52 protein-coding genes (1 of these 52 only partly in view) are annotated in these 55,093 nt (G+C 64.4%); 26 read left to right on the top strand and 26 right to left on the bottom strand.

The annotated features are described in order from the left end of the window. Positions 1 to 332, bottom strand: partial view of a class I SAM-dependent methyltransferase gene (locus tag XcyCFBP4188_RS07945; protein WP_043908307.1) — the beginning only. 523 nt of this gene lie to the left of the window's left edge; 332 of the gene's 855 nt are visible here — the first part of the coding sequence; it begins with the start codon at positions 330 to 332; the stop codon falls past the left edge of the window. A gap of 222 nt (positions 333 to 554) precedes the next feature. Between XcyCFBP4188_RS07945 and XcyCFBP4188_RS07940 the strand changes: the two genes are divergently transcribed. From XcyCFBP4188_RS07940 to XcyCFBP4188_RS07925, 4 genes are all read left to right on the top strand, one after another. Further along, on the top strand, positions 555 to 1,526 hold the full coding sequence (locus XcyCFBP4188_RS07940; RefSeq protein WP_043908311.1) for an aldo/keto reductase: 972 nt from the start codon (positions 555 to 557) through the stop codon (positions 1,524 to 1,526). Positions 1,527 to 1,638: 112 nt separating this feature from the next. After that, on the top strand, positions 1,639 to 2,667 hold the full coding sequence (locus XcyCFBP4188_RS07935) for an NADP-dependent oxidoreductase (protein ID WP_006450065.1): 1,029 nt from the start codon (positions 1,639 to 1,641) through the stop codon (positions 2,665 to 2,667). An 81-nt stretch (positions 2,668 to 2,748) separates the two neighbouring features. Further along, positions 2,749 to 3,552, top strand: coding sequence for a 2,5-didehydrogluconate reductase DkgB (gene dkgB, locus XcyCFBP4188_RS07930; protein WP_104591892.1), 804 nt, complete (start codon positions 2,749 to 2,751; stop codon positions 3,550 to 3,552). Between the two features lie 147 nt (positions 3,553 to 3,699). Further along, positions 3,700 to 4,002 carry a hypothetical protein gene (locus tag XcyCFBP4188_RS07925; RefSeq protein WP_006450067.1) on the top strand — a complete coding sequence of 101 codons (303 nt, stop codon included), beginning with the start codon at positions 3,700 to 3,702 and terminating at the stop codon, positions 4,000 to 4,002. Between the two features lie 56 nt (positions 4,003 to 4,058). Here the strand turns inward: XcyCFBP4188_RS07925 and XcyCFBP4188_RS07920 are convergent, their stop codons facing one another. After that, positions 4,059 to 4,475: a hypothetical protein gene (locus tag XcyCFBP4188_RS07920; protein WP_167393513.1), complete on the bottom strand. Its 417-nt coding sequence runs from the start codon at positions 4,473 to 4,475 to the stop codon at positions 4,059 to 4,061. Between the two features lie 223 nt (positions 4,476 to 4,698). Here XcyCFBP4188_RS07920 and XcyCFBP4188_RS07915 point away from each other — a divergent pair, with 223 nt between their 5' ends. Further along, complete coding sequence (locus XcyCFBP4188_RS07915) at positions 4,699 to 5,508, top strand: DUF2884 family protein (protein ID WP_043908313.1); 810 nt, start codon at positions 4,699 to 4,701, stop codon at positions 5,506 to 5,508. A gap of 9 nt (positions 5,509 to 5,517) precedes the next feature. Here the strand turns inward: XcyCFBP4188_RS07915 and XcyCFBP4188_RS07910 are convergent, their stop codons facing one another. The 3 genes from XcyCFBP4188_RS07910 to XcyCFBP4188_RS07900 form a co-directional block, all read right to left on the bottom strand. Then, a complete protein-coding gene (locus XcyCFBP4188_RS07910) occupies positions 5,518 to 6,219 on the bottom strand; it encodes an alpha/beta fold hydrolase (protein ID WP_006450070.1) in 702 nt (233 codons plus the stop codon). Between the two features lie 164 nt (positions 6,220 to 6,383). Next, positions 6,384 to 6,812, bottom strand: a complete 429-nt coding sequence (locus tag XcyCFBP4188_RS07905) for an organic hydroperoxide resistance protein (RefSeq protein WP_006450071.1) — start codon at positions 6,810 to 6,812, stop codon at positions 6,384 to 6,386. A gap of 106 nt (positions 6,813 to 6,918) precedes the next feature. After that, positions 6,919 to 7,380, bottom strand: a complete 462-nt coding sequence (locus XcyCFBP4188_RS07900) for a MarR family winged helix-turn-helix transcriptional regulator (protein WP_006450072.1) — start codon at positions 7,378 to 7,380, stop codon at positions 6,919 to 6,921. Positions 7,381 to 7,523: 143 nt separating this feature from the next. Between XcyCFBP4188_RS07900 and XcyCFBP4188_RS07895 the strand changes: the two genes are divergently transcribed. Both XcyCFBP4188_RS07895 and XcyCFBP4188_RS07890 read left to right on the top strand, forming a co-directional pair. Further along, a complete protein-coding gene (locus XcyCFBP4188_RS07895) occupies positions 7,524 to 8,060 on the top strand; it encodes a hypothetical protein (protein WP_146094033.1) in 537 nt (178 codons plus the stop codon). Further along, complete coding sequence (locus XcyCFBP4188_RS07890) at positions 8,057 to 8,341, top strand: hypothetical protein (RefSeq protein WP_006450074.1); 285 nt, start codon at positions 8,057 to 8,059, stop codon at positions 8,339 to 8,341. The genes XcyCFBP4188_RS07895 and XcyCFBP4188_RS07890 overlap by 4 nt, the downstream gene beginning before the upstream one ends. Positions 8,342 to 8,445: 104 nt before the next feature. On the opposite strand, the gene zapE is transcribed toward XcyCFBP4188_RS07890, so the two are convergent. Together zapE and XcyCFBP4188_RS07880 are read right to left on the bottom strand one after the other, a co-directional pair. Then, positions 8,446 to 9,540 (bottom strand): cell division protein ZapE, encoded by a 1,095-nt coding sequence (zapE, locus tag XcyCFBP4188_RS07885; protein ID WP_006450075.1) that lies wholly within the window; start codon positions 9,538 to 9,540, stop codon positions 8,446 to 8,448. A gap of 85 nt (positions 9,541 to 9,625) precedes the next feature. After that, the gene (locus XcyCFBP4188_RS07880) at positions 9,626 to 10,288 is read right to left on the bottom strand and encodes an alpha/beta hydrolase (RefSeq protein ID WP_043908318.1); all 663 of its coding nucleotides are present in this window, start codon (positions 10,286 to 10,288) and stop codon (positions 9,626 to 9,628) included. Between the two features lie 66 nt (positions 10,289 to 10,354). Here XcyCFBP4188_RS07880 and XcyCFBP4188_RS07875 point away from each other — a divergent pair, with 66 nt between their 5' ends. The 3 genes from XcyCFBP4188_RS07875 (at position 10,355) to XcyCFBP4188_RS07865 (ending at position 13,521) form a co-directional block, all read left to right on the top strand. After that, positions 10,355 to 11,227, top strand: coding sequence for a hypothetical protein (locus XcyCFBP4188_RS07875; protein ID WP_074058606.1), 873 nt, complete (start codon positions 10,355 to 10,357; stop codon positions 11,225 to 11,227). A gap of 432 nt (positions 11,228 to 11,659) precedes the next feature. Then, on the top strand, positions 11,660 to 12,142 hold the full coding sequence (locus XcyCFBP4188_RS07870; RefSeq protein ID WP_043908340.1) for a hypothetical protein: 483 nt from the start codon (positions 11,660 to 11,662) through the stop codon (positions 12,140 to 12,142). A gap of 797 nt (positions 12,143 to 12,939) precedes the next feature. Next, positions 12,940 to 13,521, top strand: a complete 582-nt coding sequence (locus tag XcyCFBP4188_RS07865; protein WP_043908330.1) for a hypothetical protein — start codon at positions 12,940 to 12,942, stop codon at positions 13,519 to 13,521. Between the two features lie 195 nt (positions 13,522 to 13,716). Here XcyCFBP4188_RS07865 and XcyCFBP4188_RS07860 read toward each other — a convergent pair whose 3' ends face one another. Next, entirely contained in the window at positions 13,717 to 15,042 is a 1,326-nt protein-coding gene (locus XcyCFBP4188_RS07860) for a GTP-binding protein (protein WP_043908331.1), read from the bottom strand. Positions 15,043 to 15,103: 61 nt separating this feature from the next. On the opposite strand from XcyCFBP4188_RS07860, the gene XcyCFBP4188_RS07855 reads away from it, so the two are divergent. Next, positions 15,104 to 15,490 (top strand): MerC domain-containing protein, encoded by a 387-nt coding sequence (locus XcyCFBP4188_RS07855; RefSeq protein WP_006450081.1) that lies wholly within the window; start codon positions 15,104 to 15,106, stop codon positions 15,488 to 15,490. 123 nt (positions 15,491 to 15,613) lie between these two features. Here XcyCFBP4188_RS07855 and XcyCFBP4188_RS07850 read toward each other — a convergent pair whose 3' ends face one another. Next, a complete protein-coding gene (locus tag XcyCFBP4188_RS07850; protein WP_006450082.1) occupies positions 15,614 to 17,332 on the bottom strand; it encodes an ExeM/NucH family extracellular endonuclease in 1,719 nt (572 codons plus the stop codon). A gap of 139 nt (positions 17,333 to 17,471) precedes the next feature. Next, positions 17,472 to 17,990, bottom strand: a complete 519-nt coding sequence (locus tag XcyCFBP4188_RS07845) for a c-type cytochrome (RefSeq protein WP_074058609.1) — start codon at positions 17,988 to 17,990, stop codon at positions 17,472 to 17,474. Between the two features lie 371 nt (positions 17,991 to 18,361). On the opposite strand from XcyCFBP4188_RS07845, the gene XcyCFBP4188_RS07840 reads away from it, so the two are divergent. The 4 genes from XcyCFBP4188_RS07840 to XcyCFBP4188_RS07825 are packed head-to-tail and all read left to right on the top strand — an operon-like array spanning position 18,362 to position 21,282. Further along, the gene (locus tag XcyCFBP4188_RS07840) at positions 18,362 to 19,006 is read left to right on the top strand and encodes a DUF4198 domain-containing protein (RefSeq protein WP_074058610.1); all 645 of its coding nucleotides are present in this window, start codon (positions 18,362 to 18,364) and stop codon (positions 19,004 to 19,006) included. A gap of 25 nt (positions 19,007 to 19,031) precedes the next feature. Further along, positions 19,032 to 19,343, top strand: coding sequence for a DUF3649 domain-containing protein (locus tag XcyCFBP4188_RS07835; RefSeq protein ID WP_006450085.1), 312 nt, complete (start codon positions 19,032 to 19,034; stop codon positions 19,341 to 19,343). Then, entirely contained in the window at positions 19,340 to 20,950 is a 1,611-nt protein-coding gene (locus XcyCFBP4188_RS07830) for a PepSY-associated TM helix domain-containing protein (protein ID WP_006450086.1), read from the top strand. Before XcyCFBP4188_RS07835 ends, XcyCFBP4188_RS07830 begins: the two co-directional genes overlap by 4 nt. Continuing rightward, positions 20,947 to 21,282 (top strand): DUF3325 domain-containing protein, encoded by a 336-nt coding sequence (locus tag XcyCFBP4188_RS07825; RefSeq protein ID WP_104591889.1) that lies wholly within the window; start codon positions 20,947 to 20,949, stop codon positions 21,280 to 21,282. The genes XcyCFBP4188_RS07830 and XcyCFBP4188_RS07825 overlap by 4 nt, the downstream gene beginning before the upstream one ends. A 39-nt stretch (positions 21,283 to 21,321) precedes the next feature. Here the strand turns inward: XcyCFBP4188_RS07825 and XcyCFBP4188_RS07820 are convergent, their stop codons facing one another. The 3 genes from XcyCFBP4188_RS07820 to XcyCFBP4188_RS07810 form a co-directional block, all read right to left on the bottom strand. Beyond that, positions 21,322 to 21,849: an RES family NAD+ phosphorylase gene (locus tag XcyCFBP4188_RS07820; RefSeq protein ID WP_006450088.1), complete on the bottom strand. Its 528-nt coding sequence runs from the start codon at positions 21,847 to 21,849 to the stop codon at positions 21,322 to 21,324. Then, a complete protein-coding gene (locus XcyCFBP4188_RS07815) occupies positions 21,846 to 22,220 on the bottom strand; it encodes a DNA-binding protein (protein ID WP_104591888.1) in 375 nt (124 codons plus the stop codon). The genes XcyCFBP4188_RS07820 and XcyCFBP4188_RS07815 overlap by 4 nt, the downstream gene beginning before the upstream one ends. 85 nt (positions 22,221 to 22,305) lie before the next feature. After that, entirely contained in the window at positions 22,306 to 22,926 is a 621-nt protein-coding gene (locus XcyCFBP4188_RS07810; RefSeq protein WP_074058614.1) for a TetR/AcrR family transcriptional regulator, read from the bottom strand. 128 nt (positions 22,927 to 23,054) lie between these two features. Here XcyCFBP4188_RS07810 and XcyCFBP4188_RS07805 point away from each other — a divergent pair, with 128 nt between their 5' ends. The 4 genes from XcyCFBP4188_RS07805 to XcyCFBP4188_RS07790 all read left to right on the top strand — a co-directional run bounded on the left by XcyCFBP4188_RS07805 (position 23,055) and on the right by XcyCFBP4188_RS07790 (position 30,127). Then, positions 23,055 to 24,218 carry an isovaleryl-CoA dehydrogenase gene (locus tag XcyCFBP4188_RS07805; RefSeq protein ID WP_006450091.1) on the top strand — a complete coding sequence of 388 codons (1,164 nt, stop codon included), beginning with the start codon at positions 23,055 to 23,057 and terminating at the stop codon, positions 24,216 to 24,218. A 10-nt stretch (positions 24,219 to 24,228) separates the two neighbouring features. After that, positions 24,229 to 25,839, top strand: coding sequence for a carboxyl transferase domain-containing protein (locus tag XcyCFBP4188_RS07800; protein WP_006450092.1), 1,611 nt, complete (start codon positions 24,229 to 24,231; stop codon positions 25,837 to 25,839). Positions 25,840 to 25,905: 66 nt separating this feature from the next. Further along, positions 25,906 to 27,939 carry an acetyl/propionyl/methylcrotonyl-CoA carboxylase subunit alpha gene (locus XcyCFBP4188_RS07795; protein WP_104591887.1) on the top strand — a complete coding sequence of 678 codons (2,034 nt, stop codon included), beginning with the start codon at positions 25,906 to 25,908 and terminating at the stop codon, positions 27,937 to 27,939. Between the two features lie 103 nt (positions 27,940 to 28,042). After that, positions 28,043 to 30,127: a S9 family peptidase gene (locus XcyCFBP4188_RS07790; protein WP_006450094.1), complete on the top strand. Its 2,085-nt coding sequence runs from the start codon at positions 28,043 to 28,045 to the stop codon at positions 30,125 to 30,127. A gap of 173 nt (positions 30,128 to 30,300) precedes the next feature. Here the strand turns inward: XcyCFBP4188_RS07790 and XcyCFBP4188_RS07785 are convergent, their stop codons facing one another. Next, positions 30,301 to 31,509: a putative peptide maturation dehydrogenase gene (locus XcyCFBP4188_RS07785; protein WP_006450095.1), complete on the bottom strand. Its 1,209-nt coding sequence runs from the start codon at positions 31,507 to 31,509 to the stop codon at positions 30,301 to 30,303. Between the two features lie 93 nt (positions 31,510 to 31,602). Here XcyCFBP4188_RS07785 and XcyCFBP4188_RS07780 point away from each other — a divergent pair, with 93 nt between their 5' ends. Further along, the gene (locus XcyCFBP4188_RS07780; protein ID WP_043908337.1) at positions 31,603 to 31,941 is read left to right on the top strand and encodes an NHLP-related RiPP peptide; all 339 of its coding nucleotides are present in this window, start codon (positions 31,603 to 31,605) and stop codon (positions 31,939 to 31,941) included. Here XcyCFBP4188_RS07780 and XcyCFBP4188_RS07775 read toward each other — a convergent pair. From XcyCFBP4188_RS07775 to aceB, 4 genes are all read right to left on the bottom strand, one after another. Beyond that, positions 31,881 to 34,532 carry a putative peptide modification system cyclase gene (locus XcyCFBP4188_RS07775; RefSeq protein ID WP_006450097.1) on the bottom strand — a complete coding sequence of 884 codons (2,652 nt, stop codon included), beginning with the start codon at positions 34,530 to 34,532 and terminating at the stop codon, positions 31,881 to 31,883. The two genes, XcyCFBP4188_RS07780 and XcyCFBP4188_RS07775, sit on opposite strands and share 61 nt — an antisense overlap. A 3-nt stretch (positions 34,533 to 34,535) precedes the next feature. Next, positions 34,536 to 35,612: a GGDEF domain-containing protein gene (locus XcyCFBP4188_RS07770; protein WP_006450098.1), complete on the bottom strand. Its 1,077-nt coding sequence runs from the start codon at positions 35,610 to 35,612 to the stop codon at positions 34,536 to 34,538. Positions 35,613 to 35,867: 255 nt separating this feature from the next. Beyond that, positions 35,868 to 37,163 carry an isocitrate lyase gene (gene aceA / locus XcyCFBP4188_RS07765; RefSeq protein WP_104591886.1) on the bottom strand — a complete coding sequence of 432 codons (1,296 nt, stop codon included), beginning with the start codon at positions 37,161 to 37,163 and terminating at the stop codon, positions 35,868 to 35,870. Positions 37,164 to 37,355: 192 nt separating this feature from the next. Next, a complete protein-coding gene (gene aceB / locus XcyCFBP4188_RS07760) occupies positions 37,356 to 38,972 on the bottom strand; it encodes a malate synthase A (protein WP_043907219.1) in 1,617 nt (538 codons plus the stop codon). A gap of 117 nt (positions 38,973 to 39,089) precedes the next feature. Between aceB and XcyCFBP4188_RS07755 the strand changes: the two genes are divergently transcribed. Next, the gene (locus tag XcyCFBP4188_RS07755; protein WP_006448681.1) at positions 39,090 to 40,046 is read left to right on the top strand and encodes a LysR family transcriptional regulator; all 957 of its coding nucleotides are present in this window, start codon (positions 39,090 to 39,092) and stop codon (positions 40,044 to 40,046) included. A gap of 255 nt (positions 40,047 to 40,301) precedes the next feature. Here the strand turns inward: XcyCFBP4188_RS07755 and XcyCFBP4188_RS07750 are convergent, their stop codons facing one another. Next, positions 40,302 to 40,934, bottom strand: a complete 633-nt coding sequence (locus XcyCFBP4188_RS07750) for a TetR/AcrR family transcriptional regulator (protein WP_006448682.1) — start codon at positions 40,932 to 40,934, stop codon at positions 40,302 to 40,304. Between the two features lie 244 nt (positions 40,935 to 41,178). Between XcyCFBP4188_RS07750 and XcyCFBP4188_RS07745 the strand changes: the two genes are divergently transcribed. Further along, on the top strand, positions 41,179 to 42,234 hold the full coding sequence (locus XcyCFBP4188_RS07745) for an MBL fold metallo-hydrolase (protein WP_104591885.1): 1,056 nt from the start codon (positions 41,179 to 41,181) through the stop codon (positions 42,232 to 42,234). Positions 42,235 to 42,644: 410 nt separating this feature from the next. Further along, a complete protein-coding gene (xopN, locus tag XcyCFBP4188_RS07740; protein WP_046932460.1) occupies positions 42,645 to 44,804 on the top strand; it encodes a type III secretion system effector XopN in 2,160 nt (719 codons plus the stop codon). A 114-nt stretch (positions 44,805 to 44,918) separates the two neighbouring features. Here xopN and dcp read toward each other — a convergent pair whose 3' ends face one another. From dcp to arfB, 4 genes are all read right to left on the bottom strand, one after another. Further along, positions 44,919 to 47,087, bottom strand: coding sequence for a peptidyl-dipeptidase Dcp (gene dcp, locus XcyCFBP4188_RS07735; RefSeq protein ID WP_046932456.1), 2,169 nt, complete (start codon positions 47,085 to 47,087; stop codon positions 44,919 to 44,921). A 106-nt stretch (positions 47,088 to 47,193) separates the two neighbouring features. Continuing rightward, positions 47,194 to 48,210: an isoaspartyl peptidase/L-asparaginase family protein gene (locus tag XcyCFBP4188_RS07730; protein WP_006449815.1), complete on the bottom strand. Its 1,017-nt coding sequence runs from the start codon at positions 48,208 to 48,210 to the stop codon at positions 47,194 to 47,196. A gap of 98 nt (positions 48,211 to 48,308) precedes the next feature. Continuing rightward, positions 48,309 to 48,938, bottom strand: coding sequence for a lysophosphatidylcholine acyltransferase (locus tag XcyCFBP4188_RS07725; RefSeq protein ID WP_043908054.1), 630 nt, complete (start codon positions 48,936 to 48,938; stop codon positions 48,309 to 48,311). A gap of 2 nt (positions 48,939 to 48,940) precedes the next feature. Next, positions 48,941 to 49,372 (bottom strand): alternative ribosome rescue aminoacyl-tRNA hydrolase ArfB, encoded by a 432-nt coding sequence (gene arfB / locus XcyCFBP4188_RS07720; RefSeq protein WP_006449817.1) that lies wholly within the window; start codon positions 49,370 to 49,372, stop codon positions 48,941 to 48,943. Between the two features lie 55 nt (positions 49,373 to 49,427). Between arfB and XcyCFBP4188_RS07715 the strand changes: the two genes are divergently transcribed. Further along, complete coding sequence (locus XcyCFBP4188_RS07715) at positions 49,428 to 50,006, top strand: DUF2059 domain-containing protein (RefSeq protein WP_080949657.1); 579 nt, start codon at positions 49,428 to 49,430, stop codon at positions 50,004 to 50,006. 398 nt (positions 50,007 to 50,404) lie between these two features. On the opposite strand, the gene XcyCFBP4188_RS07710 is transcribed toward XcyCFBP4188_RS07715, so the two are convergent. The 3 genes from XcyCFBP4188_RS07710 to XcyCFBP4188_RS07700 form a co-directional block, all read right to left on the bottom strand. Next, positions 50,405 to 51,178 carry a pseudouridine synthase gene (locus XcyCFBP4188_RS07710; protein WP_043908056.1) on the bottom strand — a complete coding sequence of 258 codons (774 nt, stop codon included), beginning with the start codon at positions 51,176 to 51,178 and terminating at the stop codon, positions 50,405 to 50,407. Between the two features lie 96 nt (positions 51,179 to 51,274). Then, the gene (gene ubiB, locus XcyCFBP4188_RS07705; protein WP_006449820.1) at positions 51,275 to 52,948 is read right to left on the bottom strand and encodes a ubiquinone biosynthesis regulatory protein kinase UbiB; all 1,674 of its coding nucleotides are present in this window, start codon (positions 52,946 to 52,948) and stop codon (positions 51,275 to 51,277) included. Beyond that, the gene (locus XcyCFBP4188_RS07700; RefSeq protein WP_006449821.1) at positions 52,945 to 53,589 is read right to left on the bottom strand and encodes a ubiquinone biosynthesis accessory factor UbiJ; all 645 of its coding nucleotides are present in this window, start codon (positions 53,587 to 53,589) and stop codon (positions 52,945 to 52,947) included. The genes ubiB and XcyCFBP4188_RS07700 overlap by 4 nt, the downstream gene beginning before the upstream one ends. Positions 53,590 to 53,783: 194 nt before the next feature. Between XcyCFBP4188_RS07700 and ddlA the strand changes: the two genes are divergently transcribed. Further along, positions 53,784 to 54,887 carry a D-alanine--D-alanine ligase gene (gene ddlA / locus XcyCFBP4188_RS07695; protein ID WP_043908064.1) on the top strand — a complete coding sequence of 368 codons (1,104 nt, stop codon included), beginning with the start codon at positions 53,784 to 53,786 and terminating at the stop codon, positions 54,885 to 54,887. Next, entirely contained in the window at positions 54,887 to 55,012 is a 126-nt protein-coding gene (locus XcyCFBP4188_RS23550) for a hypothetical protein (protein WP_006449823.1), read from the top strand. The genes ddlA and XcyCFBP4188_RS23550 overlap by 1 nt, the downstream gene beginning before the upstream one ends. Positions 55,013 to 55,093: the final 81 nt, after the last annotated feature.

The following is a 55,093-nucleotide window of genomic DNA, read 5'->3' as shown; positions in this document are numbered from 1 at the left end:
GCCGCCGGGTCGACCACTGCTGCCACGTACTTGCCCTTCTCGCGCAGATACGGCGCCAGAATTTCCGAATACCATCCGCCGCCCGGTGTGATCTCGATAACGGTCTGGGTCGGCTTGATGCCGAAGAACGCCAGCGTCTGACCCGGATGGCGATACACGTCGCGCTGCACATACACACGGTCGCGCCAGTTGCCGTCGATGGCCGCCTGCAGCGCCGCATCGGGCGCCGGCAGGGTTGCGCTATCGGCCGGTTTGATTGCCATTGCCAGCGGCGCGCTCATCGCCACTGCCATCCCCACCACACATGCACACACCAGCTTGTTGCGGATCATCACAGCGCCCTTTACGGGAAAAAGTAGCGCGAGCCTAGCATGCGATTTGGAGCCTGCCATGTGCAGGACTTCGCATGCTGCACTGCGCGCGACGCACGACATGTTCAAATTCTGTGAGGCATTGCGGCAGCTGGGCGGAACGCTGAATCCACGTTGGTGTCACACGCAACGCCGGCGTGCATGACTATCCTGTTCGGCAGTTTCGAATCAGGAGCTTTCACCATGACTCACTCCCGCGCGCTGGGCCGCTCCGGCCTGCAGATTCAACCGATTGTCTTCGGTGGCAATGTATTCGGCTGGAGCGCCGATGAAGCAACCTCGTTCGCGCTGCTCGATGCCTTCGTCGACGCCGGTTTCAATCTGATCGATACCGCCGATGCCTACTCCGGCTGGGTGCCTGGCAACCACGGCGGCGAATCGGAAACCATCATCGGGCGCTGGCTCGCGCGCAGTGGCAAGCGCCACAAAGTGTTGATCGCCACCAAGGTAGGCAAGTGGAGCGAACATCCGGGCTTGTCGCCGGAAAACATCGTCGCAGCTGTAGAGGATTCGCTGACGCGTCTGCAGACCGATGTGATCGATCTATATCAGGCGCATGCAGACGACGAATCGGTTCCGCTGGAAGCCACGCTGGCTGCATTTGGCCGCTTGATCGAACAAGGCAAGGTACGCGCGATTGGCGCCTCCAACTACAGCGCCGCACGCCTGCGCGATGCACTGGATATTTCCGAGCAGTACAAGTTACCGCGCTACGAAAGCCTGCAGCCGGAATACAACCTCTACGACCGCGTCGGCTACGAGGCCGAGCTGGAACCGCTGGTGCGCGAGCGCGAGGTCGGTGTGATCAGTTATTACTCGCTGGCCAGCGGCTTTCTCACCGGCAAGTACCGCAGTGCAGACGACGCCAGCAAGAGCAGCGCGCGCGGTGCGTCGGTGGTCAAGCAGTACGTCAATCCGCGTGGCTTGCGCATCCTGCAGGCGCTGGACGATCTGGCCGCCACCCACACCGCCACGCCCGCGCAGATCGCCTTGGCCTGGTTGATCGCGCGGCCGGGCCTGAGCGCACCGATCGTCAGTGCCACCAGCGTGACCCAGCTACACGACGTACTGGCGGCAGCGCGCGTGTCGCTGAGCGCCGATCAGATTGCGCAGCTGGATAGCGCAAGCGCGCCGGATCCTTCCGAAGCCGCTTGACGCCTCGCCTCTGCAGCGCATGTAACCCATCGCACGCACTCCCTCGCGCAGCCGCTATGCGGCTGTGCTCCCTCGACCGCGCACGCGTGGTCCTTTCCGCGAGGAATTTCGCATGACATCGATCACCAACCGCCGCATCGTGCTGGCCTCACGCCCGCACGGCGAGCCGAGCGCCGACAACTTCCGCCTGGAAGAGGTCGCCTTGCCGCCCACCGGGCACGAACAGATTCTGGTGCGCAATCGCTTTCTCTCGCTCGACCCGTACATGCGTGGACGCATGGACGAAGGCCCGTCCTACGCCGCACCGGTGGAGATCGACGCGGTGATGGAAGGCGGCACCGTGAGCGAAGTGCTCGAATCGCATCACCCCGACTATCAACCCGGCGACCTGCTGGTGCTGCCGGGCGGCTGGCAGACCCATAGCCTGTTCACCCCTGACGCGCCATTGCGCAAGCTGCCCAAGGATGATGCCTTGCCGCTGAGCACCGCGCTCGGCGTGTACGGCATGCCCGGCTTCACCGCCTATGCCGGTCTGCATGAAATCGGCAAGCCGCAGGCGGGCGAGACCCTGGTGGTTGCGGCCGCCAGCGGCCCGGTCGGCGCCACCGTGGCGCAGCTGGCACGCCTGCAAGGGTTGCGCGTGGTGGCCATTGCCGGCGGCGAAGAAAAGGTGCGTTACCTGCGCGAGACGTTGCGCGTGGATGTGGCACTGGACCACCGCGCCGACGACTTTGCCGAGCAGCTGCGCGCCGCCACGCCGGACGGTATCGACATCTATTTCGAAAACGTCGGCGGCAAGGTGTTCGATGCGGTATTGCCGCAGTTGAATGCGTTTGCGCGCATCCCGGTCTGCGGCGTGGTCGCCACCTACAACAGCCGTGGCCACGCCTTGCCGGGGCCGGATCGCCTGCCGGATTTCATCGGCCAGGTGCTGCGCAAACGACTGACCGTACGCGGCTTCATCCAGCACGATTTCATTCGCCTGATGCCCGCCTTCCTGCGCGAAATGGGCCAGTGGCTGCGCGAGGACCAGATCCACTATCGCGAACACGTCCTGCACGGCCTGGACAGCGCACCGCAAGGCCTGATCAGCCTGCTGCGCGGCGAAAACTTCGGTAAAGCCGTCGTCGCACTCGACTAAATAACTCACAGCGCCTCGCATACCCCCGCTTTTACGATTCCCCATTCCCGATTCACTATTCCCGATTAACAAAGGAACACAATGACAGTCCCCGCATTCGGCCTCGGCACCTTTCGTCTCAAGGACCAGATCGTCATCGACTCGGTGCGCAATGCACTGGAGTTGGGCTACCGTGCCGTCGATACCGCACAGATCTACGACAACGAAGAACAGGTCGGTCAGGCCATTGCCGCCTCCAACGTGCCGCGCGATCAGCTGTATCTGACCACCAAGATCTGGGTCGACAAGTTCGGCCGCGGTGCCTTGCTGCCGAGCCTGCAGGACAGCCTGCGCAAGCTCGGCACCGAGCATGTCGATCTCACCCTGATTCACTGGCCCTCGCCGCAAGATCAGGTGCCGATGCGCGAGTATCTGGAAGCACTTGCCCAGGCCAGGCAGCAGGGTCTGACCCGCGCAATCGGTGTATCCAACTTCACCATCGCACTGATCAAACAGGCCATCGAGATCCTGGGCGCCGATGCCATCGCCACCAACCAGATCGAAGTGCATCCCTACCTGCAAAACCGCACGCTGATCGCGTTCCTGCGCGAGCAGGGCATCCATGTCACCTCGTACATGACGCTGGCGGTCGGCGAGGTGTTGAAGGATCCGGTGATCCAGGCGATTGCCGCGCGCCACGACGCCACTGCGGCACAGGTGACCTTGGCCTGGGCGTTGCAGCAGGGGTATTCGGTGATTCCGTCCTCGACCAAGCGCGAAAATCTTCAAAGCAATCTCAAGGCGCAGACGCTGCAGTTGAGCGAGCAGGACATGCGCGAGATCGCCGCACTCGACCGCGGTCAGCGCCTGGCCAACCCGAAGGCGATTGCACCCGACTGGGATTGAGTTCTCGGTTTTTGCCCCGTCCCGGCATCGCCCGGTACGGGGCACAGCAGCCGCGACGACCGCTCGTCGTCGCGCGCTGGTTGCACGCGGCAGCCGCTGCTACGGTGCCAGCACAGGGGGGTAAGTCTCGACAACGGAGTCCTACCCATGCACACCGCATCCGTCTTGACCCGCCGCGTCGTCAATCTCGACGCAGAGATCGCCTATTGGCGCGATGTCCACGCCGAAGGCCATCTGGGCGGCTACGATTTTGCCGACTATGCCCGGCTGCTTAAGCTCGGCTACGACATTTATCTGGCTTACCCGCGCGCTACCGAGGCGCAGCTCTACCGCGTGTTGCAGGAAGGCTTTTACCACTATCAACCGATGCTGTCGGTGCCCTGGGATGAGGCGCGCTGGATCGTGCGGCATGCCTGGCGGCATATGGAAGAGGCGGCCGTTCGGCACTGAAGCGGCGGCTCGAACGCCTGCGCAGCCGCTCGGCCACACAGTGCCGCAATAAACGCTTAGCTCAACTGCCCTATCGCCATTGCCTGACGGTCGATGCGGTGTTTTTCGGCCAATGCCTGCATGCCTTGCAGGGTGGCAGCGATCAGGCTGGCATACCGCAGCCGCCACAGATTGGCGCGGTCGTTGTCGTCGTGGGTGCTGCCCAGGCCGTCCCGCACCTGCGGCAGACGCCGATCGGCCAACGCCGAGGCAGCCAGATAGGGCTTTGCCGGAGCGATCACATCCACCGGTTCGCGCCAGTCGTTGGCCACCTGCCGGGCGATGCCGGCCAGATGCGAGAGCTGGTGCATGCCGATCAGCGTCTCGTGCAACATCTCGCGGCAAGCCCATTGCCACAGCGCCACCTTTTCCGATGGATTCTGGGCGATTTCGGTCAGCGCCAGATCAACCTTTTCGATGCGTGAGTCGAGCATTGCGGAGCTCCGATGCTGCTGTGCAACATAATTCACACCATCCGCCGTGAGAGTCAAGTGAGCCAGCCGCTAAAAAGATGTCGGCGTGCAGGTGCTCGACCCGTTTCACGCTTTTGCAGTTGCCGTTGTTCGGATAAAGGGGTGCGGCACCCTGACTTCCTGCCCATGGCGGTGCGCATCGCCACGCGTAGTGCTGGGGTCCTCCGATTCCCAGGCCGCCGCCATGCGCCCCACTGCCTTTCTCGCGCCGCTGTTATTGCTGGCGGCCTGTAGCGCGCAGGCCGAAACCGCCAAACCGCAGGTGTCTTCGCAGCAGTGCCAGGTCAGCACGTCTTACGACGTGCTGGCCGACAGCGGCGGCATCTGGCTACGCCGCAAACAGGGCGTGCCGCGCGAGATCTTTTTCCACGGTGGCGAGCTCAACGTGGACCGCCAACCGCAACCGGTCAGCGCTGCCGATGCGCAACGTCTGCGCGACATCGAGTACGGCGCCCGCACGCTGATGCCGGCAGTGACCGACATTGCCCGGTCGGTGGTCGACATCACCTTCGATGCGCTGGCCGGCGTGGTGCAGATGCTCACCGGCAGCATGCGCCAGGAGCGCAAGGTGGAGCGGCTGCGCGTCACCGCACTTGCGCAGGTCGATACCACCCTGGGGCGCGGGCGCTGGGAGCAGGAGCTGTTCGACGAACACTTCGAAGCCAATGTCGAACAGGCCGCAGAAGAGTTGGCCGGCGGCCTGACCCGCAGCGTGATGTGGACGGTGATGACCGGACGCACCGCGCAGCTGGAGCGCCGCGGGGAGCAATTGGACGCGCGGATGGAACAGCAAATGCAGGCACGCAGCGAAGCGCTGGAGGCGCAAGCGCACACCTTATGCACACAGGTAGAAGCGTTGTACGCGGTACAACAGGCGCTGGACTATCGCTTTCATGGCGAGCGCTTGCAGATGCTGGAGCTAAAGACGCATCGGCAAGAGGAGCAAGACGATGCGCCGGCTTCCAACAGCGTGGTGGTGACGGCTGCGCACTGAGAGCGCGTATCAGGCCAGCAGCCATTCCCGCAGCGCATCCGATACCGCCTGTGGCTGCTCCAATGGCGACAGATGGCCACACGCAGGCACTTGCACCAACTGTGCCTGCACGGCGAGCGCAGCCATTTCCTCGTGCAACGTAGGCGGGGTGATCGTATCGTCCTGGCCGCACAGCACCAGCAGCGGGCCGGTGTAGGCGCGTAGCAACGCGCGACCATCTTCCCGCTCCAGCCGGTTCTGGCGCACGAAGACCTCCACGCCCAGGCGCTGGGTCATGCCGCGCACGCGTTCCAGCAAGGCCGCGTCCTGCCACCGCGATGGATGCACGTAGTGCCGCATCAGCCGTTCGCCGAATCCAAGAAACGTCTTTCCGCCACGCACGCTCGCTTCCTGCGCGCGCCGTTGCGCGACACGCTCGGGCGAATCGGCACGTGCGGAGGTATCCAGCAAGGCCAGGCGCTCCACACGCTCGGGCGCGATGCGCAGGATGTCCTGCGCCACATAGCCGCCCAACGAGAAACCGGCCAATGCGAAACGCGGCGGCATCTGCGCCAGCACCTGCGTCGCCAGCGCGCGCATGCTCTCGCCCTGGGTGATGTCGCCGACCTCGCACTCGGCAACGTTGGCCAATGCCACGCGCTGCGCCTGCCACAGCTGCGCATCGTTGAGCAGGCCCGGCAGCAGCAACAAGGTGGGACGCGGCGCGCTCATGCGCAGAAGAGTCCGGTCGGCGCCGGCGAAACAAGCACTGTCATCGCCGTAGTGTGCCGCGCGGCTGCGGGCATCGCCAGCACGTGTAAACGAACGCGGCCCGACGCATGCGCCGGGCCGCTTCTGACACTGCTACGCGATATGCGCGGCAGCACTGGCGTGGATCAGGCCAGGGTCAGGGTGACGTCGATGTTGCCGCGCGTGGCGTTGGAGTACGGGCAGACCTGGTGGGCCTTGTCGACCAGCGCCTGCAGTTCGGCCTTGTCCATGCCCGGCACCGCGATGCGCAACTCCACCGCAATGCCGAAGCCACCCGGAATCTGGCCGATGCCGACGCTGCTGTCGATGCTCACTTCGCCCGGCAGCTTGAGCTTGTCCTGACCTGCAACGGCCTTCATCGCGCCGATGAAGCAGGCCGCATAACCGGCAGCGAACAGCTGCTCCGGGTTGGTGCCATCGCCGCCAGCGCCGCCCAGCTCGCGCGGGGTGGACAGCTTGGCGTCCAGCGCCTTGTCCGAGGACAAGGCGCGGCCTTCGCGGCCGCCGGTTGCGGTGGCGTGGGCGGTGTAGAGGATCTTTTCAGGTGAGGCCATGGTGGTTCTCCAAGGTGAGCGCTCTCGGCGCAGGATGGGGTTGAATCGTTGACGATTGAATCGTGTGCGACATGTAAATTAAGAACGTAGCCACGGGTGGATCGACTCACGCCGTGCCGAGGCTGGAGCGTAGCTTTTCCAGTTCCTGCTTGAGTTGACGCAGTTCGTCCAACGAACACGCCGACGCGCAGAACACCTGCTCCGGCACCGCGCCCGCCTTACCGCGCAAGGCGCGACCGGCGTCGGTCAGCCCGATGATCACCTGACGCTCGTCGCTGACGGCGCGCGTGCGGGTGACCAACCCGGCGGCCTGCAAGCGCTTGAGCAGCGGCGTCAGCGTCGCCGAGTCCAGGTACAGGCGCTCGCCGATCTCCGACACGCTGCGGCCGTCGGTCTCCCACAGCACCAGCATCACCAGGTACTGCGGATAGGTCAGGTCCAGCGCCTTCAGCAGCCCGCGGTAGAGCTTGTGCATCGCCAGGTTGGCCGAATACAGCGCAAAGCACAGCTGGTTGTCGAGCTGCAGCAGCGCATTGGTCCGGGCGGTGGTGGCTGTGGCGGTGTCCATGGCTGCACTTTAAATAGCACGCTATTTAATAGCAAGCGATTTTATTCGCTCTTGAGAAAAATCCGCAATGTGCTGCAGCCGTGCAGCTGCCGGCCACCTGAGTTATAAGTAATCGGGAACCCTGCTCGTATCGCCAGAATCGTATGTCCGACCTCACATCTGTCCTCCGATCACTTCACCTGAAGGGCAAAACATCACCTCTGGTGAAAGACATGCCGGCCGTAAAGCTGGCGGCTGCCAAAGAGCTGGTAGCAGCCGGCGTCATGTCAGACGCGATCGTGCTCGGGGCCGACGATGGCTATGCGGTGCAACTGCTTGCGCGCGACCATAGCCGGCGCCTGCTCATCTCCAAATTGGGAGAGCCGCGCACCTTTGCCGGGATCGAGGCTGCAGCCAAAGCGTTGCACCAGATCGGCATCCACAGCTACCGCGTCGACAACACCCGGAAAGCGGATCCGGCAAACAATGTGCGCATCAGACTGCGCAAACGCGCAGATCAGCAGAGCCGCATCGCAGGCGTGCACAAGGACGCTGCGTATCTGCGGTTTTTGACCGACCGCACGCGCTCTGCCGTGGAGGCCGCCGATGCCAATCCGGCTGACTCGCTGACAGGCCAACACGCACGTGATCGCTTGCAGGCATTGAAACAGCAGGCCAGGAAACACATCGCCAAGCCATGACCGTGTACTGGACGCTACGCGCGGACGAAGCCAGGGTCGAGTACTGGGTCGGTTGCGTGGAGGCGACCAACGAAGACACTGCAGATGCACAAGATCAGCGAATATACGACAAGGGTCAGACCCTTGATGGCGTCATGACCCATCGCAAAGGCGTGCAGCCAGGAACCTATCTGGCGCCCGCCTGCAGCGGAAAATTTACTCTGATCTATCGCCGATTTCCGAACGGCGATGCCGAAATCCTCGACGTTGTCCCGAGCCGCAGTAACTGGGAAAGTCCCTGACGGCTACGGTGCACGCGCGATGACGTTGCTGCCCCAGCAAGATCGCAGGCCAGCAAAGCAATCCGTGCAGTGCGCCTTTGGCCTACGCATGTCACGCAATCAACTCACGCCCGATGCGCAGTGGCCAGATATTCGGCGCTCTGCATCTCGATCAAACGCGAGGCGGTGCGCTCGAAGGCGCCGGCCAGGCGCTGGCCGCTGTACAACGCCGGCGGCGCATCCTGCGCGGTGCAGACCAGATTGACGTGGCGGTCGTACAGCTCGTCGATCAGATTAACGAAACGGCGCGCTGCGTCCTCGTTCATGCGGTCGAAGTGCGGAATGCCACCCAGCAGCACCGTGGTGAATTCGCGCGCGATCTCGATGTAGTCGCCCGGGCCGCGCGGGCCTTCGCACAGCGCAGCGAAGTCGAACCAGGCGATGCTCTTGCCGCGTGCGCGCACCGCGATCTTGCGCGCTTCGATTTCGATATTGCCGCCACGTGCCTCGGCATTTCCGCTCAATTCGCTCCAGCGCTGGCTGAGCCACTCATCGGCCTGCGCATCCAGCGGCGCGCGGTACACCGGCGAACGCGTCAATGCGCGCATGCGGTAATCCTCGGTGCCTTCGGCATACAGCTCGACGCAGAACTTCTGCAGCAAGCCGATCGCCGGCATGAAGCTGTCGCGCTGCAAGCCATTGGCGTAGAGGTTTTCCGGCGCGGTGTTGGAGGTGGTCACCAGGGTCACACCTTCGGCGAACAAACGTTCCAGCAGGCGCGCCAGCAACATCGCATCGCCGATATCAGTGACGAAGAATTCGTCCAGCACCAGCACGCGCAGATTCTCGCGCCACTGCTGGGCGATCTTGGCCAACGGGTCGCTTTGCCCGGCGTGCTCGCGCAATTGCTCGTGCACGCCGCGCATGAACCTATGGAAATGCGTGCGGTATTTCTGCTTGATCGGCAGCCCGTCGTAGAACAGGTCGACCAGGAAGGTCTTGCCGCGCCCCACGCCACCCCAGAAGTACAGGCCGCGCACCGGCTCGGGCTTTTTCCAGAAGGCCGACAGCCGGTCCAGCCAGCCATCCTGCGCGCTGTCCACCAAGGCCTCGTGGATACGGTCCAGCTCCGCCAACGCCGCCTGCTGCGCAGGATCGGCGCGCCAGTCGCCGCGTTGTACGCCGGCGGCGTAGCGCTGCGACGGGGTCATCTCAGTCATCGTGTTCTCCGCGGGCCGGCTGCTGCCAAGCCCGCTTAACGGCGCATCGCAGAGCGATACGCCTATGCGTGGGGCCATGCCGCGGTCAGACTGCGGCCGGCAACCAGCGCCGGACACCATGCTGGATCGCACCGCGCAGGTCGATCAATTTGCGGTGGAAGAAGTGGCTGGTGTCGGGCATGCGCACCAGCTCGGGTTGCTGCTCCAACGTGTCCAGCCAGTCGTAGACCGCCTGCGGGTCGACGATTTCATCGGCATCGCCCTGAATCACCAACCAGTGCGCAGGCGGCTGCATGTCGCTGAAATCCCAGCGCCCGGCCGGCGGCGCGATCGAGATCAACACCTGCGGTTCGAGCGAGCCGGCAGCGCGCAACGACACGTAGGCGCCGAAGCTGAAACCGGCCAGCCACAGCGTGTCGCCCGGGCGTTGGCTGCGCACCCACGCGGCAACCGCACGCAGATCGTCCTGCTCGCCGTTGCCATGATCGAAGCTGCCGGCCGAGCTGCCGACACTGCGGAAATTGAAGCGCACCACGGTGATGCCCAGCTCGCGCAACGCGCGCGCGGCCATGGTGACGACCTTGTTGTGCATGCTGCCGCCCTCGGTGGAGAGCGGATGACAGACGATGGCGGTGACCGGTTGCACAGCGACGTCCGGCTCGGGCAGATCGACCGCGATATCGAGCGGGCCGACCGGCCCCTCCAACGTCAACGCAGCCGATTCGGTGGGGAATGGGAGATTGGACATGCCCTCATAATAGCCGCCCCGCCGGCCGCGTTCATCGCCCTGCCTGCACACTTCGTTGCGTTGCCTATGTATTTCCTGCTGTTTGCCGTTGTTTGCAGTGTCCTGGTGTCGGTGCTTCTCAAGCTGCTGCCGCGCTACCGACTGGACGCTGCGCAGGCGATCACCTGGAACTACGCCACCGCTGCCGTCCTGGCTTGGCTGTTGCTGGATCCTGCGTTGGACACGTTGCATGCGCCGTCCACACCGTGGGCAGCATTGCTGGCGCTTTCGGTTGCGCTGCCGTCGATCTTCATGGTGCTGGCGCGCGCCGTGACCACCGCCGGCATCGTGCGTACCGAGATGGCGCAACGTTTGTCGTTGCTGCTGTCGTTGGCGGCGGCTTTCACCCTGTTCGGCGAGCCGTTCAACGCATGGAAGCTGACTGGACTGGGCATGGGCCTGCTGGCCATCGTATGCATCGTGCAACGCGCAGATCCGCGCAACCGCGCTGCGCCGGCTCCCTCGGCTGCGTGGCTGTGGCTGCTGGGCGTGTGGATGGGCTTTGCACTGATCGATCTGTTGCTCAAGACCATCGCGCAGGCCGGTACGTCGTCGCTGACCTCGCTCACACTGTGCTTCGCAATCGCCTTCGTCCTGATGTCGCTGCTGCAGGGGCTGCGCTGGACACGCGGCGTGCGGATGGACGGCCGCAACGTCGTGGCCGGCGTGCTGCTGGGCATGCTCAATTTCGGCAACATCTTTTGCTATGTGCGCGCCCATCAAGCATTGCCGCACAGCCCCGCTACGGTCTTTGCGAGCATGAACATCGGCGTGGTCGTCCTTGGCGTGCTGGTGGGCGCGCTCGGGTTCAAGGAGCGTCTCGGCACACGCGTACGCGTGGGTCTGCTGCTGGCGGTCCCGGCGATCGCCGCCATTGCATGGGGCATGTACACCGCTTGAAAACATCAGCCGTTCGGTTAGTGGGCCGTTTGTTCGCAGCGTACCGGGTTCGGTAAAACAAGCTCGATACCTTAGCGACCACACACAGGGCTCGTCGTCCGGTTGGAGTGGGTCATGCGGCTGAATCCCTGGTTGAAAGAACGGCAGGCAACGAGCGCTGCCGCAGATGCAACCGGTGCCTCCGGCTCAGGCACGTCGCGGCTGTTTGCCCAACCGCGCAGGCTGCCTGCGGCGGCTGGCGGCGTAAATTTGCGGCATGCGGCTGCCGCACGACAGGAGCGAGCACCTGCCTGCGCGCTTCAACGGACGCAGCAACAGGCAGCGCAGGCCTGGTTTCCATCATCGCCGCGCTTGGCTGGTGTTGCGTCCCACGCATCACCGCCAGGCGCTGCACGATTGCCGCGCGCTGGAATGCAGTCGCTGTTGCAAGGCATGAACCGCCGTCTGATCCAACTCAACACGCAATACCATGCCATCACTACGCGCTTGTTTCTTGAGGAGCGCCAGGCGATGCCGCAGGAACAACGCGTGCTCGATCAACGCAATCGTCTATTGGCGCGGCGCAATCAGGTACGCGACAGTCAATTGGAGTTTCTGCTGCAGGCACTTGCACCGTTGGAGCAAGTGCCTGCCCCGACCACGACAGCCGACCAGCTGACGAATACGCACAACGATGCGATGCAGCGCGCTCACGTGCGATCGCTGGCATTGAACGCGATGGCTCGCTCGACCTGCCTGGCCGAGGTCTTCAGGCATGCCGAAGTGCAGCTGGATGGCTTGCAGGAAAGCGCTGCGCCGTGCGAGCGGATCCTGAAACTGCAACGGCTCATGCAACGCTACCGCACCCTGGCGGCTACGATAAATGACCTGAATGAAGTCTGCCAACAGCGGAAGCAAGGCGACGGACATGCATGACAGTGTTGTTGGATACCTTGATGCCGAGCGGAGGGGGCGGTGGCTGCAATCGCGGCGTTCGCATGCGGCGTGCGCATCGATTGAGATTGTCATTTCGGCTTGCGCGACGCCGGTTCGCAGCCTGCATCACGCCATCGGAGGCGGTCGCTACTGTGGGCGCATACGACCGACAGGAGTTCGTTATGCGCCGTCTGAATCCGTTTTCGAGTAGCCGCGATCGGGTCGCCCAGGAACCGCCCAGCCCCGCGTCGACCAATGGCAAGACGACCGCTGAGACAGCCAGGCCGCAACCTGAGACGGCCACGCCGCAACCGCTGTCTCAGGCGCCCAAGCGCGCTGCAACGCACGGCGCAGCGAAATCGAATCAATCCATCCTTGCGTCTGCGCGGAAAACGTTCGCGTCCTTGCAAAAAAAGCTACCATCGATGCACCTGCGCTCCTCACCGCTACGGCCAGGGGGCGCCTCACCAATGCCCACGTCCTGTACAACGCCTGTGGCCGAACGTAATCGCCCGCAGCAAGCGCATGCGCCGCAGCTCCGCCACGATGCGCAGCGACAGCCCCATGCTCCACTAGCAGCCAATCCAACTCGCGCACAGTGGCCGCAACCACAGCGGAACGCGTCGCCGCGCCCAGCGCCGATGACGCCTGTGGCCACGCCTGATCGCCGGCCGCAGACGCAGACGCAGACGCATGCATCGCAGCGAACTGCCTCCACGCCGCGTCCGGCACCGATCAAGCCTGGGCCTATCCCGGCGGCGTCTCCGCCACAGTTAACGCGGCCCTCATTGCGCAGCTTGAATCGGGAGATTGCGCAGCTCAGCAAACAGTGTCATGCAACCAGAATGCGTTTGTTCGAGGAAGATTCCGAACCAACGACGCAGGAGCAGCGGCTGTTCGATACGCGTGCTGCGCTGATCGCGCAGCGCAATCAGGTACGCGACAGTCAGCTCAATACCCTGCTGCACACGCTTGCGCCGCTGGAACAGGTGCCCGCACCGAGAACCACGACCAGCTTGCTGGCCAACGTCCAGAGCGACGTCATTCAATCCAATCGCCGCGCTTTACTGAAGGCGCGGCAGCAGCTTGGCGACACGCCCGATATTGCCAAACACTATGCTCGCGCCAGGCGCCGTTTGGCTTCCTTGCAGGAAAGTGGCGCAGACCCCGGCCAGGTCAAACGGCTTGAGCGCATGATGAAGGGCTACGAAAACCTGCTGGAACTTGAAGACATCGTCAAACGTACCGACGACCAATTGGAAAGGATGGGCGGTCCACGCTTGATGGACAGCATTCCCACCACGCCACAGGAGCGCCGACAACGCCATCGAGACGAAGTGGATGCCCATCAGGAAGCGATCGACAACGGTTACTTCTGACGGTCTTCCATGTCGGCACAGCACGCAGTGCACGTCTCAGCCTGCAGCTGCGACGTATTCGGCGTGAGTGCGTAGCGCGCGCAGCTCTTTGCCGTCTCCAGCGTCTTTCCCGCATGCATCAATGCACGGTGCCACCCCGGGTCGGGTGCAGATCACGCACAGGCTGATGCAAGCCGGTCGCGCGCTTGCGCGAACTCAACGCTCCCAATGCGGAAACGGATCGTCCAGCAGCTGCCATTGCGCCGGGCCCTGGCGCAGTTCGTGATCGCTGAGCAGGCACGCGTCCAGCGCAGCGCGCGTGCCCGGCGCATCCATGTCCACGCCGATTACCGCCAGCTCCTGGCGGCGGTCGCCCCATAGCGGATGCCATAGCCGCTGCATCGCGGCGTACTCGCTGGCATCGCCCACTTCGTGCAATTGCGGCAGCGGCGCGGTCCAGCACTGGGTCTGCTGACGCTGCCAGCCAATGTCGGTGTACGGCAGCGGGGTGATACTGGTCTGCAGCGGCTCGCCGATCGCGTGTGCATCCACACGATGCCGCGCGGCAAACCAGAAGCCGGCGGCGTTGGTCTGGGTCGCCCCACCCACGCTGGACAACTCGCCCACCCAATCCATGCGGCTGGCCAGCCAGAAAAAACCCTTGCTACGTATCACCTGCGGCAGACCGCTGTGCACCATCCGCGCGAAGCGCTGCGGGTGAAACGGCCGGCGTGCGCGATACACGAAACTGCTGATGCCGTACTCCTCGGTCTCCGGCGTGTGCTGGCCGCGCAGTTCCTGCATCCAGCCCGGCGCCAGCTGCGCATGGGTGAAATCGAAGCGCCCGGTATCGAGCAAGGTACGCAGCGGTACCTCGCCATGCGTGGCGTCCACAATCGCCGCCTCGCGATTGAGCGCACGCAGTACCGCGCGCAGCCGCATCAGTTGCTGCGCATCGATCCGGTCGCATTTGCTGATCACCAGCACGTCGGCGAACTCCACCTGTTCGCCCAGCAACTGCACCAGCCCGCGGGTGTCGTCCGGGCCGGCTTGCTGGCCAAGTTCGGCCAGCGTGGCGGCCGAGCCGAAATCCTGCAGAAAGCGGCTGCCGTCCACCACCGTCACCATGGTGTCGAGCCGCGCGATATCCGACAGGCTGAAGCCATCGGCATCGCGCACCGCGAAGGTGGCCGCGACCGGCATCGGCTCGGCGATGCCGGTCGATTCGATCAACAGATAGTCGTAGCGCTTCTGCTCGGCCAGCCGCCGCACTTCCTGCAACAGGTCGTCGCGCAGCGTGCAGCAGATGCAGCCATTGCTGAATTCCACCAACGTCTCTTCGGTGCGTCGCAAGGCCGCGCCGCCGTCGCGTACCAGCTGCGCGTCGATGTTGACCTCGCTCATGTCGTTGACGATCACCGCCACGCGCAGGCCGTCGCGGTTATGCAGGATGCGGTTGAGCAAGGTGGTCTTGCCGGCACCAAGGAAGCCGGACAGCACGGTGACGGGAAGACGTGAATCGCGCTTGGGGGACAGGGACATCCTGAGAGCCTGGCTGGAGTGAAGTGTTACTATATAACACTTCCTCGACAGGACATGCTCCATGCGCGTTACCGCTTCTGTGCTGGATCGTTCGGCCATCGCGCTGTCCAGCCTGTGTCTGCTGCACTGTCTGGCCCTGCCGCTGCTGGCCGCCGTACTCCCGCTGCTAGGCGCCTGGAGCCGGGCCGAATGGGTGCATGTGGTGTTCGCCACCGCCGCCGTGCCGCTCAGCGGCTACGCGCTGTGGAGCAGCCATCGCCGACACGCACTGCCCGCGCCGGTGTGGGCATTGGCGGCATTCGGACTGACCGGCCTGGTGCTCGGCGCAAGCGGGGTGGCCGGCGGCACGCTGGAAACCCCCATCACGGTGACCGGCAGCCTGCTGCTGGCCAGCACGCACCTGGTCAATCTGCGGCTACGTCGCCGCGCGGGGCATTGCGCGAGCTAGGTGTAAGCCCCGCGCGCGCTCGCGGCCTGCTTTTTCCATGGCAGCGCAGCAGCGCGCGAAAACACGTTGCAGACAGCACGTATCACGCACGCGCCTGCAGCGGGATTCGAACGCCAGCTTGCGCTACAGCGAAAAACCCAGCAGCACCGGGTCGTGGTCGGAACTGCGCCACGGACCGGCCAGGTTGCGCTTGGCGTAGCCGGCATCGTCCATGACATCGGCGTTGATATGCCATTCCACCGCGCCGCGCAGCTGCTTGGCCATCGCCGGGCTGAGCAAGGCGTGGTCCAGCCGCCCGCTCATACCATCGTAGACGTAGCTGTAAGGCTGCTTCACTCCGGCCACTGCGAACGCATCCTGCCAGCCGCTGGCGCGCAGGCTGCGCATCGGGCTCTCCATGGCGTAGGCGTTGAAGTCGCCCAGCAACACCGCCAGCTTGGTCTGCGCGCCGGTGGGGTCGGTCTGCAGCCATTGGTGCAGGCGTTTGGCCGATTCGGTGCGGGTGGCGTTCCAGCAAGCCTGGCCGTCGCGCTGGTCGGCATCGGCGCCGCTGGCGGTGCCGCAGCCCTTGGACTTGAAGTGGTTGGCCACCACCACGAAGGTCGCGCCGCGGGTGCTGCGAAACGCCTGCGCCAACGGCACCCGGCTGTGGCTGTCGAACGGCCCGCCGGTCAGCGTGGCCGGCTTGCCGACCGGGGTGACCTGGGTGCTGCGGTAGACGATGCCAACCCGGATCGCGTCATCGCCCGGGCCGCTGCCGGTGTCGACGAACTGCCAGTCCTTGTCCTTGCCGGCGGCATTGAGCGCGGCCACCAGTTGCGCCACTGCGGTATCGGCACCGTTGCCGTCGTTTTCCAGCTCCATCAGTGCCGCCACATCGGCGCGCAGCGGCACGATGGTGGACACCAGCTTGGCCAGCTGCGCCTGGAACTGCTCATGCGTGCGCGCACCGCGCTTGGTCGGGAACCCGCCGCCGCGGCCATTGCCGTTGAAGAAGTTCTCCAGGTTGAACGAGGCAATGCGCAGATCGCCGCCGACCTGCGGCGCCACCGCGGTCGGCATCGCTGGCAGCGTCAGCGGATTCAGCACCTGGATGCGGTAGTTGCCGTCGTAGCGCTGGTCGACGATGCCATCGACCGACTTGAGCAGGCTGCCGGCGCGCAACACCGCATCTGCCGGCAGATAGGCCACCGTCTTGGGGCTGCGGCCATTGCGTGCATCGTCCAGCAGCACCCGGCGGCGTGCGTTCTCCGCCTCCAGCTGCGTGAAAGCCGGAGTGCCGGTCGCGGCCACTTCGCTCGGCTGCCATAAGCGCCCACCGAAGGCGGCGACCAGCTCGCCGTAGGTCTCCAGGCGATCGCTGCCGTTGAGCGTCAACGCAGCGATGCGCACATGTTCGCCTTCGAGCGCTTCCCAGTTGGCCGGCGGCCCGCTGAGCATACGCACCGGTACCGGCTGGCCGCTGGCGAGCCGTTCGATGCTGCTGGCATCCACCGTGGTCAGGCTCGCCTCGCCGCCTGCCGACACTTCGCGCACCGTGCCGATGACGCGCACGCGATCACCCGCTGCCACCTCGGCATCGCCGGCGCCGGTGACAAACAAGCCGTGCGAGCGCCGCGGCTCAAACCCGGGCTGCTGCACGAACAGGCCGGCAAGGCCGATGCGGGTATCGGCAGTCACGATACCTTCGACCTCCACCACGCGGCCGTCGTAGGGGCTACGCGTGTCTTCGCCCTGCACATCGGCGATCGACAGGCGTTGCGGCGCGCCATCGGCGGCACTGCCCAGCAGCGGAGCCAACAGACCGATCACACCGAGCACAACAAGCGAGCAACGCGACATCGACACACTCCAGAAAGACGTAGACCAAAATGCAAGCGCCGCCCGGAAGGCGGCGCATGAGCGGCTGAGCGTGGCAACAGGCTAACAAACCGCTGCGAACTGCGACCAGATGGTGCGTGGAGGCGCTTGTTTCAGGCGCCTACTTCAGATTGCCCAGCATCCAATCGACCGTGGCGCGTACCTGTTCTTCGGTCAGCGCCGGGTTGCCGCCCTTGGCCGGCATGATGCCGCCGTCCGGGCCGGTGTAGCCCTCGATCGCGTGCTTGTACAAGGTGTCCTTGCCCTGGGCGATGCGCGCGTCCCAATGCGAATGATCCAGCGTCGGCGCCTTGCCTACACCGGTGGTATGGCAGGCGGTGCACAGATTGTCGAAGATGGTCTTGCCGTCGGTGCTGCCGCCATAGGCGGACTGCGAGGAGGCCTTGGCCAGTGCTGCTGCCTGAGCCGCCGCTTGTGCGGACGCGCCGGTGGTGCCGGCATACACCGCGCCGGCCGGGGCGATGCGTTGCTGCACGCGTTTGGCCGCAGTGGGCGAGACTTCGTCAGGAATGGCGCGTTGCAAATAGGCTGCCAGGGCGATCAGGCCCAGGGTGATCACTACCAGTAGTCCGATCACCATCGAGAATTTTTTCAGGAACTCGAGGTCGTAATTCCGCACGCGCTCACCCCTGGCTGTTGGTCGAAGACCTCTGCTAGCGCCGGAGTATAGAGCACAGTTCGCGCCAGTCTGGCCACTGTGCATGACAGTTATCGCCGCGATGCGTCCTGCAGCTTGGCGGGCTGTACGTCTTGTGTGTAGCCACCTCGCGTGCCGCCGGCAAATTGCCGCGATGCCGCATGACGGGGCCGCTTGGCACTACCCCTTCCGCGGCAGAACCCGCTTGCCCGCGTGATGACCAAGCGCTGGTCGAACCGCGCAGGTCCCGGATGGCGCGTTGGTCTCGTTTCGTGGAATTGCGTATCATTCCCATCAACCCACGGTGACGCGGTTCTCGCCTCGCCCGGTCCCGCTTACGAGGAGTCGCCGCGATGAAGTCCTTTCTGCTGTCCTGCCTGGCCTTGGCCAGCATCAGTCTGTCTGCCCAGGCCCATGAAATCTGGATCGAGCGCGACGGCAGCGGCCCGGTGCGGATCTTCTTCGGCGAGCCGGCGCAGGACACCCTCGACCACGGCGAAGACGAGATCAAGCGCGTGGTCAAGCCGACCGTGTTCGGCACGGCCGGCAAGGCCGGTGCGTTGCAGCGCGGCAGCGAGTTCCTCACCGCGCCGCTGCCCGGCACCGGCGATGCCTGGTTGAGCGACGACAGCGTGTTCGAGCCGTGGAAAGGCGAAGCCGGCAGCTTCGAAACGGTGAGCTATTACGCCCGCGCCGGCCGCGCCACGCCGTCGGCCAAGCTCGATTTCGAGCTGGTGCCCACTGCCCCCAACAGCAACACGCTGACCGTGCTCTATCGCAACAAGCCGCTGCCCAAGGTCGAGGTGACGGTGATCGACCCGCAGAAGTGGCAAAAGACGCTGACCTCCGATGCCAAGGGCCAGGTGACCCTGCCCAAGCTGCGCGCCGGACGCCACATCCTGGTCGCCACCAACAAGGAGCCGGTAAAGCGCGAGATCGCCGGCAAGCAGGTGTCGATGATCCACCACATCAGCACGTTGACCTTCCTGGCCGAGTAAATCGGCCACACATGCAGTCCCGCTGATGTCCACCGCACCGCCCCTGTCGCTTCCCTGGTTCAGGCGTCCCTGGCTGGGCGTGCTCGCGCGCACGCTGGCCGCGATCTTTGGCGGGTATGCGCTTGCCAGTGCCACCAATCTGTTGCTGGCGCTGGTATTGCCGATGCCGCCCAGCGAAGCGGTGCTGACCAGCATGCTGGTCGGTATCGTGGTGTGCGCGTGCGCGCCGCTATGGGCTTTCGCCACTGCCAGCGTGTGGCGTGCGTGGGCCGGCATCGCGGTGCCGGCGGCGCTGATGTTCGCGCTGGCCGCATGGCTGCAACGGGGTGTGGCATGAAGCAGGGATTCCGCCAGTCGATGGCGTGGCTGCACACCTGGACCGGGCTGCTGGTCGGCTGGGTGTTGCTGTTGATCTTCATGGGCGGCACCGCGAGCTATTACCGCGACGAAATCAGCCGCTGGATGCGCCCGGAACTGCCCACCACCACGGTGAGCAACGCGACCGCGCTGCGCAGTGCCGAACAGTATCTGCAGACGCATGCGGCCGATGCGCAGAGTTGGAACATCACCTTGCCGGATACGCGCAATCCGGTGGTGAGCATGTACTGGCAAAATCCTGCGCCGGCCGATGGAAAACCCGCCAGCCGCCGCGAGATGTATGGCAACGCCATCATCGACCCGGCCACCGGCAAGGAGATCGCCGCGCGCGACACGCTGGGCGGCGACTTCTTCTATCGGCTGCATTTCGATCTGCATTATCTGCCGGTGATGTGGTCGCGCTATATCGTGGGTTTCTGCGCGATGTTCATGCTGGTGGCGATCATCAGCGGGGTGATCACGCACAAGAAGATCTTCAAGGATTTCTTTACGTTTCGCCCGGGCAAGGGCCTGCGCTCGTGGCTGGATTTTCACAACGTCAGTGCGGTGACCGCGTTGCCGTACCACGCGATGATCACCTACACCGGCATCGTGACATTGATGTTCATGTACTTGCCGTGGGGCATCAAGGCGCAGTACCCCGACAACGAAATGCGTTTCTACGAAGAATCCGCCAACCGGGTTGCCGATACGCGGAAGGCATCGGGCACACCGGCGCGCATGCTGCCGCTGGAACAGTTCATGGCGCGTGCGCGCAGCGACTGGCGCGGTGGCGAGATCGGCAACGTGGCGGTGTCGCTTCCCAACGATGCGCATGCTGCGGTCGGCGTGACTCAGGTGGCCGGCAGTCTCTCGACCGATGCGCCGTCCATTCTGTTCGATGCGATCAGCGGCCAGCGCCTGCAGCGTAGCGGCGCGCCGGGCGGTGCCAGCCAGACGCGCGGCACGATGGTGGGCCTGCATATCGCCCACTTTGCCGGGCCATGGATGCGCGCACTGTTCTTCGGCTCCGGTTTGCTCGGTTGTTTGATGGTGGCCAGCGGTGTGGTGATGTGGGCAGTGAAAGAACGCCCCAAACACCTGAAGGCCGGGCGCATCGGCTTCGGGCTGCGTCTGGTGGATGCGCTCAACATCGGCACGGTCGCCGGCTTGCCGATCGCCTTTGCCAGTTTCTTCTGGGCCAACCGATTGTTACCGGTGACGCTGGACGCACGCGCGGCGATGGAGGCCAATCTGTTTTTCGCTGCATGGGCCGCCGCATTGCTGGCCGCCTTCGTCTGGCCACGGCGCGCGATGTGGAGCTGGCAGCTGTATCTGGGCGCAGCCTTGTTCGCGCTGGTGCCGCTGCTCAATGCGATTACCACCGATGTGCATCTGGGCGTGACGTTGCCGGCCGGGCAATGGGCGCTGGCCGGTGTCGATCTGGTGTGCCTGTTCCTTGGCGTGTGTCTGGGGATCGCAGGTTGGCGCTTGCAGCATTGGAAGGCACCGCAATCGGCATCTGCGCGACGCGCGCGCGCCACTGCGCCTGCGCAGAACAGCGTGCCGATACAGGAAAGCGCATGAGTGTATTGCTGTTGCTGGCACTGAATTTTTCGGGATTCGCTGCGTTATGCCTGCCGATGGACAAGCATCAGCAGGAAGTGCGTGGCCGCATGCTGGGCGCTGCGCGCTCGCGGCAATTGCAGGCGCTGGGTTGGCTGCTGTTGCTGCTCACCTTTGGCCTGGCGGTGCACGCGCAGGGCTGGGGCATCGGTTCGGTAGTGTGGATTGGCACCTTGACCGGTGCTGTGGCATTGCTGTCGCTGTGGTTGCTGCCGTATCGGCGTGGATTGATTCTGCCGACAGCTGTGGCCGCGCCGGTGCTGGCCGGTGTGGTGCAGCTGTTGGTTGGTTGAAAATTCGAGCGTGGCGTCATGCATCGCGCGCGCAAGCCGTTACACCACAACCGACGGATCGCCCCAACTCCGCCCGTCGCGCGGCAGGCGGCCGTCGTCGAGCACATGTAGCACTTGCTCAGGCTGCAATATGTCCAGGAACAGCACCACATTGATGCCCTCCGGCAGCGCCATGCTGGGAAAGATCACGCCAGGGATCTGCGCCTCGCGCAGCATGTCGCCGAGCACCCAGCTCACCGGTTCGATCTTGTTGACCAAGGCCTTGCGCCAGTCCTCGGTCCAATCGGCCCAGAGCGGATCCCAGCTTGCATCGAGCAGGCGCAGATCGGCTAACGCGGGCAGATCGGCGGCGTAACTGACCAGCGTCAATGGCGGTAGAAACGGCGAAGCCTGCGCATATTCGGCGGCAGCGGTTTCCAGTTGCTGCGAGAGATACAAGGCGGGTTGACCGAAACGATTGAAGCGCCCACCCGAGCGCGCGGCACCGGCACCGCTCAGCGGTTCGGCGGCCCAGCGCGGGGTGAAGGCGCGATACAGCGTGCAGTGCGCCGGGGCGCTCAGCTTCAACCGGCAGCCCCGGCTTCAACGGTGCGCAGGTAGGTCAATGCGTCGTCGGTGCGGCCCTGTTTGACCACCTCCAGCAAGGTGGCGAATTCGAATGCGGGGATCGGCGTGTTCTTGAGGTGGAACACCACCTGACGTTCGTCTGGCTGGACTTGCGTCATCGCCACCAGCAAGCGCGACAGGTTGCGCAGCAGGTCCTGCACGCGCGGGCTTTCCGGGTGCACGCGCAGGCTGTTGCGATGCACGCCGGCCAGTTCGGCCAGTTCCTGCTGCGACAGATCCAGCAGACCGGCCATGGCCGACGGCGACAGGATGGTGCGATCCGGCACGCGCAAGCGTTCGGTCAGGGCCAGGGGATTGAGGACGGCGACCATCGCAAGACTCCGACAGAGTTATTGCACAGTATATGCACAGCTGGACGCACCGGGGAAGCACAGCAGGTGCGTAGTCAGTGCACTGTCAGCTCTTCGGCTGCCGCGCCCCCACCGCGCGCAAGCAGAAGCCGCAGATCGCCTCGACCAGCTGCTCGCCCTGCTGCGGGTCGCCGCGACTGGGCGCGATCGGCCCCACCAAGGCCTCGGTGAACGCGCCGACGATGCAGGCCGCTGCTGCGTCCAGCGACTGCTGCGGAAACTCGCCAGCTGCCACGCCTTCGGCAAGCAACTGGCGAAACACCTCGCCGAACAGGCGCCGGCCACGGATGCGCTCGGCATCCACCTCACTTTCCACCGGTTCGGCGATGAACGCGTAGGCCAACGCAGGGCCGGCCAGCGCGCGCCGCACGAAGGTAGCGATGGCGCTGCGCAGGCGCTCGGCGGCGCTGGCCTGGGTGGTGGCGATGGCGCGCAGGATGGTCATCTCGCGCTGCACGGCCTCATTGAGAACTTCCACGAAAAGGTCGGCTTTGGATGGGAAATGTCGGTAAATCTGCCCTGTCGAGACGCCGGCTGCGGCGGCGACGGCGGTCACCGGCGCATTGCGGTAGCCGCCTTCGGCGATCAGGGCGCGGGCTGCGTGCAGGATGCGTTCGCGGTTGCCGGCCAGGCGTTCTTCCATCAGGGCGGAGCGTCGATAAGCCATGGTGTGATTCTGGGTTCAATAGTTGAATTTTAGTTCACTTTTTCACTGCGGACCGCTAGGCTGCGCACAAACGCCGTGCGGCCTGCCCGCTCCCACCCGGCACACCCCGATCCTTGCGGAGTCGCTCCATGCACGTGCCGTCCTTGAACTTCGCGCTTGGCGAAGAAATCGATCTGCTGCGCGAAAGCGTGGCGGCCTTTGCCAGCCACCATATTGCCCCGCTCGCGGCCGCTGCCGATCAGGACAATGTCTTCCCCGCGCAGCTGTGGCGCCTGTTCGGCGAGCAGGGCCTGCTCGGGTTGACCGTGGAAGAAGACTACGGCGGCAGCGGCATGGGCTATCTGGCGCATGTGGTGGCGATGGAAGAAATCTCGCGGGCCGGCGGCGCGATCGGGCTGTCCTACGGCGCGCATTCCAACCTGTGCCTCAACCAGCTGCGCAAGAACGCCACGCCCGAGCAGAAGCAGCGCTACCTGCCCAAGCTGTGCACCGGCGAGCATGTCGGCGCGCTGGCGATGAGCGAGGCCGGCTCCGGCTCGGACGTGGTGTCGATGAAGCTGCGTGCAGACGCGCGCGGCGACCGCTTTGTGCTCAACGGCAACAAGATGTGGATCACCAACGGCCCGGACGCCGATGTGCTGGTGGTGTACGCCAAGACCGATCCGGCCGCCGGTGCACGCGGCATCACCGCCTTCATCGTCGAAAAGGGCATGCCTGGCTTTTCGACCGCGCAAAAACTCGACAAGCTCGGCATGCGCGGCTCCAACACCTGCGAATTGGTGTTCACAGATTGCGAAGTGCCGGCCGAGAACGTGCTGGGCACCCTCAACGGCGGCGTGCGCGTGCTGATGTCCGGATTGGATTTCGAACGTGTGGTGTTGGCCGGTGGCCCGTTGGGATTGATGGCCGCTGCGATGGACGTGGTGCTGCCCTACGTGCACGAGCGCAAGCAGTTCGGCGAGCCGATCGGCACCTTCCAGTTGATGCAGGCCAAGCTGGCCGATATGTACGTCGGGCTCAACGCCTGCCGTGCGTACGTGTATGCGGTGGCGCGCGCCTGCGATGCCGGGCAGACCACACGCCAGGACGCGGCCGGTGCGATTCTCTACGCGGCCGAAAAGGCGACCTGGCTCACCGGCCAGGCGATCCAGGTATTGGGTGGTAACGGCTACATCAACGACTATCCCACCGGGCGCCTGTGGCGCGATGCCAAGCTGTACGAAATCGGTGCAGGTACATCGGAGATCCGACGCATGTTGATCGGCCGCGAGTTATTCGAACGCACCGCCTGACGGAGCCATCATGAGCGTGATCACCAGCCAGCTGCAGATCAGTAGCGAGAGCTTCCAATACAACGCTGCCGCACTGCGCGCAGTGATCGAGGATCTGCGCCGCACGCTGGCGCAGACCGCATTGGGCGGCAGCGAGGCCGCGCGCGCCAAGCACACCGCCCGCGGCAAGTTGCTGGTGCGCGAGCGCATCGATGCTTTGCTGGATCCGGGCAGCGCCTTGCTGGAAATCGCGCCGCTGGCCGCACACGGCATGTACGACGATCAGGTGCCCTGCGCTGGCGTGGTGGCCGGCATCGGGCGCGTGTCCGGGGTGGAATGCGTGATCGTGGCCAACGATGCCACCGTCAAGGGCGGCACCTATTACCCGATGACGGTGAAGAAGCATCTGCGCGCGCAGGAAATCGCGCAGCAGAATCGCTTGCCGTGCATCTATCTGGTCGATTCCGGCGGTGCGTTTCTGCCACTGCAGGATGAAGTGTTTCCCGACCGCGATCACTTCGGGCGCATCTTCTACAACCAGGCCAATCTCTCGGCTAACGGCATCCCGCAAATCGCCTGCGTGATGGGGTCGTGCACCGCCGGCGGTGCCTACGTGCCGGCGATGAGCGATGAGACGGTGATCGTGCGCGAGCAAGGCACCATCTTTCTCGGCGGCCCACCGCTGGTCAAGGCGGCCACCGGCGAGGAGGTCAGTGCCGAAGACCTTGGCGGTGCGGATGTGCACACGCGCATTTCCGGTGTGGCCGATCACTTTGCCGACAACGACCTGCAGGCCCTGGCGCGCGTGCGCGCCATCATCGCGCAACTCAACTGGCGCAAGCCGGCGGCCACCTTGGCATTGCGCGCACCGCTGCCGCCGCGGCATGCTGCCGACGAACTGTATGGCGTGATTCCTGCCGATACACGCAAGCCCTTCGATGTGCGCGAAGTGATCGCCCGCATCGTCGACGACTCGCAGCTGGACGAATTCAAGCCGCGCTACGGCAGCACCCTGGTCACCGGCTTTGCGCATCTGCACGGCTACCCGGTCGGCATCATCGCCAACAACGGCATCCTGTTTTCCGAGTCCGCGCTCAAGGGCGCGCACTTCATCGAGCTGTGCACGCAGCGCGGCATTCCGCTGGTGTTTTTGCAGAACATCACCGGCTTTATGGTCGGGCGCAAATACGAGCACGGCGGCATTGCCAAGGACGGTGCCAAGCTGGTGATGGCGGTGGCCTGCGCCAAGGTGCCCAAGTTCACTGTGGTAATCGGCGGCTCGTTCGGTGCCGGCAACTACGGCATGTGCGGTCGTGCGTATTCGCCGAACTTCTTTTGGATGTGGCCGAATGCGCGCATCGGCGTGATGGGCGGCGAGCAGGCCGCCAGCGTGCTGGCCACGGTGCGCCGCGATGGGATCGAAGCCAAGGGCGGTGCGTGGTCGGGCGAAGAAGAAGAGGCGTTCAAGGCGCCGATCCGGGCGCAGTTCGAGCAGCAGGGGCATCCGTATTACGCCAGTGCGCGGTTGTGGGACGACGGCATCATCGATCCGGCCGATACGCGTCGCGTGCTTGGGCTGGGCTTGTCGGCTGCGTTGAATGCGCCGATCGAAACGACACGCTTCGGCGTGTTCCGGATGTGAGGCGGTGAACAAATCGTTTTTTTATCGCAGTCCCCGCCGCCATGGCGAGGTGCAGAGAACTTCGTCATGACCCAGCGCGAATCCAACGCCACAGCAACACAGCCGTACTTCGACAAGATCCTGATCGCCAATCGCGGCGAGATCGCGTGCCGGGTCATTGCCACCTGTCGCAAGCTCGGCATCGCGACGGTGGCGGTGTATTCGGATGCCGATCGCGATGCGCGGCATGTACGCCTGGCCGATGAAGCGATCCATATCGGTCCGGCACCGGCGCAGCAGAGCTACCTGCGTGGCGAGGTCATTCTCGACGCCGCACGCGCAAGCGGCGCGCAGGCGATCCATCCGGGTTATGGCTTTCTTTCGGAGAATGCGGCGTTTGCCGATGCCTGCGCGCAGGCCGGCATCGTGTTTATCGGCCCACCCGCAGCCGCGATTCGCGCGATGGGCGACAAGAGTGCGGCCAAGGCGCTGATGCAACGCGCCGGCGTGCCGTTGACGCCTGGCTACCACGGCGACGAACAGGCGCCGGCCTTCCTGCGCGCGCAGGCCGATGCGATCGGCTATCCCGTCTTGATCAAGGCCAGCGCCGGCGGTGGCGGCAAGGGTATGCGCCGCGTGGACGCAAGCGATGCATTCGAAGAAGCATTGGCCAGCTGCCAGCGCGAGGCGCAGTCTGCATTCGGCAATGCGCAGGTGCTGGTTGAAAAGTATGTCGAGCGGCCACGGCATATCGAGATCCAGGTGTTCGGCGATACGCAGGGCGAGGTGGTGTATCTGTTCGAACGCGACTGCTCGGTGCAGCGCCGCCATCAAAAGGTGCTGGAAGAAGCGCCCGCCCCCGGCATGAGCGAACACCGCCGCGCAGCGATGGGTAAGGCCGCCGTGGACGCCGCACGCGCCGTGGGCTATGTCGGTGCGGGCACGGTGGAGTTCATTGCCGGCCCCGATGGCGATTTTTATTTCATGGAAATGAACACCCGGCTGCAGGTCGAGCACCCGGTGACCGAGTTGATCACCGGTACCGATCTGGTCGAGTGGCAGCTGCGTGTGGCTGCCGGCGAACCGCTGCCGCAGCGTCAGCACGAACTGCGCATCCACGGGCATGCGCTGGAAGCGCGCCTGTACGCCGAAGATGCCGAACGCGGCTTTCTGCCTTCGACCGGCACGCTGCGGCAGCTGCAGCTGCCTGCACCCAGTGCGTATGTGCGCATCGATGCGGGCGTGGAGCAAGGCGACACTATCAGCCCGTATTACGACCCGATGATCGCCAAGCTGATCGTGTGGGATATCGATCGCCCCGCTGCGCTGGCGCGCATGCGCGAAGCGCTGGCGCAATGCCATGCGGTCGGCGTCACCACCAATAGTGCGTTTCTGTTGCGCCTTGTCGGCACCAAGGCGTTTGCCTCGGCCGATCTGGATACCGCCTTGATCGAACGCGAGCATGCGACCTTGTTTCCGCAAGCGCATGCGCCAGACAGTGCGTGGTGGTGCCTGGCTGCCGTGTTGATGGCCGAGGCAGTGCCGAACGCCACGCCCGATCCGGCCGACCCGTTCTCGCCGTGGGGAAACACCGATGGATGGCGTATCGGCGTGCATGCGGCCCACGCCATCACGCTGGAGGCCGCAGGCGAGCGGCGCCAGCTAGGCGTGCGTCGGCTGGCCGATGGTTGGCAGGTTACTGACCTGGGCAACACGCACGCACTGCGCTGCCAAACGCAGGGCACCGCGCTACGCGTGGAGATGGATGGACGGCAATGGCGCGCACAGGTCTTGCGCGACGGCAGCACGCTGACCCTGATCGGCGCGGAAGACCGTGCGGTCTTCCGCCACCACGACGCATTGGTCGAGGCAGATCAACCCGCGCATGAAACCGGCGGCCTGACTGCACCGATGCCGGGCCGCATCGTGTCGCTGGTCGCCGCGGTCGGCCAGCCGGTCACGCGCGGGCAAGCGCTGGTGGTGCTCGAAGCGATGAAGATGGAGCACACCCTGCACGCGCCCGGCGATGGCACCGTGCAGGCGTATCTGGTCGCAGAAGGCGATCTGGTCGCCGATGGCGTCGCGCTAGTGGAGTTCGTGTCCGTGTCCGCGTCTGCGTAGCGCCGCACGAAAAGGTGACCAACGGCACGCTCGTGTGCGCGGGCATTGCGCCTAGCGTTGCGGAAAGCGGCCGGCGTGGCCGCGATTCTTACCGGAGGCTTTCATGCAACGCCTGCTTCTTGTTTCCAGCATCGTGCTGGCGCTGGCTGCCTGCAGCGACAAAACCGCGTCCACGAGCGATCAGGCCGCACCGCCCGCAGCAACCGCGACAGCGCCGGCAGCACCGCCGGAACTGATCACCCGCGATGCGCTGTTCGGCAATCCCGAGCGCGCCAACGTGACCATCAGCCCGGACGGCAAGTACCTCAGCTGGGTGGCACCGCTGGAGGGCGTGCTCAATGTCTGGGTCGCGCCAGTGGATGCGCCGGATCAGGCGCGTGCGATCACCAAGGACACCGCCCGCGGCATCCGCAATTATTTCTGGACGTATCAACCCAATACGCTGCTGTATCTGCGCGATGACGGCGGCGATGAAGACTTCCATCTGTTCTCGGTCAATCTGACCGATGGCAGCAGCAAGGACCTCACACCGTTCAAGAAGACCACGGCCGAGATGTATCGCGTCAGCGCGCAGCATCCCGAATCGATCATGGTCGGCATGAACGACCGCGACGCCAAGTGGCACGATCTGTACCGGGTCGACCTGGCCTCGGGCAAGCGCACCCTGGTGCAGAAGAACACCGACAGTCTGGAAAGCTATCTGCTCGACGGCGACTACCGACTGCGCTACGCCACCCGCGCCACCGACGATGCCGGCAGAGAACTGCTGGTGCCCGACGGCAAGGCATGGAAGAGCGTGGACCGCATCCCGTTCGAAGACGTCACCAATACCGCGCCCGAGGGGCTTACCGACGACGGCAAGACGCTGTACATGCAGGATTCGCGCAACCGCGACACCTCGGCGCTGTATGCGATCGACACCGCCAGCAATGCACGCACGCTGCTGTTCGAAAACCCGCGCGCCGATGTCGGCGCCACCTTGAACGACCCCAGAACCGGCGTGGTGCAGGCGGTGTCCACCGACTACCTGCGCGAAGAGTGGAAGGCCTTGGATACCGGCATCGCCGCCGATCTGCAGAAACTCAAATCACTTGGCGCGGGCGATGCCAGCATCGCATCACGCACGCTCGATGACCGCACCTGGATCGTGGCGTATTCGGCAGCAGAAACACCGCTTACCTACTACCGCTACGATCGCGCCGATGGCGGCAAGCTGACCAAGCTGTTCTCCGCCCGACCTGCGCTGGATGGCAAACCGCTGGTGCCGATGTGGCCACAGGAACTGACCTCGCGCGACGGCCTCAAGCTGGTGAGCTATCTCACCCTGCCCGCCGAGGCCGACGCCAACCACGACGGCAAGGCGGATAAACCGGTGCCGCTGGTGCTGTTCGTGCATGGCGGCCCGTGGGCGCGCGATAGCTACGGCTACGGGCCGTACGAGCAATGGTTGGCCAATCGCGGCTATGCGGTGCTGGCGGTCAATTTCCGCGGCTCCACCGGCTTCGGCAAGGCCTTCACCAACGCCGGCAACGGCGAGTGGGGCGGCAAGATGCACGACGACCTGCTCGACGCGGTGCAGTGGGCAGTCAAACAGGGCGTGACCACCCCCAACGAGGTCGCCATCATGGGCGGCAGCTACGGCGGCTACGCCACGCTGGCAGGCATGACCTTCACCCCGGACGCGTTCAAGTGCGGCGTGGACATCGTCGGCCCGGCCAACCTCAACACCTTGCTCGCCACCATCCCGCCGTACTGGGCCAGATTCTACAAGCAGGCGACCAAGCGCATGGGCGACCCGGCCACCGCCGCCGGCAGGCAATGGCTGACCGATCGCTCACCGCTCACGCATGTCGACAAGATCAGCAAGCCGTTGTTGATCGGCCAGGGCGCCAACGACCCGCGCGTCAAACAGGCCGAGAGCGACCAGATCGTCAACGCGATGAAGGCCAAGAACATTCCGGTGACCTACGTGCTGTTCCCGGACGAAGGCCACGGCTTCCGGCGCCCGGAAAACAGCAAGGCCTTCAACGCGGTGACCGAAGGCTTCCTGGGTCAATGCCTGGGCGGCCGCGTGCAACCCATCGGCGAGGATCTGACCGGCTCCAGCATCACCGTCCCGGAAGGCGCGGACAAGGTGCAAGGCTTGAGCGATGCGTTGAAGACGCATACGCAGGCGATTCGGCGGTAATCGGCCAAAGGGGTCGCTCGCTTTACAGTGATGGCACCTGCTACTGCGCTCGCCTGCAAAGGCAAGCGCTGACGCATGCACCTCCGGCGTTCGCAGCACGCAGCACGCAGCACGCAGCACGCATAAAATCGCCTCAACGCACGATAGATGTGTCGAGGCCCGATGCTTGCTCGCTACTGTTGCCCGATCTCTCTGGAAGCCTCTCGATCAAGACCGATCGACCACACTGCGCCGCCAGGATCCAGCTCGGTATTTTTCATTTCCTCGGCACGCCAACCGAAACCGCAGATGGCCAACGGGCCATCCTGCAGGCCATCCAGGCCTAGCGCGTGTTCGATATCCACCTCGTTGATTGCCGAGGTGACAAACGCCCCTAGCCCCAAATCGGTCGCGCTCAGATAGAGGGTCTGTGCAATATGGCCCACGTCCAGAATCATTGCGCGGTAAGCCTTGGCATGGTTCCGATATTTCCAGAAGCTGCGTAAAAACCGCGGCGCCAGAATCAACAGCACCGGCGCATCGGCAAACCAGTGCTGCCCCGACACTGCCTTGCGTGCGAATTCCGCGAGCGGCTGTGCAGGCGATGGCAAGGGGTGCAATGCATGGTCGAGCGGACGGTAGTGATACAGGCCACTTGCCATGCCCTCGACCCGCTGTACCAGCAGATAGGTTTCGGTGGGATGCAGGCTGCCTCCCGATGGCACTGGCTTCTTCAAGAATGCGGTATCGTGCCCCACCTCGATCCGCGCGCTCGCCATGACGCTGCGTTCGAGCATCTGGGCCAATAATTCGCTTGATAGCGGGCGCTGCGTATCGAAATTGCGGCAGGTCACGCGCCGCGCCAGCAGTTGATCGAACGTACCCGGCGTTGCGCGCGGCAACGCTATTCGGGCTTTGGCGCCTCCCTCGCCACGGCTGACGACCTCTGCCGGCGGCGCACCCAGGCGCTCCACCATGCCTTCTGCAGTCGTCAGACCTTGCGCCTCCATCGTTGCCACGCTGTCCTCGCCTTTCCAACGCGCGAAGCGGTGCCACAACGCAGCCAATGGCCACCAGCGCTGCTGCTGCACCCGCTCGTCATTGTGGCGATGCGCTGCATGCTCCTGTTGATCGCTGATCACAAGCCCCTGCTCGATCAACCCATCGAGCCAGGCCGGTGGTGGCTGCATCTGATCGATTAACCGCCAGCGCGCCGGGCTTAACTCGCCCAACCACTCGCGCTCGGCTGTTCCGACCTCCACTTCTGCATCGAGATGCGGCGCCAGTGCCAGCCATCGTGCGCGACGACGCAGCCCATCGCCGCCGGCAAGCAAGTGAGCAAGATCGAACACCGCATCGTTGCGAAGTTCGAAGAACAGCGTGGCACAGCGACGGATCTGCATAGGAACATCTCAAGGACGCATGAGCATGGTCGATATTGTGTCAGCTCTCCTGTCACACCACGCACCACACACCCTCATTCTGCAGGCAAGACCATGACCGACTCAGCCGATAACGCACATCCTCCGCTGGATGCATCCATTGCCGACAAGCTGCTGGAGCTGCTGTCCAGCGACGACGACTTCCGCGAATGCTTTCAATCTAATCCGGCTCAAGCGCTTGCCCGGATTGGCGCAGCCGGTGCGAACGCCGACGACAGCGTGCCCAGCATGGGAGAGCCATACTTTTGCATGACCACCAATCAGCTCGCCTCGAAGGAAGAGATCGCGCTGGCCCGCACCGAGTTGCATAGCTACCTGACCCAGAACGCCAATCACACCGTGATCTTTGCCTTCGAATCGGAGAGCATCCGTTCTACCCTGGTGCGCAGGTAAGCGGGCAGACGCGACACAGGCCACGCACGTACAAATGCCTGGGCCTGTTCGCGTGCCTCGTGGGTGCGGCCGAGTGCATGCAACGACTCGGCCATCCAGAGCTGTGCCAGCCGCGCATCGGCCACATTGAGCGGCTGCAGCGTTTGTGACGCGTTCGCCTCGATGTAAGCGCGACCTCGGCGCAGGGATAGCCAACGTGCTTGTTGGAGCGCTTCGGCGTGCCGTCCGCTGTCACTCAGCAGCGCATACAGCGCAACGCGGGTCTGGACGAGCGTGTCGTCACCGACTGTCAGATGCGCAATAGCCGCCGCGCGGTCGCCCGTCAACGCAAGATGTTGGGCTTCGACAATTGCGCGAAGGTCGGCAAGTACCGGCGTTTCATGTACCAGTGCCGGCCTGATCGCCTCAAGCGCGCGCGCAGTCAGACTATCGTCGCCGCTGCGTTGTGCGTGGCTGGCCACGATCAAGACCATCGCTGCATTGTCCTGCTGGTTTGCCATCGCCAACCTGTCGTCGGTTACTGCTGATGTCAACCGCTCGAACGTCGGCTTCAGCTTGGTTGGGGTGGCCGGATCGGTTAGGGCATCCGTCGTCAACGCAATGACCAGGAACTGCCGATAAATGAAATCGTCTGTCTGCTTGCTACGCGTCAGAGCTTGCGCAATGGAAGCGCGCGCAGCCATCCAGTCGGCCTGATCGATCGCAATACTGGTGCGGTCGATCAATGGCACCACATCGTCGTTGACGTAGCCGCTCTTCACGATCGTATCGAGCGCTTGCTGTGCTTCGGCGTAGCGATTCAGTGATGCCAACGCGCTGGCCCGCCGCCGTAGCGGACCTGCGCGATCAACGTCATCAGGGACAAAATACTTTAATGCAGCCTCGGCTTTTCCCTGTGCCAGCAAGATGCGTCCAACCCGATCCGTGGCGATCGCGCGTAGCGGATCCTGCGGAACATCGGCTGCCTGCGCATAGGGAAGCGCCTCGGCAAAACGATTGGCAACGAATAGATGCCAGGAGGCATTGGCGGTTCCAGCAAAGTTGTCCGGGTACAGCGATGCCAGGGTTCGCCACAGCGGCAACGCTTTCTCGGGCGCACGCAACTCGGCCGCCCAGGCATCCAGATAGAGCTGGTCACGCTCCGGCAAACGCCGGCGGAAACGGATCGCTTGATCCAGATACGGCAGCGCGCCATCGCGGTCGGAGATGGCGACCTTGATGCGTGCTGCGCCCAGATAGGCCAAGGCAAATTCCGGGTCGATGCCAACTGCGCGCTCGAAGAGTTCCATGCCTTGGCTCCACTGGCCTTTCACCGTGGCGTCGACGCCGAGGGCATAGGCACGCAATGCATCCAGGCTTGAGGTGGTGACGGCGGGCAATGGCACCGAATGCTTGTCGATCGAAGCGACAACTTCGCCAAGTCCCTGCCTCAACTTACGGGTGACCTGATCTACGGACGACAGCGCGGACGGTAAGCCATCGCCTTGCACAAACTCCGAGTACACCGTGGTCTGCGTGCGTGGATCCACCAACTCCACACTGAAGCGGAGCTTGCCCCCGATCTCGGCCACAGTCGGCAGAATGACTGCACTGGCGCCATCGCGCATGGCCACTTCCGAGGCGATGGCACGATCGACGACAACGCTGTCCGGATCGCGTTTCATCCGGGTCATTGTGTCGCGCACTTTCATATCGCTCAGGACATTGACGTAGCGCGACTGCTCCAGGCTGATGCGTAGCGCCTGCTCCAGCGAGCTGTCGAGCAGTGTATTGCCGGTCAGATTGCGCAAGTCGCCAACCACAACCCAGCCGCGCTCGGCGAAGGCGATCGCCGGCTCGGCACGGGTAAAAAACCATACCGACACACAGACAGTGGCGACCACTAACGTTTCCGCCAGCAGCGCTGCCGGCCGGCGCCATAACGGAATATCGCGCCATGCCTTGGGCGAATGCCTGGGCGCGCGCAGCGGCGTGACATCAATCTCGCCGACCTCGTAAATCTCCATTGGCGTAGGCACGCCCTTGAAGCGCCAGCGACCGTGGGATTTCCACAAGATGCGTTCGCCGCGATCGCCCAGTTCGCGCGCCGCACGATGCGTCAACGACTCGGCCACCGCCGACAACAGGATCTGCCCGGGCCGTGCCATCGACATCAGTCGCGCGGCGGTGGGCTTGGCCAGGCCTTCCACTTCCAGCGGTTTGGCGCCGATGCTCACGGCTTCGTCGCTGTTGCGCCAGGTCAGCACTTCGCCCACGTGCAGGCCCTGGCGCGCGCGCAGCGTCAGCGTGCGGGCATCGCCCATCGCCTTGAGTCCGCGTGCGTAATCCAGTGCGAAGCCCAGGCCATCGATGGGGCGATCGAACAGCAGCAACAGCCCGTCCGAGCGGTCGATCAGACGACCGCGCCATTGCTGCTGCAGTTTGACCACCAGACGGTCATGCTCGCGGAACAATGCGGCGGCAGCGTTGTCACCGATACGTTCGACCAGTGCGGTGGAATCGCATAAATCGGTCAACAGCAAGGTGCGCAGACGCGGCGCCTGGATCGCTTCCGACGACGCATCCTTGCGTGCGTGGGTGCGCGTGCTCATTGCTCAGTGATTGCCAGAGGCGAGCGTGTTACCCGATACCAGCGTGCTACCCGGCGCAGGTGCTTCGTGCATGCACAACACGTTACCGCCCTGCCGCTTGGCCTGGTACAACGCGCTATCGGCCAGCGTGTACCAGTCGTTCCATGCCGCATCCGCATCGATCATGCACAGGCCAAGACTGACCGAGCAGCCTTGCTCGCTCTGGGTGTTGCCCAGGCGTGCTTCCACCGCGCGCACGATGCATTCGCCGATGTGGTGCATCAGTTCCCGCGTGCCTTGCGCGACCAGCACGCAGAATTCGTCGCCGCCCAGCCGGCAGGCCAGATCGCCATCGGCGATCACCGAGCGCAGTGCATGGGCAACGTTCTGCAGCACACGGTCGCCGGCCAGATGACCGAATTCGTCATTGATGCGCTTGAAACGGTCGCAATCGATCAGGATCAGGCCCACACCGGGCACCGCGCCGGAACGCCGACATTCCTGCAGATGCAGCGCCAGACCGCGACGGTTGTGCAGGCCGGTGAGCTCGTCGGTGCGACTCAACTCTTCGGTGTGGTTGAGTTTGTGCGAGGTGACATAGAGATTGTCCAGCGCCGCTTCCAGATCGTGGTTGCGACGGCGCAGCTGACGGATCAGCAACTGCTCGTTGTTGACCACACGCACGATGGAGCGGCGCAGAAAATGCGCCACCATCGACGGGTCGTGATCGACCAGGCGCTGAAAATCGTCGTGGGCCAGTTCGATCAAACGGCTGTCGGTGGAGGCACTGGCGCCGGCACTGCGTGCGTGGTCGCCGATCAGCAAGCCGAGTTCGCCGAAAAATTCGCCCGGGCCCAGATGCTTGAGCATCAGGTCCTCGCCAAAATCCAGATCGATCTGGCCGCTGACAACGATGAACATCTGCGTGCCCACGGCACCACGCTCGAACAGCGCCTGGCCCGCCGCCAACTCGCGCGCACGGCCGAAGCGGGCGAAAAACGCCAGCTCTTCGGCAGTCATCAGCGCATGCAGCCCGTCGGACAACGTTTTGGCAACGCCTCCAGTCGGTTCGACCGCGCCTGCGGTGTTGTGGCAAGTCATCCAGATTTCCTTAGGCTGGCCTACAACGTTAGCCCATGGACAAATCCTACAGGACCCCTTTGTTCAGCACCAGGTCACACTATTTCTCACGGATGAAGAGACGGAATGACGGGTATGAGGTAACAAAAAAGGGCCCGGTTTCCCGAGCCCTCTCCCTCCCGAGCTGCACCTGGCGGCTTGCTGCAGGCTAAGAGCGGCTAACAAAAACTACTGCACGTCCGCCAGCCAGGCGCTCGCTACGTTTTGTTAGTCGCTCTAAGCCGCTTTTTCACCGTGAAACTGCTCTTCCTCAGTCGACCCACGCAGCGCGGTGGTGGACGACTGCCCCTGCTGAATCGCCTGCGTCACCGCGTCGAAGTACCCGGTGCCCACCTCGCGCTGATGCTTGACTGCGGTAAAGCCCATGTCCGCCGCTGCGAACTCGGCCTGCTGCAGCTCGACGAAGGCGCTCATCTGGCGGCGCGCGTAGCCATGGGCCAGGTTGAACATGCCGTAATTCAAGGCGTGGAAGCCGGCCAGGGTGATGAACTGGAATTTGTAGCCGTAGATCGCCAGCTCGGTCTGGAATCTGGCGATGGTGACGTCGTCCAGGTGCTTCTTCCAGTTGAAGCTCGGCGAGCAGTTATAGGCCAGCAATTTACCGGGGAACTTGGCATGGATGGCCTGGGCGAAGGCGCGCGCGAATTCCAGATCCGGCTTGCCGGTTTCGCACCAGATCAGATCCGCATACGGTGCATAGGCCAACCCGCGACTGATCGCCTGATCCAGCCCGTTGCGGGTCTTGAAGAACCCTTCGACCGTGCGCTGCCCGGTGGTGAACGGCTGATCGTTGGCATCCACATCGCTGGTGATCAGATCGGCCGCTTCGGCATCGGTGCGTGCGATCAACAGCGTCGGTACGCCCAGCACATCGGCCGCCAGACGCGCGGCATTCAACTTTTCGATCGCCTCACGCGTGGGCACCAGCACCTTGCCGCCCATGTGGCCGCACTTTTTCACCGAGGCCAGTTGATCTTCGAAATGCACGCCGGCGGCGCCGGCTTCGATCATCGCCTTCATCAGCTCGAAGGCGTTGAGCACGCCGCCGAAGCCGGCTTCGGCATCGGCCACGATGGGCTGCAGGAAGTCGATATCGTCGTTGCCTTCGGCGTGATGCAATTGATCGGCACGCAGCAAGGTGTTGTTGATGCGCTTGACCACCGCCGGCACCGAATCGGCCGGATACAGCGATTGGTCCGGGTACATCTGCCCGGCCAGGTTGGCATCGGCGGCCACCTGCCAGCCAGACAGATAAATCGCCTTCAAACCGGCCTTGACCTGCTGCATCGCCTGATTGCCGGTCAACGCGCCCAGCGCATTGACGAACGGCGTGGTGTGCAGCGATGCCCACAACTTGTCCGCACCCAATCGTGCCAGCGAATGCTCGACATGCACGGTGCCGCGCAGGCGCACCACATCGGCTGCGGTGTAGTTGCGGGTGATGCCGGTCCAGCGCGGGTTGCTGGCCCAGTCCTGCTGGATCTGTTCGGCGGTCTGCAGTGTGTTGCTCATGGTGCGTTCTCCTGACAGGGATACGGCGGATGCAGCGAGGAAGGAATGGCGCGGTGTGCTGTGCGCGGGGCATGGCATGGCCGTCGTTGCGCATGGGCGCAATCGGGCGGTGTGCGGTGTTGACGTAGTGCGTTGCGTTGATGGGTTGCAGCGACAGCACGCGTGCTGTGGCCTGTCGCTGCAGTGGATAGATCAATCGATCAATCGGTACGCAGGCACAGTGAGGAAGTCGGCCAGTTCATCGGCGCGGCTGAGTGTTTCCAGCAAGGCGATGGCGTCGTCGATGCGCGCAGCGCCAGGCAGTGCGTTGGTCGCGCCCAGGCGTGCCGGCAGCGCCCGCAACGCGGCCTGCAATAACTGCTGATCGATGGCAGTGCCGTCGTCCAGATGCTGGCCGTGATGCAGCCACTGCCATAGTTGCGCACGGCTGATTTCTGCAGTGGCGGCGTCTTCCATGAGGTTGTGGATCGGCACGCAGCCATTGCCGTCCAGCCAGGCGGCCAGATAACGCACGCACACTTCGACATTGCCTTCGAACCCTGCGCGGGTGACGTTGCCCGGCGAGGGGGCGATCAACATGTCGCGCGTCACCTGCACATCGTTGCGCAAGACGTGATGCTGATGCGCGGTGGGCATGTGCTCGTCGAACAATTTCATCGCCACCGGAATCAAAGCCGGATGCGCTACCCAGGTGCCATCGTGCCCGGCCGTCACTTCGCGCAACTTGTCGGCACGCACGCGGGCCATCGCCTGCTCGTTGGCGGCTTCGTCGTGATTGATCGGAATCTGCGCGGCCATGCCGCCCATGGCATGCGCACCACGGCGATGACAGGTCTTGATCAACAGCTCCGAATACGCCTTCAGGAACGGCTGGGTCATGGTGACCTGACCACGCTCGGGCAGTACGCGGTCGCGGTGCGCGCGAAAGGTTTTCAGGTACGAAAAGATGTAGTCCCAGCGCCCGCAATTGAGCCCGACGATGCGATCGCGCAGCGCGTGCAGGATCTCGTCCATCTCGAACACCGCCGGCAGCGTTTCGATCAGCACGGTCACCTTGATCTGCCCATGCGGCAGGCCGAGCATCGCTTCGATATGCGCCAGCGCGGTCTCCCACAGCGCGGCTTCTTCCATGCTCTGCAGCTTGGGCAGATACAGATACGGGCCGCGGTCCTTGGCTAGCAGCGCACGGCCGTTATGGAAGGCGAACACCGCAGCATCGAACAAGCCGCCGGCCAGCGGCTGGCCATCGATGAGCACGTGCTTCTCGTCCAGATGCCAGCCGCGCGGGCGCACGATCAACACCGCGCGCTCGGCTTCCGGGCGCAGCGCGTAGTGCTTGCCGTTGGGCGCATCGAAGCTGAGATCGCCGCGCACCGCAGCGGCCAACGTGCGCTGGCCGGCCAGCAGGTTGCGCCAGGTCGGCGCGGTGGAATCTTCGAAGTCGGCCATGAACACCTTGGCGCCGGAATTCAGCGCGTTGATGACCATCTTCGGATCGGTGGGGCCGGTGATCTCGACGCGGCGGTCCTGCAGCGCCGCCGGCAGCGCGGCCACGCGCCAGTCGCCGGCGCGGATGGCGCGGGTGTCAGAGCGAAAGTCCGGCAACTGGCCGGCGTCGAACTCGGCCTGGCGCACCCGCCGCTGGGCGAGGCGCTGCTGGCGACCGGGTTCGATCGCGCGGTGCAGCGACACCAGCAATGCCAACGCGGCGGCTGGCAGGAGTTCTGCCTGGCCGGCCACCTGCGTGGTCAGCGACAGACCGGGAGTGGCGCGTTCGGTAGAGCGTGGAGCGAAAGCGGTGGCAGACATGGCGTAAGTCCTTTGCATCCGGACCTGCACCGTGCGCCGCTGGCAACTATTTGACAAAGCAGTTTTATCAATGCTGTAAATAAGCTGAGCTTATAGTGGATTTTCGTACGCACTCAAATGGTGCCAACCCCTCGATTTTCCTACAAATCCGACCGGCTCAAGCCGCTGCGTGCGTTCTGCCAGACGGTTAGATTAGGCTCGGTCTCACGGGCGGCTGAGGCGCTTTACGTCAGCCAGCCGGCGGTGACGCTGCAATTGCAGGCGCTGGAACGCGACCTGGGCGTGGCCTTGTTCGAGCGCTCCGGGCGACGGATGACACCCAGCCGCGAGGGCCAGCTGCTCTACGACATGGCACTGCCGCTGGTGGAAAGCCTGGACGGCCTGGAGGCGAGCTTTCGCGAGAAGGTGCGCGGGCTGGATGCGGGCGAGCTCAATATCGCCGCCAACAGCTCCACCATCCTGTATCTGCTGCCGCGCATCGTGGCGAACTTTCGCGCGCGCCATCCGGACGTGCGGCTGACCCTGCACAACGCCATCAGCGCCGACGGCACCGACCTGCTGCGCGAGGACGCGGTGGACCTGGCCGTCGGCTCGATGCTGGACGTGCCGGCCGACCTCAACTACGCGCCGGTGTATCGCTTCGAACAGCTGTTGATCACCCCGCCCGATCATCCGTTGGCAAGCAAGCCCACCGTCACGCTGCAGGATCTGTCGCCGTATCCGCTGATCCTGCCGCCGCGCCGGCAGGTGACCTATCGGCTGGTCGATCTGGTCTTCCAACAGGCACGCGTGCCTTACACCGTTGCACTGGAAGTGGGCGGTTGGGAGGTGATCAAGCAATACGTGGCGATGGGCATGGGCATTTCCATCGTCACCGCGATCTGCGTCACCGATGCCGACCGCGACAAACTCGCCACGCGCTCGCTCAAGGATTATTTCCCCACCCGCAGCTACGGTGTTGTGGTGCGCAAGGGCAAATATCTCTCGCCGCAGGCGCGCGCGTTTATCGAGTTGATCCAACCGGATCTGTTCACGCCGCGCGGGTATGACGAAAGTGGCGATTCGGAGCGGTGAGCTTTTGCTGCCTGCTGCGTGCTGATCTGCCTGCATCGCACCAACGCCTGGTCTGACAACCACTGTGCATGCACAGTATCGACAACGGTTCGTGCAGCGTGTTGCGGTAACCGCGCGGCATCGACCCGTCCTAACACGGCGCGGGAGTGCAGAACTGCGTTGATTCCTGCAGCGAACATGCCACGCGAAAAGACGGCCGATGGCAGGCAGGTCCAGGCAGATGCCGCAGCATGCCGCATGCATGCATGCGTGCACTCACTCGCGGCCGTACAACCCCAAAAACATCGCGACGGCCGATTCGGCCACTTGCGTCTGTTGCTGCGGCGACAACGGCGGCTGGCCCATCGTGAGCTGCGGCCAGAACGCGAAGCCTTTGACCAGCGCCTGCAGCTGCTGTGAGGCGAAGTCCGCCTCCACGCCGGCCAGGCGGCCGTCGGCCAGTGCGGCGCGCAGCCAGGTGGTGGTGCCTTCTTCCTTGCTGCCCAGCTGCGATATCAGTTCGCGGGCACGCGCCGGCGAGTGGATGCCCTCGGCGAGGGCCACGCGCGACAGATCGATAAATGCCGGGTCGTCGAGCAGGCGTAGCTTTTGCTGCAGCAACGTTATCAACTGCGCACGCAATGGTTGATCGGGCCGGTAGACCAGGTTCACCGCATCGGCGCTGCGCTGCCACAGCCCGCGCAGGATTTCGCCAAACAGCGCGTCCTTGCTGGGGAAATGGTTGTAGACGGTGCGCTTGGACACCCCGGCGGTGGCCGCCACGCGGTCCATGCTGGTGGCCTCGAAACCGTGCTGGCGGAACTCGGCAATGGCCGCCTCCACGATGGCGTGGCGCTTGCGGTCGGTCAGCCGCTGCGGCGCGGCTGGAGGGGAAGAGGCAGTCGACATTTGCCGATTTTACACCCGGCAGTTTACTTTCACAGAAATAAACTACACTGTGTAGTGTAATCTCGGCAGTCAGCCGCGTGACACATGAGTGTCACGCGGGCGCAGCCGGCGCGTAGGAACCGCAGCGTACGAACGGTTTCTGCAGATCTTCAGCGCCGAGCACAGCCCATCTGGCAGTCGCGCAGTCGTGTTGGGGTCGCTCGCATTCCTTATCGCTATTCCCATGTCTCGGTCGAACTCTCCTATGGCTTCTCCTCGCCCTTCTCCCTATGCCGCCTCGCCGCAGTTCCGCGGTGGCCGGTTTCGCAATGTGCTGCCGCTGCCGACTGTCACGTTGAGCCTTCGCGAGCAGATCGGCCTGCTGTGGAGGGTCTTCTTCGCCAAGCCCAGCACCACGGTGCCGTCCGCACCATTGCCGGTGCAGCCGTTGACGCGCACGCAGTTGCTTGCCGCGCCCGATCGGAGTTTGTATCGCCTGGGCCATTCCACCGTGCTGATGAAACTGGCCGGCCGGTGGTGGCTGACCGACCCGGTGTCCTCCAAGCGCGCCTCGCCGGTGCCGTTCGCCGGGCCCAAGCGTTTCCACGCGCCACCGATCGCGCTGGACGATGTGCCGCCACTGGCCGGGGTGATCCTGTCGCACAACCATTACGACCATCTCGACCGCGCCAGCATCCACGCGCTGGCCGACCGCGTGGGCGTGTTCGTCGCACCGCTCGGTGTGGGCGATCTGCTGGTGCGCTGGGGCGTGGACCCGGCCAAGGTGCGTCAGCTGGATTGGTGGGATGCGATCACCATCGATGGCGTGCAACTCACCGCCACCCCGTCGCAGCATTTTTCCGGGCGCGGGTTGTTCGATAGCGGGCGGTCGCTGTGGTGTTCCTGGGCGATCCAGGACCGCGACCTGCGCGTGTTCTTCAGCGGCGACGGCGGCTATGGCCCGCACTTCAAGACCATCGGCGAGCAGCTCGGCCCGTTCGATGTGGCGCTGATCGAAAACGGCGCCTACGACCAGCAGTGGCCGCATGTGCACATGCAACCGGAGCAGAGCCTGCAGGCCTATCTGGACGTGGGCGGGCAGACGCTGCTGCCGATCCACAACGGCACCTTCGATCTGGCCATGCACGCGTGGCAGGAGCCGCTGGACCGCATCGTGGCGTTGGCCGATAGCGCTGGCGTCGCATTGGTCACGCCGTGCATGGGCGAGCGGGTGGATCTGCAGGCGCCGGCCAACCGCGTGCGTTGGTGGCGGCAGGATGCGGCGGCACAAGGGTCGGATGGGTTAGTGGCGACACGGTAACTGGCCTGAGGCATGCCGATGCGTGCCATCACGTTTTGATGGCGCACCTCGCACGCGGATGCGGGCGTCACCCGTCGCCGCGTGACGCCTTCACCAACCCTGCCATAGGAAGCAGCGCACCCGACCTTGGCGCCCACACCTCCGGGGGATTCGGGTGCAGCGACGTCGGTTCCGCTATCCGGCAAAGATGTCCCCTGTAGAGTGGTGCAATCCCTGAACAATGCGATCCGCAGTTTGATCTTTCATCGGCAACGGTTTCGTCGCGTGCTTGAACTCGGTGCTCTTTTCGAGCCATGGCGACCACGCCGCCCCTCGACAATGCGCCCAGCTCAGGGCTGCGAGGCGATCGCATTACTCGGCACCGGCCATTGATCGATGCCGCCACTGCATCAAGCGCCAGGAGAAATCTGATGAAACCTGCTGCATCTGCCAATCCGCTCAGTCGCACTGTGTCAGCGTCGAGTGCGCACATCCATGAGATCGAAAAAGAAGCGTCCCAGGATGCCTCGCCCAGCCATTCGGATGCCCAGCCCGGTGGCCCATTGACCAAGCTATCCAGCCGCCCCAACAAGCGCGGCAAGGAGACCGCAGACGCCACTGCGGACCCATCTCATACGGCTAGCCACCTGGACGCGGTTGGTCTGCAGATTTCGCAGCCTGTAATGCCGTCGCATCCTGGCGGAGCGTCGCTGGTGCGACTCAAAGAGAAACTGGCTGCCGACAACCGGCGCCCGGTCGAGCCGCAGCTGGCCGCCGAACTCATCAACCAGATCAGGCCGATGAAACTGCCGGACACCACCGGCGTGCACGAACGCGCAGCGACACACACAGATTTGTTGAACCGCATCCACGAAACGGATGCGATGGCTTGGTACAAAGCGCAGGGATTGAGCGAAGTCGAAGTTTCCGATTTGCGACGTACCGCGTTGCTGTCCGGCATGCCCAATCCCACCGGTAGTTTTCTAAACAATGCGATGCAGTACATCGTCTCGCCCTGGATCAACTACGCAACCCGTCAGCCCTGGGCAGGCGCAGGATTCGGCTTTGCGACAGCGGCCATCGCCGCACCGATGAATGCGGCCCAGCAGTCGGCAGTGGTCAGCCTGTGCGAATCCATCCGTGAGCATGGCGGTCACGTCATCGTGCCGGACAAGAATCAGATCAACGACAAGCATTGGCTACCGGACCTTGCGAAGGCGCTGGAAAGGCATGTTGCCGAATTCAGCGGGTGCTTAGACAGTTTCAGACAACTCAAGCGCGCCGCAGACCAGACCCCCACCGCACTGCCAACTCACGCCCTTATCGCCGCTGCCCACCAATTGCTGCAAGCCGAATCGCGCCTGCATCAGGCGCAGCACGACTTTGTCATGACCCAGGGCGCGCACGACCGGCAATGGATGGGCAATCGCTGGCAGGCCGTCCCGCGCATCCTGCGTTCGCCTCTGGCGGGCACGCTGGGCTTGCTCAGCAAGACAGGCGCAATGCGGGCACTGTCGCCGACCGCGCAGACTGTCGGTGCCCTGCTGATGACAGCTGCGCAACATGTGGCCGCCGGATTCGACGAACAGGCAAAACAGGATTACAACAACAAGCTCAATCTGCTGTACGCCGATGTACTGACCGAAGCGGGCAAGTCGAAACTTGCACGTGGCGAGGCAGTTTCGGCAGAGGAGATCGATCAGGGCAAGCTGCGCAAACTGATTCAGTCGCCCACGCAGGCTCTAGTAAAACGCGTCATCAACGGACTGGTGTCGATGGAAAAAGCGCTCAACGCGGAGGTGCAGGCATCGCGTTCGCCGCAGGGAACGGCAGACGCCGACGACCTGGATCTGGAATCGGGCCATGGCGCCGGCCCGGCGAAGACGCTGAAATTGCTGAGGCAGGATCTGCAAGCCTTGCGCGAAGGCAGGTTGGACGAACTCGAGCCGGACGGCGTCGCTGCGGCGGTACTGCTGGGTGCCGAGAAGTCTGTGGTGTCGGACCAACTGATCAGCGATATCGCCAAGAAGTACACCTCGCGCGAGTTCTCCGCACAGACCGCCCAACGCATTGGCCAGATGTTCCATCTAGGCGTGCTGGGTAGCGCGGCGTCCTCGGTGATCGGCAAGGCCAGCTCCGCGGCGCAGGGAGGAACGCGCAACGTGCCGACCGCACAGTCTCTGGCGATCTCCGCCCTGTCGGGAGGCATGGCTGCGGTCGGCGCGCTGAATCAGCACACCGCCATCACCGTCAAGAACAATCGCCGCGAGGGCGACACCGACATCGGATTGAAGCAGCAAGTCTTGCGCGGCGTGATGGGGGGCGCCAACGAAGCGCTGTCACAGCGTCGGGCGACCAAGGCGAGCCTAAAGATCAACGAGCTGCTGCAGGGCAACGATGTGGAACGGTTGTTGGGTCAGGCCAAGGCGCTCACACCACCGCCCGGTGCCACGTCCTCCGCAGCGCAGGCCGCGCCGCCGTTGACCCTGACGCAGGCGGTGGAGCGGCTGCGTCCGGGAGCAGCGTCCACATCGCAGTCGCACGAAGTGATCGTGCAGATCGGGGACGATCAGGCGCCGCAACCAGCATGATGCGGCGCCGAGCGCGGCGATGCATCAAAAGCGACGCAACAAAAACGGGATGGCCGCAAGGCCATCCCGTTTTCGATCATTGCTGCATCCGCGTGCGTCGTGCACGCGGGTGTCTCACTCCGTCAAACCACGGTTCTCCAGCAGCGCCTTGACGCTGGGATCCTTGCCGCGGAAGTCGCGGTACAGCGTGGCAAGGTCCACCGTGTTGCCGCGCGAGAGGATCTTGGCGCGGAAGATGTCGCCGTTCTTGCGATCCAGGCCGCCGTTTTCCTTGAACCATTCGAATGCGTCGTCGTCGAGCACTTCCGACCAGAAGTAGGCGTAATACCCGGCCGAATACCCGCCGCCCCAGATGTGGTCGAAATAGCTGCTGCGATAACGCGGCGGCACTTCGGCCAGGTCCACCTTGAAGCGCTTCAACGCGTCGGCTTCGAACTTGCTCACGTCCTGCAACGATGCGTCGGCCGGCTGGGTGTGCCAGGCCAGGTCGAGCAACGCGGCCGACAGGTACTCGGTGGTTGCGTAGCCGCTGTTGAAGGTCTTGGCCTTCTTGATCTTTTCCACCAGCTCGGCCGGCATCGCCGCGCCGGTCTGGTAGTGCTTGGCGTAGTTGGCGAAGACCTTGGGATCGGAGGCCCAGTGTTCGTTGAACTGCGAGGGGAACTCGACAAAATCGCGCGAGGTGCTGGTGCCGGCGATCGAGGGGTACTTCACCTTGGAGAACATGCCGTGCAGCGCGTGGCCGAACTCATGGAACAAGGTGGTGACGTCGTCGAAGCTCAGCAGCGCCGGCTGGCCGGCAGCCGGCTTGGTGAAGTTGCAGACGTTGTAGACCACCGGCTTGGCACCGGTGAGGCCGTCCTGCTCGACGAACACGTCCATCCAGGCGCCACCGGACTTGCTGTCGCGCTTGAAGTAGTCGGTATAGAACAGCGCCATCGAGGTGCCGTCCGCGTCGAACACTTCATACACCTTCATGTCCGCGTGATAGGTCGGGATATCGGTGCGCTGCTTGAAGGTGATGCCGTACAGCTGCGTGGCCGCGTAGAAAACGCCGTTCTGCAGAACGTTGTCCAGTTCGAAATACGGCTTGATCTGCGACTCGTCCAGGTCGTACTTGGCCTTGCGCACCTGCTCGGCGTAGAAGTCCCAATCGGACGCGGCGAGCTTGAAACCACCTTTCTGTGCATCGATCACCTTCTGCATCTCGGCCACTTCGCGGCGCGCCTTGGCAGTGGCGGCCGGCACGGTGTCGGTCAGCAGCTTGAGCGCGGCGGCCGGGGTCTTGGCCATCTGGTCGCCCAGGCTGTAGGCGGCGTAGCTGTCGAAGCCGAGCAGCTTGGCCTTTTGCGCGCGCAGCTGGGCCAGACGCTGGATGGTCTGGCGGGTGTCGTTGGCATCGCCCTTTTCGGCGCGCGTTTCCGAGGCCTTGAGTACCTCGGCGCGCAGCTGGCGGTCCTTCAACGAGGCCAGCACCGGCTGCTGGGTGGTGTTCTGCAAGGTGAGCAGGTACTTGCCATCGAGCTTGCGCGCCTTGGCGGCATCGGCGGCGGCGGCGATATCGCCTTCGCTCAGGCCATCGAGCCTGGCCTTGTCGTCCACCACCACCGCACCGGCAGCCGAGGCGGCGACCAGACGGGTATGGAACTGGGTGGAGAGCGTGGTCTCTTCGATATTGAGCTTGCGCAGGCTGGCCTTGTCGGCCTCGGACAGCTGCGCACCGGCGCGCACGAGTTCTTCGTAATCGCGCTCAAGCAGACGCTTCTGCTCCGGGTCCAGGCTCAGCGTGTCGCGCTGGTCGTAGAGGGTTTTGACGCGTGCGAAGAGCTTGGGATCGAGATTGATTTCGTCCTGGTGCGCGGCCAGCTTGGGCGCGATCTCTTCCTGGATCTTCTGGCGTGCATCGCTGGTATCGGCCTGCACCAGCCCGAAGAAAATGCGCGACACGCGCGAGAGCGTTTCGCCACCACGCTCCATCGCTTCGATGGTGTTGTCGAAGGTGGGCGGTTCGGGGTTGTCGGCAATTTTGCGGATCTCGGCCAACTGCAGGCGCATGCCTTCTTCGAAGGCCGGCAGGTAATCGCTGTCCTTGATCTTGTCGAACGGCGGCGCCTGGAACGGCAGCGTGCTGGGGGTGAGCAGCGGGTTCGGCGCGGCATCGGCGGCCGGGGTGGCGGCGGTCTTCTCGGGCACGGTGGTGGACTCCTTACCGGACGAATCTTTTCCAGAACAAGCAGCCAGTGCCAGGGTGATGGCAGCGGCCAGAACGACGGTACGCGACATGGCGTGTGATTCCTGAGTGGGTAGAGCAGCCGGTCACGCTAGCGGGTTTGCGGGCCGCTGGCATGTGCCGTTGGATTGGATGGACGGGTTCGGTTGAGGATGTGCGCTACAACGTCTCGTCCTTGAAGATCGCCACGTGCGGCGTGCCATCGGCGCCGATCCAGCCGCGGTACATGCCCTCGGTGTTGAACGGGAACGCGGCATTGCCCTGCGCGTCCAGCGCGATGGCGCCACCGTCACCACCGGCCTTGGGAATCTCCTGGTCGATCACTGCTTCGGCCGCCTGTTGCAACGACTGGCCCGCGTACTTCATGCGTGCGCAGATGTCGTAGGCGGCCACCGCGCGGATATAGAACTCGCCCCAGCCGGTGCCGGACACCGCGCACTGGCTATTGGCGTAGGTGCCGGCGCCGATGATCGGCGCATCGCCGACGCGGCCGTAGCGTTTGTTGGTCATGCCGCCGGTGGAGGTGCCGGCGGCCAAGTGTCCTTCGCGATCCAGCGCCAGCGCACCGACAGTGCCGAAGTGCTTGGCGGTTTCCAGATCGAGTTCGGCCTGCGCCTTGCGGTCGCCGGCCTCGGCCTTGAGCGCTTTCTGCAGTTGCTGCCAACGCTTGTCGGTGCGGAAATAGCTCGGGTCGACCAGGGTGACGCCTTGCTCGCGCGCGAACTGTTCGGCGCCGTCGCCGACCAGCATCACGTGCTTGGAATGGTCCATGACGCTGCGCGCCAGCTGGATCGGGTTCTTGACCGTGTGCACGCCGGCAATCGCGCCGGCCTTGCCGGTGGCGCCGTCCATGATCGCGGCGTCCAGCTCGTTCTTGCCGTCATGGGTGAACACCGCGCCGCGCCCGGCGTTGAACTGCGGCGCGTCCTCCAGCACGGTGATGGTGGCGGCCACCGCATCCACCGCGCTGCCACCCCGTTGCAGCACCGCGTGACCGGCTCGCAGCGCGCGTTGCATCGCCTCGCGCGCCTGCGCCTGTTCGTCTGCAGACAGGCCGGCTTTCTCCACGCCTGCGCCGCCGTGGATCACCAGCATCGGTGTGGCCGCCAGCGCCGGGCCGGCAACAAGCAGGAGGGAGAGCGACAAACACAGTGCGCGTGCGGACAAGCCCATCATGGTGTTTCCTCGGTGGAGGCAGCGAGGTGCCCGGCGGCGCCGGTCATGAATGCAGGCGACCGGCAGTGACAAAACCTTTCAAGCGCGTGGCCGCATCATCACAGCGTATCGCGATGCTTGCCGCGCCACGGCCGGTACCAGGTGCGGATGGCGGCGATATCGGCCGCCATGTCGGTACCGGTCCAGAACGGCTCGCCGATGCCCACGGTCTTGCTGGGATAGTCGAAATACACCGGCAGGATCGGCACCTTGGAGTCGGAGGCGATCTTCCAGAAGCCCGCCTTCCAGTGTTCCACGCGCTTGCGGGTGCCTTCGGGGGTGATCACGTACCACATCTGCTCGGAGTTGCGGATCAGACGCACCGCCTGGCCGATGGTGCCCTGCGGCGAGCTGCGGTCCAGCGGGATCGCGCCGAGCTTGCGCAGCAGCGGGCCCAGCGGCCACCAGAACAATTGCGCCTTGCCCAGCACGCGCACATCGAAGCCCAGCGCGAACTTGGCCGCAAAGCCCAGAAAGCCGTCCCAGTTGGACGAATGCGGGGCCACGATCATCACCAGCTTGGGCTCGTCGGGCAGCCGCCCGAGCAGGCGCCAGCCGGTCAGGCGCAAGGCGGTACGGCCCAGCCAGCGACCGAAGCGGCCGTGTGCACGCGGCATTCTGGGTGGGGTTGGCTGCAGCAGGATGTTGGCCTGTGTTACCGGTGGCAACGACGGGTCGGTGTGACTCACGCTTACTCCCAGTGGGACGCAGAGCGTCCACGCTTGATATGGCTGCGCTCACGCTTGGCATCCAGCCGCCGCAGCTTGGCACCATGACTCGGTTTGGTGGCGACCCGGCGCTTGGGCACCGACAGGCACGCACTGATGATTTCGACCAGCCGCTCGCGCGCATCCTCGCGGTTGCGGTCCTGGGTGCGGAAGCGCTGCGCGTCGATCACCAGCACGCCATCGGCGGTCATGCGGCGGTCGCGCCGCGACAGCAGCCGCGCGCGCAGCGGTTCGGGCAGCGACGGCGACCCGGCTACGTCGAAACGCAGTTCCACCGCAGTGGAGACCTTGTTGACGTTCTGCCCGCCCGCGCCGCTGGCGCGCACGAAGCGTTCGACGATCTCGCTGGGCGGGATCGTCAGGCTGGGGGTGATCTGGATCGGGTCGCTGGCCATGCGCGCCGATTGTATCGGCACCGGCGTGGACGCGCGCGCGAACGCCGGCTCCCGTATGCTGCGGCCGGTCCCCAGTTTGCAGGATGCTCCGATGACACCACCCCGTTCCGTTGCTGCCGTCCGCGCCTTCGCGCGCCGTCTGATCGTGCTGGCCGCGCTGGCACTGGCCACGCCCGTCGCGTTCGCGCAGGCGCCCAGCGATGCCGACATCAACCGATTGCTGGCCGCCTCGCGCGCGCAGGCCATGCTGGACACGATGCTGCCGCAGATCGAAGCGATGCAGCAGCAGCAATTCGCCCAGCTCACCGCGCAGCGCCAGCTAGATGCCGGCCAACAGGCGCAGTTGCAGCGCATCCAGGACCGCACCCGCCAGACCGTGCGCAAGGCGCTGTCGTGGTCGGAGCTGCGCCCGATGTATGTGGACATCTACAAGCGCTCGTTCTCGCGCGAGGACGTGCTGGCCATGGCCGAGTTCTATGAGAGCTCGGCCGGCCAGAGCCTGCTCGACAAGACCCCGGCACTGACCCAGAACCTGATGGGCGCGATCCAGCAGAAGATGCTGCCGCTGTTTGCCGATCTGCAGAAGGATCTGGAGAAGATCGTCAATGAGCCGGCGGCGGCGCAGAAGCCCTGAAGGGCTGGGATTGGGGAATCGGGATTGGGGATTCGTAACAGCGTGGTTCCTGCAACAGATGCGGATGCTAGGTCGATTGCGTTGACGATTCCGGCGGTGCCCCAGCTTTCCTCCAGTGGGAGAAGCCTGCTCCAGCCCCTCTCCGCCGGGAGAGGGAGTGGGGGTCAAGGCGGTAAGCGGCGAAGCAGCACGTGCATCCAAACTCCACCAGGCTTCGCTCGCACCCTCATCCGCCCCTACGGGGCACCTTCTCCCGAGGGGAGAAGGAACAGCCAAGCCCCTCTCCCGTCGGGAGAGGGGTTGGGGTGAGGGTACGGCTGCCTGAAAACGTTGCCGCTCGACGTTGGTGCACTGACAGATCGACGTTGATGCATTGACACATCCATGACCACGTCGCATCACTGCACGCGTGTCGTGCCTTGCAACCCCGCCACGTCCCACCCGAACAATGCACACGCTTTCGCAAACTCCACATCCAGCGGCGCCACTACGCTGAGACGCCGCCCATCGGCCGGATGCGGAAACCCCAGGCGCTCGGCGTGCAGCAACATGCGGTGGATCCCGAGCATGCGAAAACTCCGGTTATGCCGGCCATCGCCATGGCTGGTGTCGCCGATCATGTGGTGCGACAGGTGTTTCATGTGCCTTCGAATCTGCCGAAAACGCCCGGTCTGCGGCTGGCAGCGCAGCAGCGCATAACGCGAGGTGGCAAAGCCGGTCGACGGAATCTCCAGCTCGCCGGTGGCCAGCCGCTGAAAATGGGTCACCGCCGGCTTCTTGACCGGCTTGCCGGGGCCACCGTCCAGATCGTGATCGACGATGAACTGCTCCTCGGCCGGCCAGCCGCGGCACACCGTCAGATAGTCCTTCTCCAATTCGCCGGCCATCAAGGCCTTGCCCAGCGTGCTGGCGCTCTCGCGATCGAACGCCAGCAGCAAGCAGCCGCTGGTGGCGCGATCGAGCCGGTGCACCAGAAAGATCGGCCGGCCCAGCTGCTCGCGCAGGCGGTCGGCCAGAAAGTCGTCCTCCCCGCGCGCCAGCTTGCTGTCGTGGACCATCAGGCCCGCAGGTTTATTGACGACGGCCAGGACATCATCCTGGTGGAGTATCTGCAGCGGGTCGGTCGATATGCTCACCGGCGGATTATCCGCATCGCCGACACAGCATGCCACTGCGTTGCCGCGCCACGACGCGAGGGCCGCGCTGGTGCCCCGCTGCAGGCACTGCCGAAATGCAGCCGAATGCAGCGGGCCACCTATCGCAATGTGTCAGCGGCGCAGCCAGGCGATCAGCAAGGCCACCGAGCCGGCCGTGCCACTGACCCAGCTCCACACCGGCACCGTGCCCAGGTACCAGCCATTCGGATGCAGGCCATACAGCACAGCGGCAACCACCAGCAGCCCGCTGCCGGTGATGGCGGTGACCACGCGCGTCTGCAACTTGCGCAGGCTCACATCCAGCGCGCGCAACTCGGCCGAGCGGATATCGAGCTGATGGCGGCCTTCCACCTGCTGCTTCAACCAGCTGTGCACCAGGCGCGGCATGTCCGGCGCATGCGTCATGATTTCCGGCAACCGCTTGCGCAATTCGCCCAGCACCCGGCGCGGGCTATAACGCTCGCGCAGGATGCGTTCGAGCACCGGCCGCGCCACTGCCCAGATATCCAGCTTGGGATCGAGCTGGCGGCCGACGCCTTCGATGTTGAGCAATGTCTTCTGCAACAGGATCAGCTGCGGCTGCAGCGTCAATTCATAACGCTGCGCGACGCGGAACAATTTGATCAGCACTTCGGCCAGCGAAATCTCCGACAACGGCCGGGTGAAGTACGGCTCGCACACCGAGCGCGCGGCCGCTTCCAGTTCGTCGATGCGCACGTTGTCCGGCATCCAGCCTGCCTCCACGTGCAACTCGGCCATGCGGCGATAATCCTTGTGGAAGATCGCCATGAAGTTCTCGGCCAGGTAGTACTGATCTTCCTGCGAGAGCTGGCCCATGATGCCGAAATCCAGCGCGATGAAGCGCGGATTGAGCCGGCGCTCCGGGTCCGAGTCGACCCAGATGTTGCCGGCGTGCGCATCGGCATGGAAGAAATTGTCGCGGAACACCTGCGTGTAGAACACGCGCACGCCCTTGGCCGCCAGCGCCTTGCGATCGATACCGGCCGCATCGAGCTTGGCGATGTCGTCGGAGGGAATGCCGTACACGCGCTCCAGGGTGAGCGCGCGCTCGGCGGTGTGCGACCAGATCACCTCGGGCACGTACAGATCGTCCGAGCCTTCCCAGAAGCGGCGCAGCACGCTGGCGTTGGCGCCTTCGCGTTGCAGATCGAGTTCGGCCGACAAGGTGGCTTCGATCTCGGCCACCACTTCGCGCGGGCGGATCTTGTCCGCGCGCGGGTGGGTGCGCTCGACCAGGGTGGCCAACGAATGTAGCAAGGCGATATCGGCATCGATCTGGCGCTCGATGTCCGGGCGCAACACCTTGACCACCACTTCGCGGCGCACGCCATTGGCGTCCGGCGGCAAGGTCGCTGCGTGCACCTGCGCGATCGAGGCCGAGGCCAACGGCACGGTGTCGAATGCGGCGAATGCCACGCTCACCGGCAGGCCCAGCGCGCGCTCCACGATCAGCCGCGCAACTTCGCCGTCGAACGGTTTGACCCGGTCCTGCAGCAGGGTCAATTCGTCGGCGACGTCGGCCGGAATCAGGTCGCGCCGGGTCGACAGGATCTGCCCGAACTTGACGAAGATCGGCCCTAATTCCTGCAGCGCCAGGCGCAAACGCGCACCGCGCGATTGCGCGGCGATCTCGGCGCTGGCACGCGGCACGAATGGCTTGGCCAGGCGCAGCCAGCGCTCGGCCGGCGTGCTTTGCAGCAAGACGTCCAGCCGATAGCGCAGGATCACCCGGCCGATTCGGCTGGCCCGCAGCAGCGCCTTCATGCCGCACCTCCGGCAGCACGCAGACGGGTGACGCGTGCGGCCAGCCGTTCGACGTCGTCGCGCAGTTCGTCGACATCGTCGTGGAAGGCTTCGAGTTCGGCGCGTGGCACCACATCGCGCGATTCTTCGGTGACGAATTCGGCCGCGCTATGCGCCAGATCCACTGCACTGCGGCGCGCCTGCTGCAGCGCTGCACGCACCGCGCTGGCGATCTGCACGCCCAGGATATCGCCGAACACCGCCACGAACGGCAGTTGCCAATCCGGATCGAACCGCCCTGCCAATTGCTGCAGCTGGCGCGCCAGTTCGGCATCGCCGGAGACCTTGAGCCGGCCCGCCGGCGCACCACTGCGGCGCGCATTGGCCAGAAACGGCAGCTGGCCGAGCAGGCCGGCCAGGGTGCTGCGCACGGCGAGGTCTGGCTCCTGCGTTTGGTCCACCGGGCCGACCAGCAGCCGGCGCTCGTGCACGCGGATCTGCAAGGCCAGTGCGGGGGCTTCCAGGGTCAGCGCGATGCGCTGGCCTTCAAGCGGCAACAGGGCGTCGCGGGTATCCGGGTCCAGCGCCAGCGCGCGATTGAGCGCGGCTTGCAGGGCCTGGCCGGCGAGCGGCTTGAGTGAGTTGAGCAGTGATCCGGGCATGGGCCCATTCTACCGTCCCCGCATGTCGCAACTGCTTGATGGTGAGCTGGCGAGTGCACGCCGGAGGCGGACGCGGCGGCCATGGCAGCTCGCCTTGGTGGCAAGGCCGCTTGCGTCGGTCATGGAGGACTTCCTTCAGCGCGCCGGCCGCGGGCATGCTGGCGACCTCATTGAACAGGTGGCAGGAGCAGGCGATGCGCAAGATCCGGGTCGGTCTCATCTTCGGCGGCAAATCGGCCGAGCACGAGGTCTCGCTGCAATCGGCGAGAAATATTCTGGATGCGCTCGATCCGCAGCGCTTCGAGCCGGTGCTGATCGGCATCGACAAGCAAGGCCAGTGGCACGTCAACGACCCCGACAGCTTCCTGCTCAATGCCGACGACCCGGCGCGCATAGCCTTGCATCGCAGCGGTCGCGGCGTGGCGCTGCTGCCGGGTGCGCACCAGCAGCAATTGCGTCCGACCCAGCCGGAGCAGGCGCTGGCGCAGATCGATGTGGTGTTTCCGATCGTGCACGGTACGCTGGGCGAAGACGGCTCGCTGCAAGGGCTATTGCGCATGGCCAATCTGGCCTTCGTCGGCTCCGGCGTGCTCGGCTCAGCAGTGGCGATGGACAAAGACATGGCCAAACGCGTGCTGCGCGATGCCGGGCTGGAGGTGGCGCCGTTCGTGTGCTTCAACCGCCACACCGCCGCACACGCCGACGTGCATGCGTTGGTTGCACAGTTCGGTTTGCCGTTGTTCGTCAAACCGGCCAATCAAGGCTCATCGGTCGGCGTCAGCCAGGTGCGCACTGCGGAGCAGTTTGCCGCCGCACTCGCGTTGGCGCTGGCGTATGACCACAAGGTGCTGGTGGAAGCAGCGGTAACTGGGCGCGAGATCGAATGCGCCGTGCTGGGCAATGCCACACCGCAGGCCAGCGTATGCGGTGAAGTCGTGGTGCACGACGCGTTTTACTCTTACCAGACCAAGTACATCAGCGAACACGGCGCCGAGATCGTGATTCCGGCCAACATCGATGCGCAGACACAGCAGCGCATCCAGCAGATTGCGGTGCAGGCTTACCAAGCGCTGGACTGCGCCGGCATGGCGCGTGTGGACGTGTTTCTCTGCGCAGATGGCCGCATCGTGATCAACGAGGTCAACACGCTGCCGGGTTTCACCCGGATCAGCATGTATCCCAAGCTATGGCAGGCAAGCGGGCTGGACTATCGGAGTTTGATCACGCAGTTGATCGAGCTGGCGTTGCAGCGGCACGCTGATGATCAACTGCTGCGTAGTGCGGTGGAACAGCGCTGATGAGTCCATCGCAGGTGCGCGAGGTGCAGTTGCACGATTACCCGGCACTACTTGCACTCAACAATGCGCATGCCACCGAATTGTCGTTCAGCAAGCACGTGCAATATCTCGAAAAACTGCTTTAAAACAGCCACAACACAGCTGTAGAGCCCTCATAACGCAGATGGCCCGCCTCCTTGCGGAAGCGGGCCATCTGAGCATCAATC

Source organism: Xanthomonas hortorum pv. cynarae (genome assembly GCF_002939985.1).
Taxonomy (GTDB): Bacteria; Pseudomonadota; Gammaproteobacteria; order Xanthomonadales; family Xanthomonadaceae; genus Xanthomonas; species Xanthomonas hortorum_D.
The sequence above is the reverse complement of the archived record's forward strand: the minus strand, read 5'-3'. Positions and strand labels throughout refer to the sequence as shown.

What these genes read in the sequence shown, in the direction of transcription:
- XcyCFBP4188_RS07940 (WP_043908311.1), top strand. Translation starts at nt 555, where the DNA reads ATGACTCACTCCCGCGCGCTGGGCCGCTCCGGCCTGCAGATTCAACCG.
- XcyCFBP4188_RS07935 (WP_006450065.1), top strand. Translation starts at nt 1,639, where the DNA reads ATGACATCGATCACCAACCGCCGCATCGTGCTGGCCTCACGCCCGCAC.
- dkgB (WP_104591892.1), top strand. Translation starts at nt 2,749, where the DNA reads ATGACAGTCCCCGCATTCGGCCTCGGCACCTTTCGTCTCAAGGACCAG.
- XcyCFBP4188_RS07925 (WP_006450067.1), top strand. Translation starts at nt 3,700, where the DNA reads ATGCACACCGCATCCGTCTTGACCCGCCGCGTCGTCAATCTCGACGCA.
- XcyCFBP4188_RS07920 (WP_167393513.1), bottom strand. Translation starts at nt 4,475, where the DNA reads ATGCTCGACTCACGCATCGAAAAGGTTGATCTGGCGCTGACCGAAATC.
- XcyCFBP4188_RS07915 (WP_043908313.1), top strand. Translation starts at nt 4,699, where the DNA reads ATGCGCCCCACTGCCTTTCTCGCGCCGCTGTTATTGCTGGCGGCCTGT.
- XcyCFBP4188_RS07910 (WP_006450070.1), bottom strand. Translation starts at nt 6,219, where the DNA reads ATGAGCGCGCCGCGTCCCACCTTGTTGCTGCTGCCGGGCCTGCTCAAC.
- XcyCFBP4188_RS07905 (WP_006450071.1), bottom strand. Translation starts at nt 6,812, where the DNA reads ATGGCCTCACCTGAAAAGATCCTCTACACCGCCCACGCCACCGCAACC.
- XcyCFBP4188_RS07900 (WP_006450072.1), bottom strand. Translation starts at nt 7,380, where the DNA reads ATGGACACCGCCACAGCCACCACCGCCCGGACCAATGCGCTGCTGCAG.
- XcyCFBP4188_RS07895 (WP_146094033.1), top strand. Translation starts at nt 7,524, where the DNA reads ATGTCCGACCTCACATCTGTCCTCCGATCACTTCACCTGAAGGGCAAA.
- XcyCFBP4188_RS07890 (WP_006450074.1), top strand. Translation starts at nt 8,057, where the DNA reads ATGACCGTGTACTGGACGCTACGCGCGGACGAAGCCAGGGTCGAGTAC.
- zapE (WP_006450075.1), bottom strand. Translation starts at nt 9,540, where the DNA reads ATGACTGAGATGACCCCGTCGCAGCGCTACGCCGCCGGCGTACAACGC.
- XcyCFBP4188_RS07880 (WP_043908318.1), bottom strand. Translation starts at nt 10,288, where the DNA reads ATGTCCAATCTCCCATTCCCCACCGAATCGGCTGCGTTGACGTTGGAG.
- XcyCFBP4188_RS07875 (WP_074058606.1), top strand. Translation starts at nt 10,355, where the DNA reads ATGTATTTCCTGCTGTTTGCCGTTGTTTGCAGTGTCCTGGTGTCGGTG.
- XcyCFBP4188_RS07870 (WP_043908340.1), top strand. Translation starts at nt 11,660, where the DNA reads ATGAACCGCCGTCTGATCCAACTCAACACGCAATACCATGCCATCACT.
- XcyCFBP4188_RS07860 (WP_043908331.1), bottom strand. Translation starts at nt 15,042, where the DNA reads ATGTCCCTGTCCCCCAAGCGCGATTCACGTCTTCCCGTCACCGTGCTG.
- XcyCFBP4188_RS07855 (WP_006450081.1), top strand. Translation starts at nt 15,104, where the DNA reads ATGCGCGTTACCGCTTCTGTGCTGGATCGTTCGGCCATCGCGCTGTCC.
- XcyCFBP4188_RS07850 (WP_006450082.1), bottom strand. Translation starts at nt 17,332, where the DNA reads ATGTCGCGTTGCTCGCTTGTTGTGCTCGGTGTGATCGGTCTGTTGGCT.
- XcyCFBP4188_RS07840 (WP_074058610.1), top strand. Translation starts at nt 18,362, where the DNA reads ATGAAGTCCTTTCTGCTGTCCTGCCTGGCCTTGGCCAGCATCAGTCTG.
- XcyCFBP4188_RS07835 (WP_006450085.1), top strand. Translation starts at nt 19,032, where the DNA reads ATGTCCACCGCACCGCCCCTGTCGCTTCCCTGGTTCAGGCGTCCCTGG.
- XcyCFBP4188_RS07830 (WP_006450086.1), top strand. Translation starts at nt 19,340, where the DNA reads ATGAAGCAGGGATTCCGCCAGTCGATGGCGTGGCTGCACACCTGGACC.
- XcyCFBP4188_RS07825 (WP_104591889.1), top strand. Translation starts at nt 20,947, where the DNA reads ATGAGTGTATTGCTGTTGCTGGCACTGAATTTTTCGGGATTCGCTGCG.
- XcyCFBP4188_RS07815 (WP_104591888.1), bottom strand. Translation starts at nt 22,220, where the DNA reads ATGGTCGCCGTCCTCAATCCCCTGGCCCTGACCGAACGCTTGCGCGTG.
- XcyCFBP4188_RS07810 (WP_074058614.1), bottom strand. Translation starts at nt 22,926, where the DNA reads ATGGCTTATCGACGCTCCGCCCTGATGGAAGAACGCCTGGCCGGCAAC.
- XcyCFBP4188_RS07805 (WP_006450091.1), top strand. Translation starts at nt 23,055, where the DNA reads ATGCACGTGCCGTCCTTGAACTTCGCGCTTGGCGAAGAAATCGATCTG.
- XcyCFBP4188_RS07800 (WP_006450092.1), top strand. Translation starts at nt 24,229, where the DNA reads ATGAGCGTGATCACCAGCCAGCTGCAGATCAGTAGCGAGAGCTTCCAA.
- XcyCFBP4188_RS07795 (WP_104591887.1), top strand. Translation starts at nt 25,906, where the DNA reads ATGACCCAGCGCGAATCCAACGCCACAGCAACACAGCCGTACTTCGAC.
- XcyCFBP4188_RS07790 (WP_006450094.1), top strand. Translation starts at nt 28,043, where the DNA reads ATGCAACGCCTGCTTCTTGTTTCCAGCATCGTGCTGGCGCTGGCTGCC.
- XcyCFBP4188_RS07785 (WP_006450095.1), bottom strand. Translation starts at nt 31,509, where the DNA reads ATGCAGATCCGTCGCTGTGCCACGCTGTTCTTCGAACTTCGCAACGAT.
- XcyCFBP4188_RS07780 (WP_043908337.1), top strand. Translation starts at nt 31,603, where the DNA reads ATGACCGACTCAGCCGATAACGCACATCCTCCGCTGGATGCATCCATT.
- XcyCFBP4188_RS07775 (WP_006450097.1), bottom strand. Translation starts at nt 34,532, where the DNA reads ATGAGCACGCGCACCCACGCACGCAAGGATGCGTCGTCGGAAGCGATC.
- XcyCFBP4188_RS07770 (WP_006450098.1), bottom strand. Translation starts at nt 35,612, where the DNA reads ATGACTTGCCACAACACCGCAGGCGCGGTCGAACCGACTGGAGGCGTT.
- aceA (WP_104591886.1), bottom strand. Translation starts at nt 37,163, where the DNA reads ATGAGCAACACACTGCAGACCGCCGAACAGATCCAGCAGGACTGGGCC.
- aceB (WP_043907219.1), bottom strand. Translation starts at nt 38,972, where the DNA reads ATGTCTGCCACCGCTTTCGCTCCACGCTCTACCGAACGCGCCACTCCC.
- XcyCFBP4188_RS07755 (WP_006448681.1), top strand. Translation starts at nt 39,090, where the DNA reads ATGGTGCCAACCCCTCGATTTTCCTACAAATCCGACCGGCTCAAGCCG.
- XcyCFBP4188_RS07750 (WP_006448682.1), bottom strand. Translation starts at nt 40,934, where the DNA reads ATGTCGACTGCCTCTTCCCCTCCAGCCGCGCCGCAGCGGCTGACCGAC.
- XcyCFBP4188_RS07745 (WP_104591885.1), top strand. Translation starts at nt 41,179, where the DNA reads ATGGCTTCTCCTCGCCCTTCTCCCTATGCCGCCTCGCCGCAGTTCCGC.
- xopN (WP_046932460.1), top strand. Translation starts at nt 42,645, where the DNA reads ATGAAACCTGCTGCATCTGCCAATCCGCTCAGTCGCACTGTGTCAGCG.
- dcp (WP_046932456.1), bottom strand. Translation starts at nt 47,087, where the DNA reads ATGTCGCGTACCGTCGTTCTGGCCGCTGCCATCACCCTGGCACTGGCT.
- XcyCFBP4188_RS07730 (WP_006449815.1), bottom strand. Translation starts at nt 48,210, where the DNA reads ATGATGGGCTTGTCCGCACGCGCACTGTGTTTGTCGCTCTCCCTCCTG.
- arfB (WP_006449817.1), bottom strand. Translation starts at nt 49,372, where the DNA reads ATGGCCAGCGACCCGATCCAGATCACCCCCAGCCTGACGATCCCGCCC.
- XcyCFBP4188_RS07715 (WP_080949657.1), top strand. Translation starts at nt 49,428, where the DNA reads ATGCTGCGGCCGGTCCCCAGTTTGCAGGATGCTCCGATGACACCACCC.
- ubiB (WP_006449820.1), bottom strand. Translation starts at nt 52,948, where the DNA reads ATGAAGGCGCTGCTGCGGGCCAGCCGAATCGGCCGGGTGATCCTGCGC.
- XcyCFBP4188_RS07700 (WP_006449821.1), bottom strand. Translation starts at nt 53,589, where the DNA reads ATGCCCGGATCACTGCTCAACTCACTCAAGCCGCTCGCCGGCCAGGCC.
- ddlA (WP_043908064.1), top strand. Translation starts at nt 53,784, where the DNA reads ATGCGCAAGATCCGGGTCGGTCTCATCTTCGGCGGCAAATCGGCCGAG.
- XcyCFBP4188_RS23550 (WP_006449823.1), top strand. Translation starts at nt 54,887, where the DNA reads ATGAGTCCATCGCAGGTGCGCGAGGTGCAGTTGCACGATTACCCGGCA.